Below are 57671 nucleotides of genomic sequence, written 5' to 3'. Positions count from 1 at the left end.
TTTTCTCCATTATTTCGTTTACATCTACGTGAGCAGTTTTAGCTTGTGCATTTGCAGCTTGTGCTCCAAAGAATAAAGTAGCGGCAATTAATAAAGATTTCAATTGTTTCATTTTTAAATAAAGTATTAAATTAATTTAGTTTTAGTTTTGATCATCGTTTGTAGAGTTAGCTGGTGGAGATGTTTTATTTTCACGCTCTTTTTTAGCAGCTTCTCTTTCCTCTAATATTTTTCTACGTCTTTCTTCTAATGCTGCTTTTCGTTCGTCTAACTTGCGTTGTCTTTCGGCAGCAGCTTCCTGACGGATTTGTTCTGGTGTTTTTTTCTCGGGTTGAACGGTTTCACCGTCACTATTTTTTTCTGTACTAGTTTCACTACTTTTATTAGCTGCGGCAGCTTTTTTGTCTTCCTGATCTGCTATTTTTTGGTCCGCTTTAGCTTTTGCTGCTTCGCGTTTCGCATTCCTGTCATCTATAAGTTTTTGACGTTTTTCTTCGAATGCAGCTCGTTTTGCTTCTGCAGCTGCTTGACGGTCTTCAATCATTTTTTGTCTTTCGGCTTGTTTCGCTTCAAGTGCTTTTTGTCTTTCGGCTAAGGCTGGATTATCGTCAATTTCATCTTGTTTTCTATCTGCTTCTTCTTGTTCTTTAATTTGCTTGCTGCTCATCTGTTCTCGTTTAGAAGCGCGAGACAATTGGCGAATCACTCTGTCACTAATGTTGTGTTGTTGTGCTGCAAAAAGCATGGTTAAATCCGATGATTTATCAAACACAAAATCATATCTGTCTTTCGCAAGATCTTGAACGATGGTAAACACCTGATCTTGAATTGGTTTTACCAAAATCGCTTTTTGTGTCATCAAATCTCCAGTGGGCCCAAATCTTTTTTGCTGGAAAGCCAAAAGTTCGCTTTCTAAAAACGAAATTTCTTCTTCGCGTTCTTCAATCAACTCTTTAGTTAAAAGTACTCTTTCTGTCTTGAGGTTTTCTTTTAACTTATTGATTTCATTTTTTTTCACTTCAGCTTCTTGTTTCCAGCCTTGTGCTTTTAATTCGAGCTGGTTTTTGGCTTCTGCATAATCTGGAACTTTTTCTAAAATATATTCCATATCGATGTAACCGATTCTTACACCACGACCTTGAGCCTGTGTGGCAAATGATATTGATGCGGCAAATAACAGAATGATGAATTGTTTCATATAAATATTGTATTAGAAAATATCATGCCAAATTTAATCTTTTTTTAGAATTGCTGTCCGATAATAAAATGCGTTTCCCAACCATTCTTTTGAGTTGCTCCAGGAATTGGGTCGAAACCATGTGCAAAATCGATTCCTAACAATCCAAATGCGGGCATAAAAATTCTGATTCCTACTCCGGCAGAACGTTGCATATCAAACGGGTTGTAATCTCTGAATTTATCAAAAGATGATCCGGCTTCCAAAAACGTTAACGCATAAATTGATGCGGTATTGCCCATGGTGATAGGGTATCTAAGTTCCATAGTGAATTTGTTGTAGATTGTACCACCATCTTGCGAAGATAGTGATTGATTTGGATAACCTCTTAATTGAACGATTTCTCTACCATCTAATGTATAATTAGCTAATCCATCTCCTCCTACGAAAAATCTTTCAAATGGAACTAACCCTCTATCATTATTGTATGCTCCAAGGAATCCAAATTCTCCAGCAGATCTAAGTACTAGTTTTCCTACAAGTTTAGTGTACCAGTCTCCTCTAAATTTTATTTTGTAATATTCTAACCAGTTGAAACGTTCTTGGTCAATTTTAGATTGATTAGGAGTTCCATCGGCATTTTGAAATTCTTCTTTGTTAGCTAGATTTGCATAATCTACTCCATTGAATAGAGAGTATGGTAATGTAAATTTTCCTGAGATACTAAATTCGGAGCCATACATTGGGAAAATAGGACTGGTACCTTTGTTGTTTCGGGTGAGGCCGACTGTGTAAGCTAAATTTCGTGCACTTCCATCGCCGAAGGTAAACAATCCGGTATTATAGTTGTTCAAATCATAGTATTGAAAACTTACGGATTGAGAAAGCGTAAAATAATCGTCTGGAACGTTTAATCTTTTGGCTAAGCCTAATGATAATGAAGTGATGTTAAAACTTCTAGTTCTGTCAACGTTATTAAATCCTGAGTTAAGAAACTGTTTACTGTGGGAAATTGATCCTGAAAATTGGACTGGCTTTTTGCCACCAATCCATGGTTCTGAAAAGGATAAACTGTAAGTTTGGAAAAATGTACTTCCTTGTAAACGCAAGGCCAGTTGTTGTCCATCTCCCATTGGTACTGGTTTGTAAGCGTCTTTGTTGAAAATGTTTTTCATTGAAAAGTTGTTGAATGAAAGTCCCAAAGTTCCAATGAAACCACCGCCTCCATAACCTCCTTGTAGTTCTATTTGACTAGATCCTTTTTCTACTACATTATATTCGATATCTACGGTTCCCGAAGCTGGATCTACGTTTTTAAATTTAGGCTCTAAGGCTTCCGGATCAAAAAAGTTTAACTGACCTAGTTCTCGAACGCTTCGCATTAATAATTCTTTGCTGTATTTTTGACCTGGATAGGTTCTTACAGTTCTTAAAATTACGTTATCGTTAGTTTTGTCATTTCCTTTAACGGTAATTTTATTAAAATACGCGATGGGACCCTCTAAGATTCTGATTTCAAAATCAATTGTATCGTTAGCTGTTTTGGTTTCTACTGCATTAATTTGTGAGAAAAGGTAACCGTTATTTTGGTATAAATTTGTTATGTCTTCTCCGTCTGGTTTGGTTTTGTCGGCAATTCTTTTTTGGAGTAAAACACCGTTATATACATCTCCTTTATTGATGCCTAACATTTTTCTTAAACCTTGATCAGAATATACTGTATTACCAAGGAATTTAATATCTCCAAAGTAGTATTGACTTCCTTCCTCAACTTTTACATTAATGGCAATTGTGTTTTTTTCTTTATTGTAAGCCACGCTATCACTAATGACACGTGCATCTCGATAACCTTTTTCTTTATATTTAGAAACTATGTTTTCTAAATCTTCTTGATATTTATCTTTGATGTATTTCGAGCCTTTCCAAAAACGAAGCGGGAATTTCGTTTTAGTGTTTTTCATTGCCTTGCGCAGTTTGGCGTCAGAAATTTTTTTGTTACCGTCAAATTCTATTGATGAAACCTTAACTTTTTCGCCTTTATCGATGTTTACCACCATTTTTACTTCATTTCCAGCAGTAGTGTCCGGAATGGTGTTAATTGCTACTTTGGTGTTATAAAAGCCGTCTTTTTTATATTTATTTTCAATATAATTTTTAGTTGTAGTGATCAGGTTTTCGTTAACGATTTTTCCTTTAGTCAAATTATTTTCCTTGATTAATGCTTCAATCTTTGACTTTTTAACGCCTTGGATTTTTACATCGTTCAATTTCGGTAATTCGCTAATAAACATGTCGATGTAAACACTGTCGCCTTGAATTCGATTTACATAGAGATCAATTTCGTTAAAAAGCCCAAGCTTCCATAATTTTTTGATAGCGGTACTAATTTCTTCCCCTGGAACTGTTATTTTTTGACCACGTTGTAACCCGGCAAAAGTAACCACGGTTTGCTGGTTATAACTAATTTTTCCGATAACATTTATATCGGCTAAAATGTAACTTCTACCTTGATCAAATGGGATTCTGTCTTGAGCGTTTGCCTGAAATAAAATTCCTGAGCCTACAATAGCTAAGAAAAGTTTAATGCTTTTTAACATTAATAATACTTATTAAATTTGTTCACTTGTTTTTCCAAATCGTCGTTCTCTTTTTTGATAGCTTAAAATAGCTTCATAAAGATGTTCGGGTGTAAAATCCGGCCATAAGACATCGGTAAAAAATAATTCGGCATATGCTATTTGCCAAAGTAAGAAATTACTGATGCGATGTTCACCGCTTGTGCGGATTAGAAGGTCAACGTCTGGTAAATTTTGCGTGTAAAGATGCTGATTAATAATTGATTCGTCAATACTGTCAATTGAAATTATATTATTTTTAACTTTACTACTGATGTTTTTAATAGCCGAAATTAATTCTTCTCTGGAACCGTAGCTCAATGCTAAAGTCAATGTCATTCTACTATTTGCGGAAGTTTTTTCAATAACCCCTGCAAGTTCTTTTTGGACGGAATTGGGTAAAGCGCTAAAATTGCCAATGGTATTGAGGCGGATATTATTCTCCATCAAGGTTTTAAGTTCGTTCTTTAAAGAACTAACTAGTAGCTTCATTAAAGTATCTACTTCTAATTTAGGGCGATTCCAATTTTCAGTAGAAAAAGCATAAAGTGTAAGATTTTGAATGCCTAATTTAGTACAAGTTTCTACTGTTTTTCTTACTGATTTTGTACCGTTTTCATGCCCAAAAGTGCGCAAAAACCCTTTTTGTTTTGCCCAACGACCATTGCCATCCATGATAATGGCTAGATGTTTTGGGAGGTTATTTTGGTCAATCGATTCGTATAAGTTCATTGTAAATCTATTCCGGGCAATAGCAAGGTTTGTTGCCAAAGGTATATGTTAATGTTAATCCTGTAAATACATACCAATCTTTACTATTAAAATTTCCAAATTTTAAATGTGCAAAGTTATCGTTTTTTGGGTTGCTTCCATCAAGATTATCCGTAAATGTATATCGAACACCTGATTCAATACCTAAAACAAAACGTTCTGCAATCCTTGTTTTTACACCTAAAATAATTGGTATCGCGAAGGACTGTCTTGTTTCGTCTTCTTGATAATGATTGTTTAAATGGTACAATTCTGTATAGCGAAAATAACTCACACCTGAGTAAACATAAGGGGTAATTAAAAATCCGCTTTCGTGCAAGTTAAAATCAAAAAAACTAAATTCAAGGCCTAAAGATAATTCTTTTAGGTCATTTTCAAAATTATAGCCACGGCCGTTTCTAGAAGGTACATCAGAGTCTAAATCGTTTGAGGTTATTTTTCCTTGTGTATATGAAACTCTCCAAGAATGTCTTGGGCTTCTGTTCCATTTATACAAAATTCCAAAAGCGTATTCGTTGGGTTTGATATAATTTGTTGGTCCAATATCGCCTATGTAATTGTTACCACCAGCAAAAACACCAATCTCGTGAATTTGTGCTTTTGTGCTTAAAAAAGTTGATAATAATAAAACGAAAACAAAAATTTTCTTCATTTAACTGAAAAATAAGGGTGCAAATATACTAATTACGAACACTTTTTAACTATATAATCTCGCCAAATGCTTTTTTATTTTAACGAAAATAATTTTAATGCTCCAATCTTAAAACGAAAGTTGTGTAAGGTTAGTATGAAATCGTAAAGTATTTTAGGCTAATTTCTTTTGTCTTCGCCCCAAAGCAATTTGTTCCGAAGAGTTTTGAGAAAACTTTTTCCGGGAATTTCAATCATATTGATAACAAATTCTTTTTTAGAAATTGTCAAAACGGTTTCATTGCTAATTACCGCAACGCGCGAATCAAGCGATACCAAATATTGCTCTTCGCGGCCAGAAACTTTTAATTTAATTTCGGTAGAATCTGGAATGACAAGAGGTCTTGCGTTAAGATTATGTGGCGCAATTGGGGTGATCACAAAACTGTTTACTTCCGGAGTTAAAATGGGACCACCGCAACTTAAAGAATATCCGGTAGAACCCGTTGGTGTAGAAATAATTAATCCGTCAGCCCAATAAGAAGTTAGATATTCATCGTTTAAATAAGTTTCGATAGTAATCATTGATGCCGAATCTTTCCTACTTACCGAAATTTCATTCATAGCAAAATCCAGCGAAGCGGTTTCTGGGATTTCGCTGTCGCTTTCTAACCCAATTACGGTTCTGGATGAAAGCGAATAATTGCCATCAATCAAAAATTGTAAAAATTCCTCTATATTTTCTTTTTGAACCGCTGCTAAAAAACCCAATCTTCCAGCATTAATTCCTAATATCGGAATTCCGGAATCTCGTACCAAAGTTGCCGCACGTAAAATCGTTCCATCACCGCCAATACTTACCAAAACATCGGTATCTTTTGGTAAATCTGAAAAATCATGAAACGTAACATAATCTTTCCGGATAATTTCTTTTTCGTAAAGCATTTCCAAAAAAGCATCCTGAATCACTAAATCCACCTTATTTTTGTTGAAGAAAACAAAAATGTCGCGAATAATTGGTTCCGTACTATTTTGGTAATATTGTCCGTAAATGGCAACTTTCATGGTTGATTTGTTTTAACAAAAATGCAATTCTTAATATTTCAATCTTTCAATTTACACTATATATTAAGGTAGCGATCCAAATAATCTGACCTTTCTTTTAACGCATTCAAATAATTATCTTCCTGATGTTCCGAAACTATCTCGTAATTATAGCGTCTAAATGTTTGGATAATTTCGTTCAAAGAACCCAAAGTAACTTTCACAGTAATTTGAGCCAGTCCGTTTTCCACGTTAGAAACAAACATCCCTAAAATTTTCCCGTTATTGCTTTCCACTATTTGCGCCACTTGCCCCATCGAATAGTCCGCCACCGGTTTTTGTACAATCAAAATGCCTCCCAATTCTTTTAGAAAAGGCGTTTCGTGAAAAAATTTTACAATATCAGTGATATCATAATAGCCTTTGTAAACATTGGCTTCATCTAAAACCGGAACAACGCTGGCATGATTTCGGGCAAAAACCTCAAAAACATCCAGCCAAATCATGGTGTTTCTCACATAAAAACCTTCAAGCGTATAGCGATAATCTGCAATGGTTTTTTCCGAGTCAAAAGTTTCTACATCATCACTAGAAATGCTTCCCACGTAAATTCCATTCTCCAAAACTGGAAAATGCGTGAAAGACAATTCCGCAAAAAAATCCTGCACACCTGCAATTGTCTCGCTAATATCTAAACCCTTGATGTCGTTATTTATGTAATCTGTAATTTCTGTCATAAGGTTAATTCAAATATCGATTGCAAAATAATCAAAATTAACCACAAAATGCCGTGTTTAACTTTGTATTTTTGTAAGGAAAATTACTCAAAAAGCATTCCAATGACAAAGTTAAGCGTAAATATTAATAAAATTGCCACACTTAGAAATGCACGTGGTGGCAATGTTCCTGATTTACTAAAAGTGGCCAAAGATATAGAACGTTTTGGCGGACAAGGCATTACCATTCATCCACGTCCGGACGAACGTCACATTCGCTATCAAGATGCACGCGATTTAAAAAAAATTGTCACTACCGAATTAAATATCGAAGGAAATCCCACACAAAAATTCATAGACCTCGTGCTTGAAGTCCAACCCCATCAAGTTACTTTAGTTCCGGATGCAGACGATGCCATCACCTCTAATGCGGGTTGGGATACCATCAAAAATCAAAATTTTCTGCAGGAAATCATTGCAGAATTTAAGCGAAATAACATTCGCACTTCAATTTTCGTAGATCCCGTTCCAGCCATGATTGAAGCCGCTAAAAAAACCGGAACCGATCGTGTCGAATTGTACACAGAATCTTTTGCACATCAATATTCCCAAGGCAACAAAGCCGGTATCAATCCGTATATTGAAGCTGCGAAAATTGCCAATGAACTCGATTTGGGCATCAATGCCGGACACGATTTAAGCCTCGAAAACATTCAGTTTTTTCAACAAAATATTCCTAATTTACTTGAAGTTTCCATCGGTCACGCCCTAATTTCCGAAGCTATTTACCTAGGATTGGAAAACGTTGTAAACATGTATCTCCATAAATTAAAATAAATTTTTTTGGGCGTGTCCCGCCGCGGCGGGTCGGGCTTTCCGTTACAATCTTTTTTCTTGCCAAAAAAAGCAAGAAAAAAGGATTTCCACTATAATCCCTCACGCAAATTCCTGCAAACCAGAAAAAAATCTGCAAAAAATCATGAAAATATTACACTCAAAAATAGAAGGCGAAGGTAAACCATTGTTAATCCTACACGGATTTTTAGGAATGTCAGACAACTGGAAAACTCTTGCCAACCAATATGCTAACGAAGGATTTGAAACCCATGGCATCGATCTTCGCAACCATGGCAGAAGTTTTCATTCTAACAATTTTACCTATCAAGATATGGTAAACGATATTGTTTCGTATTGTCAAGAAAAAAATCTCGAAAAAATATACATCATCGGGCATTCCATGGGTGGAAAAGTGGCCATGTTTTTAGCCACGCAACATCCCGAACTCATCAAAAAATTATTAGTGGCTGACATCGGACCAAAATATTATGCACCACATCATCAAGATATTCTCAACGGTTTAAACGCTGTCGATTTTTCTCAAAAACCCGGCAGGAGTGATGTGGAAGAAATTTTAAAACTACATATTCCTGATTTTGGCACCAGACAATTTCTGATGAAAAATTTACATTGGGAAACTTCAAGCCAACTTGCGTTTCGCTTTAACCTCAAAACCTTAACCGAGGAAGTAGAAAATATCGGCGAAGCTCTGCCAGAAGAAAAAAAATTCAATGGAGAAACACTGTTTTTGCGTGGCGAAAAATCTAACTATATTAAGGAAAAAGATTTTGAAGTAATTAAAAAACATTTTCCAAAGGCAGAAATCAAAACCATTGCAAACGCCGGACATTGGCTTCATGCCGAAAATCCAAAAGATTTTTTTGAAGAAAGTAGTCGGTTTTTGATGTAATTTTGATTTGAAGATTTAGTGACTACTTTAAAGTTACAACTTCTAAATTTTTACTAACCAATTACTCAAAAGATGAATTTATTATTAAGAATTTTCATTACCGCCGTTTTAGTCATGGTCATTTCGCACTTCATGCCCGGAATTGCCCTCAAAGGAACACATGGAATTTCTTCCACCAATTTTATGACCGCTATTTGGGTAGCCATTGTTTTAGGATTGCTTAATTTGCTGGTAAAACCTATTTTAGTTATTCTCACTTTACCTATAACATTTATAACCTTAGGATTATTTTTGCTGGTAATTAATGCTCTAATAATTTTGCTTTGCGCCAACATCGTTCCGGGTTTTGCTGTGGAAAGTTTTTGGACAGCTCTGTTTTTTAGTTTAATCTTGTCCATCCTACAATCCATTATTTTTTCGATTGCTGGCGCAAATGATTAAGATAGAAAACCGTTAACGTTAACGCATTGATAATACATTTAATAAAACTTTGTAGGCTTATAAAAATGTTATAATTTTGCGACCCAATTTTATAATTAACAAAATGAATATCACAAGAAATAATGTTGATGCTTTAAACGCAGTTGTAACAATCGAGGTTGCAAAGGCAGATTTCGCACCACAAGTTGAAAAAGCCCTGAAAAATTATCAGAAAAACGCTAACATTCCAGGTTTTAGAAAAGGAGCAGTCCCGATGAGCCTTGTGAAAAAACAATATGAAAAAGGCGTGATGCTTGACGAAGTAAATAGACTTCTTCAAGAAAATTTAAATAAATACCTTCAGGAGGAAAAGCTTGATATCCTTGGAAACCCAATTCCAGTGACTTCAGATGTTAATTGGGATGCAGATTCTTTTTCTTTTGATTTTGAATTAGGGTTAGCACCAGAATTTAACGTTGACCTTGCAGCGAAAAATGATGTAACTTTTTTCAAAATCGTTGCTGACGACAAAATGCTAAACGAGCAAGTAGAAAGAATCCAAAAACAATACGGCAAGCTAAAAAGCGAAGAAACTTACAAAGCAGGTTTCGACGTAACCGGAACTTTTACGAACGAAGCGGAAGAAATCAACAATACCGTAACCATCAACCCATCCGAATTTGCTGATAAAAAAGCGGCTAAAAAATTTGAAGGAGCAAAAGTAGGTGATGTTGTAACCATCAACACTAAAGGTCTTTTTAACGATGATCACCAATTGATGGACGTTTTAAAAGTAAACCACGATAAAGTTCACGGCTTAGACATTGACGTAGATTTTACCATTAGCGAAATCACTTCCTCTGAACCGGCAGAATTGAACCAAGAACTTTTCGACAAACTTTTCGGAGAAGGAAATGTAACTTCGGTTGAACAAGTAAAAGAAAAAATCAAAGAAGACGCCGAAAAACAATTTGCGCAGCAAGCAGACCAAAAATACCTTAATGACGTTACAACTTCGTTGGTAGAAAATACAAAATTCGACCTTCCTGCAGCATTCTTAAAAAAATGGATTCAAACCGTGGGCGAAACACCGTTAACTCCAGAACAAGCTGAAGAAGAATTTGCACGTTCAGAAAAAGGATTACGTTACCAACTCATTGAAGGCAAAGTCATGAGCGAAAACAACCTTCAACTCACGTTTGACGAGCTAAAAGCTTACACTTCTGAATTAATCAAAAAACAAATGGCACAATTTGGGCAACTAAACCCTACCGATGCTGATGTTGACGGAATTGTAGCAAGAGTAATGAGCAACCAAGAGGAAGTAAAAAGACTTTCGGAGCAAGTAATGGGCGAAAAAATGCTCAACCTTTACAAAGAAAAAGTAAAAACAAAAACCAAAGAAGTTTCTTACGAACAGTTCATTAAAGAAACGTACGGAGAATAAATCTTACACATAAATGGTGAAAAAGCGTCAAAAAACACAGTAAGTTTTGGCGCTTTTTTCATTCTTTTAAGGCGCTTTTTCTGGCTTTTATTTATTAGTTTTTATGCTTCAAGCGAACCACATCTTTCGAAATTTCAAGACGGGATGGCCCAAAACAAACCTGACGAATTGTCGTTTTTAACAAAAAATGCCAAACATTTTAAAATTAGCACGAACTTTGCTATCTTAGTCAAAAGTCAAACAGTCAAAAGTTTTAATAACTTGAGACAAATAAATTTAACTCACAAAATTAAGATATGAACTACGGTAAAGAGTTTAAAAAATTTGCTACAAAGCACCATGGTGTTAACAGCATGTATTACGACAAATTGGTAAGCAGCATGACACCATATATAATCGAAGAAAGACAACTTAATGTTTCCCAGCTCGATGTGTTTTCACGTTTAATGATGGACAGAATTATCTTTCTCGGAACCGGGGTTGATGATCATATTGCCAATATTATTCAAGCACAATTATTGTTTCTAGAAAGTGTAGATTCTGCAAAAGATGTACAAATTTACATCAACTCTCCTGGCGGAAGCGTTTACGCAGGATTAGGAATTTACGACACCATGCAATACATCAAGCCAGATGTTGCCACAATTTGTACAGGAATGGCAGCTTCAATGGGAGCCGTTTTACTTTGTGCAGGAGCAGAAGGAAAACGTTCAGCATTACCACATTCGCGCGTGATGATTCATCAACCATCAGGTGGAGCACAAGGTGTTGCAACCGATATGGAAATAAACTTGCGTGAAATGCTAAAATTAAAAGACGAATTATACCATATTATTGCCAAACATTCAGGACAACCTTTCGATAGAGTTCATAAAGACAGCGAGAGAGATTACTGGATGAAAGCTGACGAAGCTAAAGAATATGGCATGATTGACGAAGTGTTAAGAAGAGGATAAATTTAGTTTTCAGTAAATTTTTTGGATAAATTCTTTGCTGTAAACGAATAACATAAAATTATGGGTAAAGAAGTGTTACAATGTTCGTTTTGCGAACGAAAAAAACCCGAAACCAATTTGTTAATTGCCGGTATGGATGCACATATATGTGACCGCTGTATTGAGCAAGCCCACGGAATTGTGATAGAAGAACTCAAGCAAAACCGTCATAAAAACAATCAAAATTCTGATTTAGTTCTTAAAAAACCAAAGGAAATTCGTAGTTTTTTAGATAAATACGTAATTGGGCAAGAACAAACTAAAAAAGTAATGTCAGTAGCGGTGTACAATCACTACAAGCGTTTGCTTCAACCAGCAAGTGATGAAGATGTAGAAATTGAAAAAAGCAATATCATCATGGTAGGACAAACCGGAACCGGAAAAACTTTGGTGGCCAAAACTATTGCTAAAATGTTAGACGTTCCGTTGGCAATTGTAGATGCTACCGTACTTACAGAAGCTGGTTATGTGGGTGAAGATGTGGAAAGTATTTTAACACGGCTTTTGCAAGCTGCTGATTACGATTTGGCTAAAGCCGAAAGAGGAATTGTTTTTATTGATGAAATTGACAAAATAGCTAGAAAAAGCGATAATCCCTCGATTACCAGAGACGTTTCTGGTGAAGGTGTTCAACAAGCTTTATTGAAATTACTCGAAGGAACAATTGTAAATGTTCCCCCAAAAGGAGGGCGAAAACATCCTGATCAAAAATTTGTTGAGGTCAATACTCAAAATATTCTGTTCATTGCAGGTGGTGCTTTTGATGGCGTGGAAAGAATAATTTCTAAACGATTAAACCGTCAGGCTGTTGGTTATGCGTCGTCAAAAAACGCTGACAATATCGATAAAGAGAATTTATTACAGTACATCATTCCAAAAGACATCAAAGACTTTGGTTTAATCCCCGAAATTATCGGTCGTTTGCCGGTTTTAACACACATGGATCCACTAGATCGCGATACATTGAAAGCCATTTTAACCGAACCTAAAAATGCTTTGATTAAACAATACCAAAAATTGTTTGCCATGGACGATGTAGAATTTTCAATTAGTGACGACGCATTAGATTACATTGTTGATAAAGCGCTTGAGTATAAATTAGGAGCGAGAGGTTTACGTTCACTTTGTGAGGCAATACTTACAGATGCTATGTACGATTTACCAAGTTCTGACGAAAAAAATCTCACAGTAGATAAACATTATGCAGAAAATGCACTTGACAAAAATTTATTACAACGATTAAAAGCGGCATCTTAAAATTTTTCCAATAAAAGTTTAACCCGAAAAGCAATTTTCGGGTTTTTTTATGTTTTCTTTCTAAATTTAATTCGAGTTGAGAGAAAACCGCAAACGCTATAACCGTAAATCAATTTTTTTATTTTATATTCATAGAAGAAAATTAAGCTCAAAATTATTTATGAAAATGAATCCTTTTTTTGCAAAAAGTAAGCAACAAATCTGTTTCGCACTTTTGGTATTTGCCGTTTTGATGTTGCAGGCTTGCGCAACGCGTTCGTCACAATTCGGAAGCAAAAAGCCTTCAGAAATTAAGGATAATTTCGAAAATAAAAAAAATATTACCCACACTTTTTACCTCATTGGAAACACCGGAACCAGCGAAAACGGCATGCCTGACGATTTGACGGAAATTCTGAAAAACAAATTAAAAACCGCTGACACCAGCAGCACATTACTTTTTTTAGGGAATAATTTTTCGGAAAAAATAAAAACAGAAAACTTAGCAAATGATTTGAGTTTAAATAAATTCAAAGGAAAAACTTTTGTCATTCCGGGCAATCAAGATTGGGGAAACGGAGTGGAAGGAATTTTGGAACAACAAAAATCCATTCAAAAAGTAATTGACAAAAATCAAGGTTTATCGCCCAAAAATAATTGTGGCATTGAGAGTTTTGCCTTGAATGAACACGTGGCGTTGATAACGGTTAACAGCCAATGGTTTCTGGAGGATTGGGACGACCATCCCACCATTAATGCGGATTGTGACATCAAAACCCGAGAACAATTTTTTGATGAATTTCAAAACAAACTCAACGAATTTTCCAGCAGAACGATTGTTTTGGCCATGCATCATCCACTTTTGTCCAACGGTAGTCATGGTGGCGAATATTCTTTTGGGAAACATATTTTTCCATTTGACGAAAAAATTCCATTGCCGGTTTTGGGAACTTTTTACAATTTGCTACGCAAAACTTCGGGCTTAAATCCGCAAGATCTTCAGAATAAAAAATATAACGATTTTGCCAAACGTATGCGAACGATGATTCAAAATCAAAAAAATATTGTGGTTGTTTCTTCGCATGACCAGAGTTTACAATATATTGATAAAGACCAAATAAAGCAAATTATTTCAGGAGCGGGAGGACAAACAGAAGCCGCTCGAGCCATCAACGATAATGATTTTTCTTACGGAAAAAACGGATACGGTGTTCTGGAAATCTTAAAAGATGGCGCCAGCAAAATTTCTTTTTACACCAAAACTTCCAATAATTCTGAGGGTTTGCTTTTTAAACAACAACCTACTTTCAACAAGCCGAAATTTAATCTTCGTGAGTATCCCAACAAGTTTGAGAAGTTTAAAGACACCACTATATACACCCTGAAAATGACTAAAAAAGGCAAAGCCTACAATTTTTTATGGGGAAAACATTATCGTGATTTATACAGTACTCAAATTAGAGCAAAAGTTGCGGCACTCGACACGCTTTTTGGTGGTTTAATACCTACAATTGATGCCGGAAAAAGCGAGTCAAGATCATTAGTTTTAGAAGATAAAAGTGGAAAGCAGTACCAAATACGGGCTTTGAGAAAAAATGCTACACGTTTTATTCAAACCGAAATTTTTAAAGACCAAACCGTAGAAAAAGATTTTAAGGAAACTTATGCCGAAACTTTAATTATGGATTTTTATACCACAGCTCATCCTTACACGGTTTTTGTGGTGCCAAAATTAGCTGATAAAATTGGCGTCAGTCACACTAATCCTTTGCTTTTTTATCTGCCGAAGCAAAAAAATCTGGAGCTTTTCAATGAAAATTTTGGAGACGAATTGTACCTCATTGAAGAGTTTCCGATGGACAATTGGAAGAATTTGAAAAGTTTTGGCAAACCCGAAAAAATCTTAACTACCGAAGAAGTTTTAGCCAATGTTCGACAAGATCAAAAATATGAAGTGGATGAAGAAAGTTACATTCGCGCGAGGGTTTTTGATATGTTGATTGGTGATTTCAATAGAGAAAATGAAAATTGGAGTTGGGGAGAACATCGTAAAAACGGGAAAATCATTTACAAACCCATTCCCAGAAATCGAGATTTAGCGTTTTCAAAATTTGATGGTGCTTTATTACCAATTGTGGTAAACATGCCGCCGTTGCGACATATGCGTTCGTTTGACAAAAAAATTGACAATGTGAAATGGTTCAACCGTCTGGCTTATCCGCTCGATTTGGCATTTGTAAAAAATTCCGGCGAAAAAGAATGGCGAGAGCAAACGCAATTTGTAATTTCTAATTTGAGCGATACCGAAATTGACCAGGCGTTTGCATCGCTTCCAAAGGAAATAAAAAACGAATCGTCCGAAAAAATAAAAACGAATCTCAAAGCCAGAAAGCGAACTTTGGAAAAATCGGTTTTGAAATATTATAAAGATTTACAACAAACTGTACTTGTGGTTGGAACGGATCAAAATGACCGATTCGAAATTTCCCGAGAAAATAATGGTACAAGAGTGCGGATTTTTTCCAACAAAAATAATGCTGAAGAAATCATTCATGACAAGGTTTATACCCGAAAACTCACCAAAGAATTGTGGGTTTACGGGATCGATGGCGATGATATTTTTGAGATGAAAGGTTCGGGCAAAAAAAATATAAAAGTCCGTATCATGGGTGGTCAAGGCCGCGATTTTTATGATATAGAAGAAGGAAAAAAAGTGCGGTTGTACGATTTTGCTTCGGCGGAAAATACGGTAAACGAAACGGGTGGCGCCAAAATGCGTTTTTCTGATTCCTACGAAATCAATACATACGACTACAAGAAACCACAATACAATATTTTTGCAGGTTATCCGCTACTTGGTTTTAACCCCGATGATTTGGTGAAAATAGGAGCAATTCTCAATTATACCGTGAATGGTTTCAACCGTTTTCCGTATTCGCAAAAACACAGCGTTGGTGCCAACTATTATTTTGCAACCGGCGGTTATGAGCTGTTGTACAAAGGAATTTTTCCGAGGCAAATTGGCAAATGGAATTTTGCTTTAGATGCGTTGTACACCAGCCCAAATTTTAGCGAAAACTTTTTTGGTTTTGGAAATGAAACCGAAAATTTTCAGCGGGAAATTGATTTGGATTATAACCGTGTAAAAATCAGGAAAGTGTTGATTACGCCATCTTTTCAGTGGAAAGGTGAAAAAGGTGGTTCGGCAATTGTAAAAGCCGGATTTGAACGTTTTGAGGTTGATGCCACTTCTGGAAGATTTATCACAAAACCTGGAGTTGTAAATCCTAATGTATTTGATTATCAAAATTTTGCCAATTTCAGCGGTCAATATACTTTTGAAAATTATGACAATATTTCGAATCCTACGTTGGGAATGTCGTTCAGCATTTTGGCGGGTTACACGATTAATTTAGATGATTTTGAAAGAAAATTCCCTTATGCCGAAAGTTCGCTTGGATTTACCTATAAATTATCACCAACCGGAAACTGGATGTTGGCTTCTCGAGTGAAAGGAAAAGTGATTTTTGATGATACTTTTGAATTTTACCAAGCGGCAACTTTAGGAGGCGATTTTGATTTGCGAGGTTTTAGAAACCAAAGGTTTTCCGGCAAACAATCGTTTTTTCACAGTACAGATTTGCGTTGGAATCTGGGTAAAATTAAAAACGGTTTCGCACCTTTACAATACGGCGTTTTTGGCGGATTTGATTACGGACGCGTTTGGCTTCCGGGAGAAAACTCGACCAAATGGCATCAAGGTTACGGCGGCGGAATTTGGCTCAACGTCATCAATTTAATTACGGGACAAATCTCACTTTTTCATTCCAGTGACGGTTTAAGATTTTCCGGCGGAATTGGGTTTGGGTTTTAAAAAAAAGAGGCTTCGCCGTGAAGCCTCTTTGTTTGTTTTCGCGTCCACAAGATATTTAATGCCTTCAATATTGAACGCTGTATCTTACTTAATACTCATTAAGTGAGTTTGATATGCATTTTTTGCGATAGAGTCTAATTCTCTGCTTGCATAATAGACTAGGCAATTGTAAGAAATAAAATTTTTATTTTTGAGGTATTCCTCTCCTTTGTCAACTTTAACATAAGGAGTAGGCATCTTGATTATTACTTGCTGTCCGTGCTTTCTGGCTTCTTCAATCAATACAAAATCTAAATCGGAATTTTTATTAAATAAATCTTTCGAATTTAGAATAATGCGTATACTATCGTTTTGGATACCTTCATTTAAACATCCGTAAAAAGCTTCATATTTGTAGGAATCTATCCAAACTTGTTTGCTGTTTTGCTCATATGTGAATTTCTCTCGTAAATAGACTTTGTTTGAACATGATAAAATTATAAATGCTAAAGAACTAACCAATAATTGTTTCATAAATTGAGTTTTATAATTAATCTAAAATCCATATATCTATGTAGTCGATAGGTGCTGGTGGACTGTCATTGAAATGACAGCCAAATACGCATTGTGAATTATCAATTAGATCCGCGTGTCCAGATGCCCATTGGGGATTTGTGGAAACCATAGAATATATGCCCTTAAACCCAGCTACCAATGTAGGAAAATTTTCTCCATTTGTACCTCCATCTTCAGCAGTAAAATTATAATGGTTGGGATTGTCAGGAAATGTTCCAAATGTTTCCCTCATCCATTTATTTAATGCTTTTGCGTTTAAAAAATAATATTTCCCGTCAGCTCCTTGTACTGTTCCAGGATTTCCTGATGTAGTGATGATTTGAGGAATCGTAACACCTGAGTAATTCAAAGCCCATGAAACTTTCAATGCGCAATATCCTCGAGACAAATTAGGATATTGATTATAGGCTTGCTGTACTAGTCCTCCAACCGCTTGCACTAATACTGCCCCATCCAATCTTGGATACGCTGTATTGAAATCATTCCATGATGGAAGATTCTGCTGTGGAAAGTTTAAGTTTGGATTTTCCCAGTAGTTTTGATCGTAGCCCAATATCTCATGTCCTTCTCGTGGCGTCATAAACCAATTCTTAAATTGCTCAATTGTTACGTTAGGATGATTCCTCAAATATTCAACTGCCCAAATTGCAAATGCCTCAACTTCGGCGCTAACATTTCCATTTACCATTCCCTGACTATTAATGTAATTTTCAATTTCAGCTTTTGGTTCGGAGTTATTATTTAAGTATTGTTGTTGATCAAAATTTAAAGAGTTATTATAAAACGTTTGAAAAAAGCTCTGAAAAACAACCGGTTTTGTAGGGATTTCTATAATCTCTTGTTCTGGATTTTCATTGTTGCCCGGATTTCCACCGCCTGAACTTTCGCCACCACCATTGTTAGGACAATCACCCCAAATTGTATTATATCCGATAATAAAATTATGTCCAACCTCACATCTTCCACTTATGAAATCGTCTATACTGTGAGTGTTTCCTGCCGCACATCTCCACACTGGAATATGATCAATCGGACATTGCATACTGCCGCCTTTAGCATAAGTAACACCTGTTAATTCCACTTGTGTAGAATTAAATCCCTCAATAGTTCCGGAAAATAAGGTGTTAGGATTATTACGGTAACTTTCTAACCAATTTTCCGAAGGAAAATATCGGATTACTTTGTAGTCAAAATCGTTTCCGTTTTGCGAAAAATAAACAATATTAGTTATGGCTTGGTCGTTTTCTAAATTCGTTGAAGCTTTTAAAGTGTATGTTGTCATACCGTTTTCCATTTCCATATAAAAAATTTCATTGGTAAAAATAGTATGAATCAGTCCAACACTTTCTCTGTGCTTTGAAGCGTCGTTTTTCAAAACATCGAGTTTTTCAAACTGTAAATTAGATTTTTGTGAGATAACTTTGTTTTGAAAACTGCTAAAATCAACATTCTTAGCAATCACTTTTTCTCCATGTTCGTGATTATCCTTGACCACTTCCTCAGCCTGACATCCCGCTAAAAAAAGCATTACCATAACGCTAAAAAGTTTTAATAAGCGTTTGTTTGTTTGTTTGTTTCATGTTTATTTGGTTTTTAATATTTCGGTAATAAAACGTGGTTATGTTTCAAAAATATTAATTTTTGAATAACTATAACAACATTTTTGTAACCAATGCGTGATTCTTAAATTTTTTATGTGTTATTTATGGTTGATTTTATAATATTATGAGCTAAAAATACATTTCAAGATTTTGACTGCGTTAGGGATTGAGCCTTTGTTTGAGCTCGTTTTTTTTGGTGTAACGAAGTGGAGCCAAAAAAACAGCGAGTGGCGAAAGCCCGACCCAATTTTTGCAGATTATTTGTTGTTGGCACTTGGGTTGTAAATTGGGGAACGCCCAAATGAAAATCAAAAATAAAAGTTAATTTTTAGCGGAAATGCTTGGCGCAATCGTTTTTGACAGTTTAAAAAAGTATCTTCGCAAGCGCTAATTTTCAATTGGTTTGTAACATTTTTAAATGTTGGTGGACTAATGCTTTAGCAAAAAACTATTTTAAAATTTTATCTACATGAAAAAAGTGATTTTATCCCTGATTATGGCGGTAATGCTGGTGCCAACAAGCGTTAAGGCCGATGAGGGAATGTGGTTTTTAATGTTTATTGAGCGTTTAAACCACCGCGACATGCAAAAAATGGGTCTTCAGTTGACGGCTGAGGAAATTTACAGCATTAACAACTCGAGTATTAAAGATGCAATTGTGCAGTTTAATGGCGGTTGTACGGCCGAAATTGTTTCCAAAGAAGGTTTGGTTTTAACCAATCACCACTGTGGTTATGATGCGATTGCGGAACTTTCGTCGCCTACAAGTAATTATTTGCGCGATGGTTTTTGGGCAAAAGACAAAAAAGCTGAGTTGAAACCGGAGTCTTTGTACGTAAGATTTTTCGTGCGAATGGACGATGTTTCAAAAAGAATTTTGAGCAAAGTAAACAACCAAATGACTGAGGCGGAACGCGAAAAAGCGATCAACCAAGAAATTGCGGTAATTCAAAAAGAAAATGACGGTGGCGGAAAATACACGGTTTCTGTACGTCCGTTTTTTCAAGGAAATGAATACTACTACTTTGTTTATCAGGATTATACAGATGTTCGTTTAGTAGGAACACCACCGGAAAATATTGGTAAATTTGGTGGAGATACTGACAATTGGGAATGGCCACGTCACACAGGAGATTTTTCTTTGTTTAGAGTATATGCTGACAAAGATGGAAATCCTGCAGAATATTCGGCGAACAATGTTCCGTTAAAACCAAAACACCATTTGCCTGTGAGTTTGAAAGGCGTGAAAGAAAATGATTTTGCCATGATTTTGGGTTATCCTGGAAGAACCAACCGTTGGATGCCTTCGGGTGGAATTGAGCAAAACGTAAAATTTGCGTATCCTGCGTGGGTTGAAGGTTCGAAAGTAGGAATGGATGCCATGAAAAAACACATGGATCAAAGTGATGCTGTGAGATTGAAATATGCTTCTAATTATGCATCGGTTGCGAATTATTGGAAAAACCGCCAAGGTATGATTGATGCTTTGACCAAATTTGGAACAGCCGATACCAAAGCAAAAACGGAAGCGGAATTTGACAAATGGGCGAACAAACCCGAAAATAAAGCAAAATATGGTGATGTGATTACCAACATCAATAAATATTATGCAGCAACAAACGAAAAATCACGTCATGACAATTACCTGATTAGCATTTTGAGAAACAGCGCATTTGCTGCAGCTCCAGCTAATTTAGGTTCGGCTTTTGAATATTTAGCTTCGCAAAATGATGCTAAAAAAGCAGAAGTAATGCCAAGAATTCAAGCGCAAATTGACGGTATGTTCGAAACCATGTACTTGCCTTTAGAGCGCGATGTTTTAGTAGATGAATTAAATTTATATGTGAAAAAAGCAGGTTATCCGTTGCCAACTTTTATTGCAGAACAAGCTCAAATGAACGGCGGTGATTTTTCTAAATTTGTAGATGATGCTTTTGCAAACAGTATTTTTACTTCTAAAGAAAAATTAGATGCTTTCGCAAAAAATCCAAATTTGGAGGTTTTGAAAGCGGATAAATTGTACCAAATGTCAATGAGTTTGTTAACGGCTTACAGAGCAAAATCTGACGAATTAGCCAAATTAGAAAACGATTACCAAAAATCTTTCCGCTTATTAGTAGAAGGTTTGAGAGAAAGCAAATTAGCAGATATTAAATATCCGGATGCTAATTCAACTTTGCGTTTATCTTACGGAAAAGTTCGTGCTTTACCAGCTGATCAAAGAAACGATGCCAAGATTAACAACTATACGACTTTGGCAGGAACGATTAAAAAATACAAACCAAACGATCAGGAATTTGACCTTCCAAAACGTTTGATTGAATTGAATGATAAAAAAGATTTTGGTCGTTATGCGGACAAAGCAGGATACCTTCCGGTTAACTTTTTATCAGACAATGATATTACAGGAGGAAACTCTGGTTCGCCGGTATTAAATGGTAAAGGAGAATTAATTGGAGTGGCTTTTGACGGAAACATCGAAGCTATGGCTGGTGATGTTATTTTCGACAAAAACCTACAAAGAACCATCAATGTTGATATTCGCTACGTACTTTTTATCATCGATAAATTTGCTGGTGCCAAGCACATTGTGGACGAAATGACAATCGTGAAATAATTTTTGTTTCTTGATAAATAAAGGAAATCCGCTTCGATAGAAGCGGATTTTTTTATGCGTTATCTAATTCTTATCTCAAATAGTTTTTAGTTCTCACTTTAATCGTATTTTTGAAAAAATTTATTTACGACCGATGAAATATTATTTGCTCATTTTATTTTTCGCCATTCAGCCGATGCAAGGTCAAACTTCGTTCGAAAAAGCCCGAAAACTATTCGATGAGGGAAATTTTGCGCAAGCAAAACCTTTATTTGAAGCTTTGGTTTTAAAAAATCCATCGGATTTAAAATCAATTGAATATTTGGGCGACATCCATAGTCATCAAAAAAATTGGTCAGAAGCAGTAACTTTTTACGAAAGATTAAAAAATGCTAATCCAAAACATGCTGATTACGTTTACAAATACGGCGGTGCTTTGGGAATGAAAGCTAAAGAGAGTAATAAATTTAAGGCTTTAGGAATGATTGATGAGGTGGAAGAATCTTTTTTAAAAGCCATTCAACTAGATGCCAAACACATTGGAGCACGTTGGGCTTTGGTGGAATTATATTTACAATTACCTGCAATTATTGGCGGAAGCGAAAAAAAAGCACAAAAATTTTCTACTCAATTGATGACGATTTCTCCCGTTGACGGTTATCTGTCAAAAGGGCATATTGATGAATACTTTAAAAGATACACTTCCGCAGAAAAACATTACAAAAAAGCGGTTGAAATTGGCGGTTCGAAAACCACATACCAAAAATTGGCAGATTTGTATAAAAATAAGATGAATCAGCCTGAAAAAGCGAAATTATTGCTGGAAGAATTTAACGAAAAAAATAAAATATAAGAAGAAGTTGACGAGTAGATTTTCAAAATCAAAAATCTTAAGTCTAAAATCTGAAATCTAAATGAGAACACATTTTATAGCAATTGGCGGAAGCGCGATGCATAATTTAGCTTTGGCATTACACAATAAGGGTTACCATGTTACCGGAAGCGATGATGCTATTTTTGAGCCTTCGAAAACGCGCCTTGAAAAAAAAGGATTGCTACCTGAAGAATTAGGGTGGTTTCCCGAAAAAATCACCTCGGATATTGACTCTGTTATTTTAGGAATGCATGCCAAAGAAGACAATCCAGAATTGTTGAGAGCAAAAGAATTAGGCTTAAACATTTTCTCATATCCCGAATTTTTATACGAACAATCCAAAAATAAAACCCGCGTGGTTATTGGTGGTTCGCACGGTAAAACTACCATTACGTCCATGATTTTGCACGTGATGAATTATCATAATATTTCGGTGGATTACATGGTTGGAGCTCAATTGGAAGGTTTTGAAACCATGGTGCATCTCACGGAAGAAAATGATTTTATGGTCTTGGAAGGTGATGAGTATTTGTCATCGCCAATAGATCGTCGTCCGAAATTTCATTTATACAAACCAAATATTGCCTTAATTTCAGGGATTGCTTGGGACCATATTAATGTATTTCCAACGTTTGAAAATTATGTAAATCAGTTTGAAATTTTTGTAGAAAGCATCACGAACGGGGGTATTTTGGTTTACAATGAAAATGATCCAGAAGTCAAAAAAGTAGCCGAAAATGCCACAAATCCCATTCGAAAAATTCCTTATTTCACGCCAGAATATTCAGTTGAAAACGGCATAACTTTATTGCAAACTCCTGAAGGCGATATGCCAATTGAAGTTTTTGGAGCCCATAATTTGAATAATTTGGCTGGAGCCAAATGGATTTGTCAAAATATGGGAGTTGACGAAGCGGATTTCTACCAAGCAATAGCCAGTTTTAAAGGGGCTTCGAAGCGACTGGAAAAAATTGCAGAAACAAAAAATACAGTCGCTTACAAAGATTTTGCACATTCGCCAAGCAAAGTTTCCGCTACTACAACAGCGGTAAAACAACAATATTCCGACAGAAAATTGATTGCTTGTTTGGAGTTGCACACTTACAGCAGTTTGGATGCTCAATTTTTGCATGAATATGAAGGAGCATTGGATTCCGCAGACGTTGCCGTGGTTTTTTATTCTCCTGATGCTGTGAAAATTAAGCGTTTGGAGGAAGTGACATATCAGCAAATTGAAGAGGCTTTTAAACGAAAAGATTTAATCATCTACACCAATCCGGACGAATTTCAAAATTTTCTGCGAAGCCTGAATTTTAACGAAGAAAAAATCGCACTTCTTTTAATGAGCTCCGGAAATTATGGCGGTTTAAATTTTGATGAAGTAAAAACAATGGTGAATTAGATGGTTAGATCATTAGATAGTTAGATAATTAGATGGTTAGATAATTAGATTGTTAGATAGTCAGATAGTTAGATAGTTAGATCGTTAGATAGTTAGATAGTTAGATAGTTAGATAGTTAGATTGTTAGATTGTTAGATAGTTAGATTGTTAGATAGTTAGATTGTTAGATAGTTAGATTGTTAGATAATTAGATGGTTAGATAATTAGATGGTTAGATAATTAGTGAATTAGCGGTATTTAAAATCGCTTATTTCTGATACCTGTAATGTCCGGTAATTTCATAGCTAAAAAGACAATCCTCCAAAACTTGTCCGGCTCCAACGTTGTGCACAATTAAATTTCGTTTTCCGTCAACCGATTTTTTGTGGGTTACGATGCCAATGTGTGGCAATTTCCCGTTAATTTTCCAGGTGACTAAATCACCTGTTTTATAATCCGAAGCTTTTGTGGAAACGCCTAAGCTTTTGCCAAATCGTGTAAAAAATACCTGTAAATTTGGGACTCTTCGATGGTCAATATTGGTATCGGGTTTCTTTAATCCCCATATTTTGGGGTATAAAGAAAAATTATTTTTCATGTCTTGGTGCACTTCTTTTTGCAAATCAATTCCTAATTTTCGGTAAGCTCTGATAACCACATCCGTACAAACGCCAATATTTTTCGGCACGTCACCATTTGGGTATTTGATGTTGTAATATTTTCCATCGTAGATCACTTTATCATTTGTGAGTAAAATAGCAGCATTACTTAATCTCGAAGAGAAATTATTTTGCGCAAGCGAACAAAAACTATTGAAAATTAATAAAATTGTTACGAATTTCATATTTTAGTATTTTATTTTTATAACGAAAAATAGATTGTTTCATTATCTGCCAAAATAAAAATATTTTCGCCATGGATCAGAATGCCACTTTTTCTATAAAATTTTGGGCTGAGGATGATAAACCCCGTGAAAAATTAATGCTGAAAGGAAAATCTGCTTTGTCTGATGCCGAATTAATCGCTATATTAATTGGTTCCGGAAGCAGGAATGAAAGCGCGGTTGACCTAAGCAAGCGTATTTTATTAAGTGTAGAAAATCTCAATGCTTTGGGAAAATTATCATTAAAACAACTCACAGAGTTTAAAGGAATTGGAGAAGCAAAAGCCATCACCATCATCGCAGCGATGGAATTGGGGAGAAGAAGACGGGCAGAAGAAACGGTAGAACTCAAAAAAATTTCTTCCAGTAAAGCTGTTTTTGAAATTTTACAACCGATTATTGGCGAATTACCTCACGAAGAATTTTGGATTTTGTATCTCAATAATTCTAATAAAGTGATTTATAAAACCCAATTGAGTAAAGGCGGTATTACTGGAACTGTAGTGGATATTCGTTTAATTTTTAAAATTGCTTTAGAGCAAAATGCCGTTTCGATTATCATTTCCCATAATCATCCATCAGGACTTTTAACACCAAGCGATGCTGACATCAATATTACCAAAAAAATCATGGAAGCAGGGAAAACAATGGATATCGCTGTTTTAGATCACATTATCGTTACTGAAAATTCGTATTATAGTTTCAATGATGAAGGAAAAATGTGACGTTTTATAATAATTAAATTTCAAAACAGACTGTTAAACCAGTTATTTTTCGAAGTCAAATTGCTATCTTGCAACAGCAATTGAAAGCACTATGATCCGTACGCAAGATTTATCTTTTTCATACAGCCAAAATACCGGATTTTTATTTCCGGATATTCAGTTGAATCCTTCCGAAACACTCTTAATTACTGGAAATTCAGGTAAAGGAAAGACCACTTTGTTGCACTTGCTTGGCGGATTGCTTCGGGCGGAAAAAGGGAGCGTTTTTGTTAACGAAACAAACTTGGAAACCCTGTCAGAAAAAAAATTAGATGAATTTCGAGGTAAAAATATTGGATTAATTTTACAACAATCCCATTTCATAGAATCGCTTTCGGTTTTAGAAAATATCGAAATGGCTTCGTGGTTGGCAACTGGTAAAAAAGAGACTGAAAAAGCTCAGGATATTTTAGAAAATTTAGGGTTGAAAGACCAGCAGAAAAAATACACTTTTGAGTTAAGTGTTGGGCAACAACAAAGGGTATCCATTGCCAGAGCATTGATTAACAAACCGAAATTAGTTTTGGCTGACGAACCCACATCCAGTTTAGATGATGACAATGCCTTTTTGGTGGCGGATTTATTAGAACAATTGACCCAATCTTTTGCAACATCACTGGTAATTGTTACTCACGATCAACGTTTGAAAAGCCGTTTTTCTAATCAAATTCAACTGTAATGATCACAAAATTAGCTTGGAAAAATATTTGGTTTAAACCGCTAAATACTGCTTTGAGTATTTTGTTGTTAACTGCTGGAGTGGCAATCATTTCTCTATTGATACTACTTCAGGAACAATTTGAACAAAAATTTTCTTCAAATATTGATGGAGTTGATGTGGTTTTGGGAGCTCAAGGAAGTCCGTTGCAATTAATCTTGTCTTCAGTTTATCAGGTTGATGCTCCAACCGGAAACATTAACTATGCTGAAGCCGAAAAATGGATGAAACATCCTTTCGTAGAAACTGCTATTCCACTCGCTTTTGGCGATAATTTTAGAGGTTTTAAGATTGTTGGAACAACACCAGATTACCTTAAAAAATTTAATGGAAAAATAACTTCTGGAAAAATTTTTGAAAAAAATCTTGAAGTGGTTATCGGGAGCGAAATTGCGGAGAAATTAAATTTAAAAATTGGAGATAAATTTCACGGTTCTCACGGCGATTCTGAGGAAGGCGAAGTGCACGACCAACACGAATATATCGTTACCGGAATTATTGCGCCAACAGGAAAAGTAATTGATAACCTAATTTTGAGCAACATTGAAACCGTCTGGCAAATTCACGAGAGCCACGATCATCATCACGAGGAAAGTGGCGAAAATCCGGCTCATGGTGAAGAAGGGCACATTCACATGGAAGGCGACGAACACGATCATGATCACGAAGATACTGATGAAAATCCTGCTCATGGTGAAGAAGGACACATTCACATTGAAGGCGATGAACACGAACAACATCACGATGACCACGATCATTTAGAAAAATTGCACCAAAACGAAAATCGAGAAATCACAGCAGTTTTAATCAAATTCCGTAATAAGATGGGCTTTGTAACTTGGCCAAGAATTGTAGCGCAAAATACTAAGATGCAAGCGGTTTCTCCAGCAATTGAAATTAATAGGTTATTTTCGCTGATGGGAATTGGTTTGCAAGCCATGCAATATCTTGCTTACGGCATTATGTTTATCTCTGGAATAAGCATTTTTATAGCGCTTTACAATACTTTAAAAGAGAGAAAATACGAATTTGCTTTGCTTCGGGTAAGTGGTGCCGGACGTTTACAACTACTCAAGTTGGTTATAATCGAAAGTTTACTTTTGGTGATAATCGGGTTTATTTTAGGTACGATTGTAGGTCGTTTGGCATTAATATTGATTTCAAATTCAACCGACGATCAGTTTAAAATGGTCTTTAGTCCGTGGCAAATGGTTTGGCAAAAAGAATCAATGTTGTTTGCATTTACCATTTTAATAGGGCTTTTGGCAGCCGTAATTCCAGCAATTAAAGCCTATCGTCTTAATATTTCAAAAACTTTAGCCAATGCGTAAATCTTATATTTTAGTAATTTTTGTGGTAGTAGTCTCTGTAGTTTCATTTTTTCAAAATACAGATTCACACCAAAAAGCATCTTTTGTACCCTCGTTTGAAAATAAGAATGCAAACTTGATTGTTGCCGGTGATACCCTTAATTGGAAATTATTAGGCGTGATTAAATATGTTAAAAAAATGCATAAAGATTATCCCGAAGGAGTACAGTATCCTATCATTAACACTACGTTAAAAGCAAAAAATAAGAAGCGAATTGTAATGTCGGGGTTTATCATTCCTATTGATAATACAACATATGCTTTAAGTAAAAATGTTTTTGCATCTTGTTTTTTCTGTGGACAAGCAGGACCGGAAACAATCATGGGGATTAAATTTAAAGGAAGTACACCAAAATTAAAAACCGACCAATATGTAACGTTAGAAGGTAATTTTAGAATCAATGAAACCAACATTGAAGACTGGATTTATCATATTGAAGATGCTGTAATTGTAAAAGGGAAATGATTTTTAAAAATAAAATAACCGATATTTTTTTTGATCTTGATCATACGCTTTGGGATTTCGAAAAAAATTCGGCATTGGCATTTGAAACCGTATTACAAAAAAATGAAATTGCCATTGATACGATAGCTTTTGTGGAGCGATATGTTCCAGTAAATAAAAAATTTTGGGATTTATATCAGCGAAACCAAGTAACTGCACAAGAACTTCGGTATGGAAGATTAAAGGAAGTTTTTGAATCATTTTCGCATAGTATAGACGACGAAAAAATTCATTTTTTGGCGGAGGAATACATTTCGCATTTGCCACTAAATAACCATCTTTATGCAGGAGCATTAGAATTACTCGATTATTTGCAACCTCATTATCAATTGCACATCATTACCAATGGCTTTAATTTAGTTCAACAAAATAAATTAAAAAATTCAAACATTTTGCACTATTTTAAAACTGTTACCGATTCGGAAATTGCAGGTCATAAGAAACCAAGTGCTGAAATTTTTAAATTTGCTTTAGAAAATGCCAAATGTAATCCCAAGACAGCGGTGATGATTGGCGACAATCTCGAAGCCGATGTTGAAGGCGCTTTAAGTGCCGGATTAGATGCTATTTTTTTTAATGAACACAATATAAAAGTAGGGGAGAACATTAAACACGTTAACCATTTGCTAGCGTTAAAAAATTATTTTTAAATAACAATGAAAAAAATCTTACTTCTTGTTGCCATTGCAATCCAATTTTCGGGATTGGCACAAAAAACCATTAATGATTATCAATATATAGTTGTTCCTGTGAAATTTGATTTTCAAAAACAACCAAATGAGCATCGATTAAGTACTTTTACTAAAGCTCACTTAGAAAAAATGGGGTTCATTGTATTTTATGAAGATAAAATACCGGTAGAATTGATCAACAATCGTTGTGGTGCTTTGTATGCTAATTTAGAACGAGAATCGGCTTTTTTGGCTACGAAAATGACCGTTTCTATAAAAGATTGTCAGAATAATCTAATTTTTAAAAGTGCGGAAGGAAAAAGTAAGGAAAAATCTTTTGCAAAAGCTTATGCAGAAGCGTTAGATGAAGCCATGATTTCACTTTACAATGAAAATTACTCGTATAACGGTAATACTAACTTTGTGGCATCTGCTCCAGCTCCAGTTCTAACACAGCAGAAAACAGCAACCGTTTCATCGGAAACATCAAGCATTTCACAAGTTAAACCTAAAGTTATCGAAGCCCAAGAATTGCCAACCCATCTTTATGCACAACCCATAAAAAACGGTTATCAATTGGTAGATAATACTCCGAAAGTGGTGTTGAAAATTTACAAAACTTCTAATCCCGATTATTTCACGGCACAAAGTGATACTGCAAATGGTGTCTTAATCAAGAAAAATAATGATTGGTTTTTTGAATATTACCAAGATGACCAGCCCGTTTCAGAAAAACTGCTAATCAAATTTTAGTAGTCATATTTGTTTTTCCAGCGGATTTTTAAAAAATCTCTGGTCGATTGTTCACGAGGATTATTTCCGGGTTCGTAAATGGGTGTGTTTTTGATTTCATCGGGCAAAAATTCTTGCTCCGCAAAATTATTTTCAAAGTTATGAGCGTATTTGTAATCATCGCCGTAACCTAACTCTTTCATCAGCTTTGTTGGCGCGTTTCGCAAATGCAATGGCACAGGTAAATCTCCCGTTTGTTTTACAATTTGTTGAGCTTTTCCAATCGCCATGTAAGTCGAATTGCTTTTGGCAGAAGTTGCCAGATAAACCGCGCATTGGCTCAAAATTATCCTACTTTCTGGATAACCAATGGTGGTAACAGCCTGAAATGTATTGTTAGCCATAATCAAAGCTGTTGGATTGGCGTTTCCAATATCTTCGCTTGCCAAAATCAGCATTCGTCTGGCAATAAATTTTAAATCTTCGCCACCTTCAATCATTCTTGCCAGCCAATACACTGCACCATTCGGGTCACTTCCACGAATTGATTTTATAAACGCCGAAATTATATCGTAATGTTGTTCACCCGTTTTGTCGTACAATACCGTATTTTGCTGTACCAATGAAAGTACCATTTCATTCGTAATTACTACATTTTCGTTTTTCGAAGCGTTTACAACCAATTCAAAAATGTTTAGCAATTTTCGTCCGTCGCCACCCGAAAGCTTAAGTAATGCCTCTGTTTCCCTCAGTTCAATGTTTTTTTGTTTGAGTAACAAGTCAGTTTCCATGGCTCGTTTCAATAAATTTTCCAAATCTTCTTTGGTAAATGCATTTAAAACATATACCTGACAACGCGAAAGCAACGCTGGAATCACTTCAAAACTCGGATTTTCGGTAGTGGCACCAATTAATGTAATCCAGCCTTTTTCAACCGCTGCCAAAAGTGAATCTTGTTGTGATTTGCTAAAACGATGAATCTCATCAATAAACAAAATCGGATTTTTGGCCGTAAAAAGACCGCCGCTTTGTTTCGCTTTGTCTATTACATCGCGAACGTCCTTCACGCCACTATTGATTGCGCTCAAAATATAAAAAGGTCGTTTCGATTCTTGCGAAATAATTTGTGCTAAGGTCGTTTTTCCCGTTCCCGGAGGTCCCCAAAAAATTAGCGATGGAATAATTCCCCTTGCAATTTGTTGGGTTAATGAACCTTGTGGTCCCACTAAGTGTGGTTGTCCCACGTATTCGTCTAAATTTTGCGGTCTGATTCTTTCGGCTAAAGGTGCTTCCATGTTGCAAAATTAAGAAATTCGACGATTAATCATTTGTAAACTGATCGCTCAATATTGTAAAATTTGGATATGACAAATATTGGTAAAATTATCAGCCTTTATACTATTTTTTCCCGGTGAAATCTTTTTATAGAGAAGTGTTCAACATCTGCCACAACTTGTCTTTTAATTCCATCAGTCCTTGTTGCGCTACTGAAGAAATAAATAAATATTGAAGTCCTTGTAAATCTTTGTCTAATTCAGCTTTCATTTCTGCTTTGAGTTCCTCGTCTAACATGTCTGATTTTGAGATAACAATCAATCGTTCTTTATCGAGAATTTCGGGGTTGTACCTGCGTAATTCATCAAGTAAAATCTCGTATTCATTTTTAATATTGTCGGCATCTGCCGGAATTAAAAACAGTAAAACCGAATTTCGTTCGATGTGTCTTAAAAAGTAGTGTCCTAAACCTTTTCCTTCAGCAGCACCTTCAATGATTCCCGGAATATCTGCCATTACAAAGGACTGGAAATCGCGGTAAGAAACAATTCCTAAGTTGGGTTTTAAGGTGGTAAAAGGATAATCTGCAATTTTAGGTTTGGCAGAGGTTAAAACCGACAACAAAGTAGATTTTCCCGCATTTGGGAATCCAACTAAACCAACATCTGCCAATAATTTTAATTCAAGAATGATATCTTTTTCCTCAACGGGCATTCCAGGTTGAGCATACCGTGGCGTTTGGTTAGTGGAACTACGAAAATGCCAGTTCCCTAAACCGCCTTTTCCACCTTTGGCAACAACTCGTTTTTCGCCATCTTCGGTAATTTCAAAAAGTATTTCGTTTGTTTCCTGATCTCTAACTACAGTTCCAAGTGGTACTTCAATGTATTTGTCTTCACCGTCAGCACCTGTACTTCTTGCACTTCCGCCATCGCCTCCGTGTCCGGCCTTGATGTGACGGGCAAATTTTAAGTGAAATAGAGTCCAAAGATTTTTATTTCCAATTAAAATTACGTGTCCCCCACGACCGCCATCTCCACCATCTGGACCGCCTTTTTCAATAAATTTTTCACGGTGTAGATGTGATGAGCCTTTTCCTCCTTTTCCAGAGGCAACATATATCTTTACGTAATCTACAAAATTTCCTTCTGTCATGATTCTTTAATTTGGATTAAAGTTTAAGGTTTAAAGTAGCAATTATTCGCGACTTTAAACCTTACCTTAAACACAATTATTTTTGTTAATTATTCTTTTAGCGAGCGTACTAGTACTTTATCGATTTTAACACCATCCATGTCGATGACTTCCAATTCAAATAAATTCCATACAAGTTTTTCGCCTTGTTTCGGTATGTAAGATAATTCGGTCATTATTAAGCCGCTGACGGTTGTAACTTCATAATCATTGATCAGTTCGTCAAGGTCAAAATACGTTAGGAAATCATGTAATGAATAATGTCCGTCCACGAGCCATGTGCCGTCTTCTCTAGCAATTAGCTGAAATTCTTCGTGATAAAAATCCGACGCATCTCCTACTAAGGCTTCTAAAATATCGTTAAGGGTGATCATCCCTTGCGTAATTCCGTATTCATCAGTAACAATTGCATAATGTACTTTGGTTTTTTTGAAAACTTCCAAGGCTTTGTATGCGGATGTGTGTTCGATTAAATAAACGGGTTCTGTTGCAATATCGCGTAAGTTAAAATCGCCTTTCTCGAAATTGGCGAACAAATCTTTTAATGAAACCACGCCAATAACTTCGTCAAGATTATCCTCACAAACCGGATAAACGGAATGGATTTCATCTAAAACTTTAGCTTTCAACTCTTCCACATTATCTTCTAACGAAAGGTAAACCACCGCTTTTCTATGAGTCATGAGTGAATTTACTTTTCTGTCGCCAATGTGAAATACTCTTTCCACAATGTCTTGTTCGATTTCCTGAACTTCCCCAACTTCGGTTCCTTCTTTGATAATGGCCTTAATTTCTTCTTCAGTAACTTTTCCATCTGCCGTTGGACGAATTCTGAATAATTTAAGCAATGATTCAGTTGAAATGGTCAATAACCAAATGAATGGAGCTGTGATAATTGAAACAATTTTCATGGGAACCGCTACCATTTTCGCAATAGCTTCCGGATAATTAAGTCCGATTCTTTTTGGTACCAATTCTCCTAAAACTAAGGAAAAAAATGTAAGAATTACAACGACAATTCCTACTGCTAAATTGGCGGAGTATGGTTGCAAGGCTTCAAATCCATCGAGGAAGAGTTTTACGTCATCCGTTACTTTATCTCCGGAATAAATACCGGTCAAAATTCCTATTAATGTAATTCCGATTTGTACGGTTGACAAAAATTTGTTTGGTGAATTGGCAAGGTCTAAAGCTGTTTTCGCACTTGGGTTGCCTTTTTTGGCAGAGGTTTCTAAACGGTTTTTTCGAGCAGAAATTAATGCAATTTCCGACATTGAAAAAACGCCGTTTAAAAGAATAAGAAATATAATTATGGCTATTTCCAAAGTTTATAAATTTAGTTAAGGCTATCGATTACTTTACTTAATCGATCAGTAATTTCGGCAATGGAACCAATTCCGTCCACGGCGTGAAATTTATTTTGCGCTTTGTAATAATCCATCAAAGGCGCGGTTTTTTCGTTGTATTCTTGGTAACGGTTTCTAATTTTACTTTCATCTTGATCGTCAGCTCTTCCTGAAGTTTTGCCTCTCTCGAGCAATCTTTTTACTAAAATTTCATCATCTGCTTCTAAGGCAACTGTGGCTGTAATTTTTTCGTTCTTAGATTCTAAAAAAGTATCCAATGCTTCTGCTTGAGAAAGTGTTCGAGGAAAACCGTCAAATAAAAAGCCTTTTGAATTTGGATTTTTTTCTACTTCGCTTTGCAACATTTTTATAGTTACTTCATCTGGAACCAAATCGCCTTTGTCCATGTAAGTTTGCGCCAGTTTTCCTAATTCGGTTTCATTTTTAATATTAAATCTAAAAATATCTCCGGTAGAAAGGTGTGTCAAGTTATATTTTTCTTTCAAAAATTCTGCCTGAGTTCCTTTTCCTGCACCTGGTTTTCCAAATAATACGATGTTAATCATTGGTGTATAAAATTGTATGTTTAATCTTTTAGTTGGTAAATTTCTGGGATGTTTCGTCCTAAACCATCATAGTCTAATCCATATCCTACAATAAATTTGTTCGGAATTTCTATCCCAATATAATCAATTTTTATGTTTTGACGATAAGCTTCGGGCTTAAAAAACAACGTAGCGATTTTTAAATCCTTTACATTTTGGGCTTCAAACATACTTTTTAAGGCCACCAAAGTATTGCCTGTATCTACAATATCTTCAATCACCACTACGGTTCTTCCCAATAAATCTTGATTAATTCCGATGAGTTCTTTCACATCATCAGTAGAGGTCATTCCTTCATACGAAGCCATTTTTACAAATGAAACTTCACAATTTTTTGGGTAATGTTTCATGAAATCCGAAACTACCATAAAAGCGCCATTTAAAACGCCCACAAATAAGGGGACTTCCTCGTCTATATCTTCCGCTATCTCTTGCGCCATTTTGGCTATAGCCGAATCAATTTCCTTTGCTTTTATGAAAGGAACAAAATGTTTGTCGTGAAGCTGTATCACAATTTTTTTAATTAGCAGTAAAATGCAAATATAGTGAAATACATTTCAGCAATTTTACTATTTTCCTTAGATTTATTTCAAAATTTACTTTTGTTAAATTATTTTTAATCTTTTCCAAGAATTAGCGGTAAGACTTTTAAAATGAGTAAATTCAACTTACAAAAACTTACCACCAATATCAATTTCAATGAAAATAAAACTTACTCCTGTTATTGCCGGTTTAATTACACTAATGTCATGCAACGGGCAAATTTCTAAAGAAGAAAAAAAACAAGCACAACAACAAGGTAGTGTTACTGTAAAAACTGCTGTAGGCGATTTAACACTCCCGCCTCCTTATCAAACGGAATCGGTTACCAAAAGAAATGGCATGAGAGATTGGCCTGAAGGCGAAACTCCAAAAGCACCTCAAGGTTTCACCGTTACCAAATTTGCCGGAGATTTAAAAAATCCACGTTATACTTATCTGGCACCAAATAATGATCTTTTTGTGGTGGAAAGCAACACATTTATGAGTGCGAACCGCATTACCGTTTTTCGTGACCAAAACAAAGACGGAACTTTTGAAACCAGAGCCGTTTTTAAAGACGGACTCAACAAACCCTTCGGGATGCTGGCTTTGAACAATTATTTTTATATTGCCAATACTGATGGATTGTACCGTTTTCCTTACAAAGAAGGCGACTTGAAACTTTCGGGTGAAGGAGAAAAAATTGTTGAACTTCCGGCTGGAGGATACAATAACCACTGGACCAGAAATTTAATTGCAAATCAAGACGGTTCCAAAATTTATATTTCGGTTGGTTCTGCAAGTAATAATGCTGAACACGGAATGGAAGTTGAAAAAAGGCGTGCCAATATTTTAGAAATTAATCCTGATGGAACTGGTGAACGCATTTATGCCAGCGGCTTGAGAAATCCTGTGGGAATGGACTGGAATCCCGCAAACGGTGAACTCTGGACAGCCGTGAACGAGCGAGACGAATTAGGCGATGGTTTGGTTCCGGATTATGTAACAAGCGTGAAAGAAGGTGGGTTTTACGGTTGGCCTTATTCATATTTTGGACAAATTGAAGATCCAAGGATGAAAGGCAAAGCCAAAGATTTAGTGGCAAAAGCAATTGTACCCGATGTCCCGGTTGGAAATCACACGGCTTCCTTGGGAATGGCTTTTTATGACAAAACGGTTTTCCCTGAAAAATACCGAAACGGAATTTTTGTAGGCCAACACGGTTCCTGGAACAAATCGGAATTAAGTGGTTACAAAGTAGTTTTTATTCCTTTTAAAAACGGAAAACCATCAGCCAAACCAGAAGATTTTTTGACAGGTTTTATTGGCAATGAAAAAAAAGCACAAGTTTATGGACGACCTGTTGGCGTTACCGTTTTAAATGACGGAAGCCTCTTAGTTTGTGACGACAGTGGAAATACCATTTGGCAGGTTAAAGCGAATTAATAATTTTTCCAAAACCTCAGGATTTGTTTATTCTGAGGTTTTTTTTTCTTAATAAAATCAATGCAAAAAATACTTTTGTGGATGTTTGTTTTTGTCCCAATTTTCGGGATGGCGCAAACCGACAGTTTAAAATTAAAAGAAATTACCATTACTTCTTTCCGTACAAATGACAGTTTGCTCAACACGGCTGCTTCGGTGGGAATTTTATCAAAAAAAGATTTAACTGCAAATAATCATACCGATATTCGACTTGCAATGAACCGAATTCCGGGCGTTTTAATGCAAACTTCAAATTTGGCAACCACACGTATTTCGATTCGAGGAATTGGTGCTAGAACTTCCTACGGAACCAATAAAATCAGGGCATTTTACGGAAATATTCCGTTAACTTCAGGAAACAGCGAAACGGTTATTGACGACATTGACCTTGAAAATATTTCTAAAATTGAAGTAATTCGTGGACCATTGTCAAGTATTTACGGAGCTGGTTTGGGTGGTGCCATCATCATTAGTCCGGAAAAAAATATTGCAAATCAAGCGAGTATCAGCACCACTCATGGCTCGTTTGGTTTGGTAAAAAATACTATTTCGGCTTCAGTTCACAATAAAAAATCGGCACTAAATGTTAGTTATCACAAATTAAAAACTGACGGCTGGCGAGAGAATTCTGCCTACAATCGTGAAGGAATTACACTTTCTGGTCAAATTTTTAAAACCGAAAAAAGCAGTTTGAATTTTTTAGGAAATTTTACTGATTTATTGGTTTTTATCCCAAGTTCGATTGACCGTGAAACTTTTGAAAACAACCCGAAAAGTGCTGCGGCAAATTGGGCAAACGCCAAAGGTTACAAAAATTATAAATCGATTTTGGGAGGATTTGATTTCAATATAAAAATTTCGGAAAACACACAAAATGCCACATCTATTTTTGTCAATTACAAAGACAATTACGAACCGCGACCTTTTGATATTTTACAGCAATTCACGTTTTCCTACGGAATCAGGAATCAATTAACCGGAAGTTTTTCGGAAGCCGTGAATTGGAATTTAGGTTTTGAGATTTTTAAAGATGATTATTCTGGCAAAAATTTTGAAAATTTGTACCAACAAAATGACGGAAACGGCAGTTGGCAAGGCTCTCAAATTTCCGGACAATATCAAAACCGAGCTTTTGCCAATATTTTTGGTTCGATAAAATTGCAGTTTACGCCAAAGTTCGACATACAAACCGGATTGAATTTCAACTACAGTCAATTTGATTTACAGCATTATTTCGAAGAACATTCAAAACAAAAATTCAATTATGATGGTATTTTGGCACCACAAATTTCCGTTGGTTACCAACCTTTTTCCCATTCAAAAATTTATGCTTCGGTGAGTCGTGGATTTTCGCATCCCAGTATTGACGAGACTTTAAATGCGGATGGAACCATAAACCAAAACATCCAACCCGAAACTGGGTACAACTATGAAGTAGGCGGAAAATTTTATTTTTTCAAAAAGAAATTATATGCGGAGATTGTGTGTTATCACATGCAAATCCAAAATTTATTGGTTGCACAAAGAATTGGTGATGATCAATATATTGGCGTCAATGCAGGTGAAACACTTCATCGTGGCATTGAATTTTCAACTCAAGGATTTTTTAAAATATTTCCAGAAGTAGAATTGCTACCATTTGCCAGTTTTTCAGTTGGAGATTATTCGTTTAAAGAATTTCTGCATAATGACACTAATTTTTCCGGAAATCAACTTACAGGTGTTCCGTCTAACAAAGTAAATGCCGGATTTACCATCCAGTTAAAATCAGGATTTTATGTTTTAGCTGACTATCATTTTGTAGATAAAATTCCTTTGAATGACGCTAATAGTGATTTTTCAAATGCTTATCATTTGTTTAATACAAAAGCCGGCTTTCAATTCCAGATTCAAAAACTGAAAATAAATTTGAACGCTGGAATTAATAATGTTTTCAACACAAAATACGCGTCTTTAATTTTGCCAAATGCAGTAACGAACAATAATAACCCACGCTACTTTTATCCGGGTTTGCCTATCAACTATTACGCAAATATTGGTTTTAGCTACGTTTTATAATTTTTAAAAGTTAAAGATGTTTTCATTTCGCGCCTCGCTTAACACTAAATTAACGACTAAATTATAATCTCATAACAACACCTGAAAAAACTGTAAACAACGCCTAAATCGTCTTTATAACATTGCTGTATTAACCCAAAATAAAAGAATGTAATGAACTTTCTATCACAATTATTTTAACGCAATATCCTAATGGAAACCAAAACGATGGATATTTCTACTCAACAGGAACTGTGGAATGGGTTTTCAGAAGATAATTTTTGAAAAATAAAACATGAAAAGTCCGGTTAATCCGGGCTTTTTTTTTAAAATTGTCTATCGGAAAACGCTGTTTATGCATCAAGAGTTTTTACAAAAAATAACCGCTTCAAAAGTTTATCGACAAATGCGTGACCAGTATTGTGACGAAGTTTTGACAAATCCAGAACTTTTGCAATCGTTATTTTTGTTGGCTTTTGACGTAAAAAATAAAAATCATTACAAAGCGTGGTGGGTTATTGAGTTAGTTTTTAAAGAAAAAATAGGATTAATAGAACCGTTCTTAGATTTTTTTCTACAAAATTTTAAAACGCTGAAACACCAAAGTTCAATTCGTCCCGCAATGAGAATTTGCATGTTTTTAGTTCAATCGAAAAATGCAGGCCAATTGCTTTCGGCGGAAGCCAAAAAAATAATTACAGAATTTGGCTTTGACATCATGATATCTGACGAAAATGTGGCCACGAAAGTGTATGCAGCCCGAACACTTTTTGCGTTAAGCAAAAAAGAACCTTGGATTTTAACGGAATTAAAACCTATTCTCGAGCAAAATTATGCTTCTGAAAGTCCTGGTTACAAAGCGGTTGCTAGAGAAATTTTAAAAGAACGCAGATAACTAAAGAAGTTTACCGATAAAGATATTAAATTGTGCATTTTTAATTTCTCTTTATGGATGCTCCAAAATCGCTTAACAACGGCTTGCTTTTTAAAATTGTTTCTAATCTTACCTTTTGGGTTTTAATTGCTATTATCACTGGAGTTTTACTCGGTCATTATTTTCCCGAAATAGGAATTAAGATGAAAATCGTAGGCGATTCTTTTATCAGTTTGGTTAAAGTTTTTATTGCCCCAATTATTTTTCTCACTATTGTTTTAGGAATTGCAGGCATGGGCGATTTGAAAAAAGTAGGTAGAATTGGGATTAAATCACTTGTTTATTTTGAAATCGTGACCACTTTTGCCCTTGCTATTGGTGTAATTGCAGCTTATATAATCAAACCCGGAAAAATTGATAAAACCGGACTCGACATTCAGGATGCTTCTCAATATACGACTAATCCCCAAACCGAATTTAGCTGGTGGACTTTTTTCTTGGAAAATTTTACATTGCAGGTTTTGGTGTTGGCCATCATTTCCGGAATTGCTTTAAATTATTATACTAAACGAGAAAAAATCGTAGGTAAATTATACGTTGCCTCAAAATATGTTTTTAGGGCGCTAAAATTTGTAATGTATCTTGCGCCATTGGGAGCTTTTGGCGGAATGGCGTACACAATTGCTAAATTTGGACTTCACACCTTGATACCATTAGGAAAATTGATGGTTACGGTTTACATCACCATGGCTATTTTTATATTTGTGATTTTGGGTTCAATTTTAAGGTATTACAAAAAAAATATTTGGCATCTTATTAAATATTTAAAAGCCGAATTGCTTATTGTTTTAGGAACTTCATCTTCCGAACCTGCTTTGCCAAACCTCATGGACAAGCTCGAAAAATTAGGTTGTAGTAAATCAGTTGTGGGATTAGTAGTGCCAACCGGATATTCCTTTAACCTCGATGGTACCTCGATTTATCTTTCGATGTCCGTTATATTTTTAGCGCAATTGTACGACGTACATTTAAGTTTTGCAGAAATTTTAACCGTAATAGGTTTGCTTATGATTACTTCAAAAGGAGCTGCAGGCGTTACCGGAAGTGGTTTTATCGTATTAGCCTCGACCCTTACCGCAATTCATAAAATTCCGGTAGAAGGATTGGCTTTTTTGCTTGGCGTTGATAAATTTATGAGCGAAGCCAGAGCCATTACCAATTTTATAGGAAACGCTGTGGCAACCGTTGTAATTTCTAAAAGTGAAAACGAATTTGTAGATGTAGAAAACCCGATGGAAATTGAACATTAATAATTTGGCTTTCGCCAAAAAATAAAAAGTTACTTCTTGTAAAATATTCATTTTTAATTTGTTACTTTTGCGCTCTTAAAAAAAATTGGCATGAAAAGAATTGTAGAGCACAGAAAATTACTTGGTATTGATAAAAATGTAACCCTGAAGGAGTTAAAAACAATTTACCGAAATGCGATGAAAGATGCGCATCCGGATAAATTTGTGAATGATGACGAAGGAAAATTAGCCGCCGAAGAAACGAGCAAAAAAGTAATTGAAGCCTACCATTTTTTGGTAAGTATCAATCATGAAACTTTGGAAAGAAACAAAGAGGAATACAACGAAACGATTTTAAAATCGAACATTCATGATTTTTACCATGAAAAAAATACTTTAATCGTTCAACATTTAGACGGAAATTCTTACGAATATATTGGCGTTCCGAAAAATACCTACATTAAAATGGTCAATGCAGAATCGCCAAGCCGTTTTGCCAGAAGACATATTTACGGCAATTTTATCCATAGAAAATCTGGGGTTGCAGCGGAAGAATAATATTTAGTTTACAGTTTTCAATAATCCTAACAGGTAAAATCTTGTTAGGATTTTTTTTGGACTTAGGTAAGAAAAATGTAGTAAGTAAATAACAATCTCTTTTTAAAATTCCCGAGCATCTAAATAAATTTCTTAAATTTGAAGTTCATATATTTTTGTGCTTTCAATGCAAGATCCTTTAAAAATCGCAGTAGTGGGTTCTGGTTTGGTCGGAACACTTTTAGCGATATACCTTAAAAAAGCCGGACATACAGTTCATGTTTTTGACAGAAGTCCGGATATTCGAAAAATTCAATTCTCAGGACGATCCATTAACCTCGTGATGTCCAATCGTGGTTGGAAAGCCTTGCGTGACATTGGGTTAGACGACGAAATAAAAAAAATTGGAATTCCGGTTGACAAACGTGCCATTCATATGGCCGGAAAACCACTTAATTATCAATATTACGGTCAAGACGGGGAAGCGATTTTTTCATTGTCAAGAGGAATTTTAAATCGTAGAATGATTGATCTTGCCGAAGAAGCTGGTGTTGAATTTTTCTTTGACCAAAAAGTATGGGACGTGAATCTAACCGTTCCATCGTTGCAAATTGGGGAAACCGAAAGAGGCGAATGGACAGAACATAAATACGATAAAATATTTGGGGCCGATGGCGCTTTTTCCCGAGTTCGTCATAGGATGCAACGCCAAAGCATGTTTAATTATTCGCAAGAATTTTTAAAATTAGGCTACAAAGAATTACATATTCCCGCCAATGCAGATGGTTCGCACAAACTCGATAAAAATTCACTACACATTTGGCCTCGAGGCGAATTTATGCTCATGGCTCTAGCCAATCCTGACGGTAGTTTTACTTGTACTTTGTTCATGCCGCACGAGGGCGCAAATTCTTTTGAAAATCTTACTGATAAAAATCTTTTGGTTGCATTTTTTGCCAAACATTTTCCGGATACCAAAGAAGTGATTCCCAATTTAGTTGAAGATTTTTTTAAAAACCCAACCAGTTATTTGGTCACGATGAAATGTTATCCTTGGACCTCTACGGACAAAGTCGCATTAATTGGTGATGCTTGTCACGCCATCGTTCCGTTTTATGGACACGGTATGAATGCCGGTTTTGAGGATATTACGGTTTTAAATAATTTGATGAACCAATACGAAAATGATTGGGAAACCATCTTTAAAGAATACGAAAAAAGCAGAAAACCCAATACCGATGCGATTGCAGAACTTTCCTACCGCAATTTTATGGAAATGAGCTCAAAAACAGCTGACGAAAAATTTTTATTACAGAAAAAAATAGAAAAATGGTTTTCCGAAAAGCATCCTGAAAAATGGTTGCCGTTGTATAGCAGGGTTACATTTAGCTTAAATCCGTATTCTGAAGCGTTGAAAATTGGCGATTTCCAAAATCAAATCATGGAGGAAATTTTACAAACGCAAAATATCGAGCAAAAGTGGAACGCTCCTGAAACGGAGGCCAGAATCTTGGAATTGTTGGAGAAAAAAATATAAAAGTCTAGTGGAGAAATTCCAAATTCTAAAAGTTTGGCGGCTTTCCGACTTTGCGAGAAACCCTTGCAGTCGCAATTCCAATAGAAAAATCCCAAATTTCAAGGGTTGGAAGTGGTTTTAAAACTTCCGGCTTGCAGTTGTGCGTGAGGGATTGAGCCTTTGTTTGAGCTCGTTTTTTTTTGGTGGAACGAAGTGGAGCCGAAAAAACAGCGAGTGGCGAAAGCCCGACCCGCAGGGGCACGCCCGAAAATTAAAAATTCTAATAAAGAAAACCCAAATTTCAAACTCCCTACTTCATATTAATTTCTTCAAATTCCGAAATAACTATCTTTCTTCTTTTAGCGGCTTTACTTTTCGAGTGACGGGCTTGATTAAAACGCGCAAAGTGGAGTCGTTGCTGAAGTAACTGTAGGCCCAAGTGATGAAAATGGAGAGTTTGTTTTTGACGCTGAGGATGAGCATGAGGTGAACAAACATCCAGGTGAACCACGCAAATCTTCCTTGGAAACTGAAGCTTGGGAGATCGACAACGGCTTTTCTTTTCCCAATTGTTGCCATCGAACCTTTGTCTTTGTACTCGTATTCTTTTCGGGGTTTGTTTTTTAGCATCGCCTTGAAATTTTTTGCTAAAAGCTGGGCTTGTTGGTTGGCAACGGCCGCCAATTGCGGATGTCCGTTTACGTATTTTGGCGTGGTCATGTAAGCAATGTCGCCAATGGCAAAAATATCTTGAGTATCCACAATTTCGTTAAATCTATTGACGGTGATGCGGTTTCCTCGTGCAATGGCGGTTTCGGGAATTCCTTCGATGCTGTTGCCGATAACTCCGGCTGCCCAAATCACGTTTTTGGCTTCAATTTTTTGGCCGTCTTTGAGGGAAACGGTGTGACCGTCGTAATTTTCTACAATTGTGGAAGTTTTGACAATTACGCCTAAATCTTCTAAATATTTTCGGGATACTTTTTTAGATTCTTCACTCATGGCGTTGAGCACGTGTGGCGATCCTTCGAGTAAATATATGGTGAGTTTAGAAAAATCTTTGTCGGGGTAATCTTTGGGTAAAATATTTTTTTTCATTTCGGCCAAAGCTCCGGCAAGTTCAACTCCTGTTGGTCCGGCACCTACGATTACGAAGTTTAAAATGTATTGTAAATTGTCGGGAGGAGTGGTTACGGCATCTTCAAAAGTTTGTAAAATCCGGTTGCGAAGTTGGATAGATTCGGGTACGGATTTCATCGGGAAAGCCCTTTTTTCTAACTCTTTGTTGCCAAAGTAATTGGTTTTGCAACCATGAGCCAACACCAAATAATCGTACTGAAACTGTCCGATTGAGGTGTCGATGTACTTTTCGATTGGGTTAACGCCTAAAATTTCGGCAATGCGGATTTTGACATTTTTTGAACCCTGAAAAACTTTTCGCAACGGGAAAGAAATGCTGGCAGGTTCTAATCTGGCGGTTGCCACCTGATACATTAAGGGTTGGAATTGGTGGTAATTATTTTGGTCGAATAAATAAATTTCGTAGTCTGTGTTTTCGAGATCTTCGGCTAAGGTGAGTCCGGCAAAACCGGCTCCCGCAATGATGATTCGTTTTTTGGTTCTCATACAAAAGGTGTTTGCACGTAAAGTTACCAATAATGCGGGAGTAGTGAGTACTTATTAACTTTTTTTAAAGAATAAAATTTAGCGAAAACGTTTTAAAATTCTTGTTAATTATTTTCTGAAAATTTTGTTCAGCACGCCAAAAAATCCTCTGATAAATGTAGCGCTTGTCACCACTTTTACGATGCTTTTGGTGGTTTGGCTCATGGGTTCAGATGCTTTTTTGCGTTCAACTTTGGCTTCCTCTTTTTCTTTGGTGGCTTGTTCGGCTTTCTGCTGTGCTTCTTCAATTTTTTTGGTTAAGATTTCGTATGCGCTTTCGCGATCGATTGTTTGGCTGTATTTTCTAACTAGCTTGGATTTTCGGTTTATTTCGTTGATTTCTTCTTGTGCTAACACGTCCATTCTGCTCATTGGCGCTCTCATCGTGGTTGCTGCTAAAGGTGTGGGATTTCCTTTTTCGCTTAAAACAGTGACCAAAGCTTCACCGGTTCCTAACGAAGTTAAGACTTCATCGGTTTTGTAAAATTCGGACAACGGATAATTTTCTGCCGTCATTCGGATTGCTTTTCTATCATTGGCGGTAAAAGCACGAAGTGCATGCTGGATTTTTAAACCTAATTGAGCCAACACAGATGCTGGAACGTCCATTGGATTTTGCGTTACGAAATAGATCCCAATTCCTTTGGAACGAATAAGTTTAACAATACTTTCAATTTGATCTAAAAGGGCTTTGCTGGCTTCGTTAAAAATAAGGTGTGCTTCGTCAATAAATATGACCAATTCGGGTTGTCCAGAATCTCCTTGTTCTGGCATTTCGTTATAAATTTCTGCCAATAAACTCAGCATGAAAGTAGAAAATAATTTTGGTTTGTCTTGAATATCAGTAAGCCGTATAATATTAATGTAGCCTTTGCCATTTTCGTCAATTCGCATTAAGTCGCTAATTTCAAACGAAATTTCTCCAAAAAACAAATCGGCACCTTGCTGCTCGAGTTCGATGATTTTGCGTAAGATGGTTCCGGTTGTCGCGGTTGAAATTTTTCCGTACAATTGTTCGATTTCGGTTTTGCCCTCTTCGGTAATGAAATTAATGACTTTTTTGATGTCTTTTAAATCGAGCAGAGGCATTTTTTTGTCATCACAATATTTAAAAATCACGGCTACCACTCCGGATTGGGTATCATTCAACCCTAAAATTCTTGAAAATAATACAGGTCCAAATTCTGAAACTGTAGCTCTTAATCTTACCCCATCTTGTTCAGAAAGTGTCAGCAATTCAACTGGAAAACCCGAAGTTTGGTATGGTAAATTAATTTTTTGATGACGCTCTGTGATAAAAGATTGTTCAATTCCAGCTTTTGCAATTCCCGAAAAATCACCTTTGATGTCCATCATTAATACTGGAATTCCTTTGGACGAGAGTTGTTCGGACAACACTTGGATGGTTTTCGTCTTTCCAGTTCCCGTTGCTCCAGCGATTAATCCGTGGCGGTTTAAGGTCTTTAATGGAATTTTTATATGTGTTTCAGGTACGGCTTCACCATTAAAAATGGCGCCTCCAATAATAATATTATCCCCTTTTGTGGCGTATCCAGTATTAATTTGGTGGATAAAAGCGTTAGGTACTGCCATTAAACTAATTGTTAGATTTTGTGAATAGATTGAATTAAAGTGACAAATTTAGGATTGTTTTAAGTTTCTGAAATGATTTTTCTTTTAAATTTTAGATATAATTTTGGTCAAAACCCCAAAATCGTCTATTTTATAGAAAAGAAAGCCAAAATAAATTAGTTAATGTTTACATAAAATAAGGTAAGAATTTTCAATATTTGTATAAACAACTGTTATTCATGGAATTGGTTTCGAAAACGCTTGCGTGACGGGGAAATTTTCTATTATTTATTAGTTAACTTTATAATAATATATCGTTAATACTGAATAAAAAACAACATTTTATTTTTTTTTATCCACTAAAAATATAAATTTGTCGTTCTGATAAAATAAATATCTGTAACCAAAATTTAAATTCTAAAACTAAAAAACTAAAAATTAAAAGATGGCACAAGTAGCAAACGCACCGATTAAGAAAGAAGAAGGTAGCAAAAGTTCAAATGTTTTCGCAGGATTGGTAATCGTATTTTGTATTATCGTAGGATTCCTAGTGTGGAAATTCGTAATGGGGGATGGGTCTCACTTTCAAGGAGGTAGCAATGAAAACCAGCCGTTAGCGGGAGATTATTTAGGAATGGTGTATAAAGGAGGATTTATCGTGCCAATCTTAATGGGATTATTATTAATGACTTTCGTTTTTTCTATTGAAAGATTTTTCGTGATTGGGAAAGCTTCAGGAAAAGGAGATGTTGAAAAATTTGTGAAAAAAGTACAAACTCAAATCGCAGCTGGAGATATCAATGGAGCTCTTGAGGCTTGTGATAAACAACAAGGTTCAGTGGCTAACGTGGTTAAAGCTGGATTGATTAAGTATCAAGAAGTTAAAAGAGAAAACTTTGATGTTGAAAAAGCATCAGAAGTTATCCAAAAAGAAATCGAACAAGCTACTTCTTTAGAAATGCCAATGCTTGAGAAAAACTTAACGGTCCTTTCAACTTTGGTATCATTAGGTACACTGGTTGGACTTATCGGAACTGTATCTGGTATGATTAAAGCATTCGCTGGATTGGCAACTTCTGGAACTCCTGACCAAGCTGAGTTAGCAAACGGTATCTCTGAAGCACTTGTAAATACATTAACAGGTATTTCCACTTCAGCTGTTGCGGTAATCGCTTACAACTTCTTTACTTCTAAAATTGATACTTTAACTTACTTCATTGATGAGGCTGGTTTTACCATTACTCAAGCATACAGAAGAGCTACAAATCGTGACTAATTAGGTAAAGTAATCAAAATTTTGGACTGACGTTGTTGGGCCAACTTAAAAAAAATAATAGTACAAATGGCTAAAATAAAATTGGCAAAGAAAAGTTCAAGAGTGGATATGACCGCAATGTGTGACGTTGCGTTCTTGCTCTTGTCCTTCTTTATCATGACGGCTACCGCAAAAGTTCCAGAGGCTTTGCCTGTTGAAACTCCAGCGTCAACCGTTCAGACCAAACTTCCCGAAGACAATTTGGGAACGTTAAGCATTGCTGATTCTAAAGTATTTTTCGGAATCACTGGAAGAGATTTAAGAGTAGAAGCATTGACCAGAATGGGCGACAAATACCAAGTGTCTTTTACTGAACAGGAAAAAGAACGTTTTTCGCTTATCGATGGTTTTGGTGTGGATATCAGACAAATGAAAACGCTAATCGCAATGGATAACAGTGAACGTATGGAGCCTGGAAAACAACCCGGAATTCCTTACGATTCAATCAACAACCAATTAGCAGAATGGATCAAAGTATCAAGAGAAGTAACCAAAGATTTACACTCAAAAGATCTTGATATCGCCATTAAAGGAGATGCAAAAGAGGAATATCCGACCGTGAAAAAAGTATTGGATATTTTGCAAAAACAAAGCAAAAACAACTTTTTCTTGGTAACAGGATTAAGAAGTGAAGACGATTTTTAATTAAATAAAAATATTTAAAAGAAATGGCAGAATTAAATACCGGCGACGGCGGTGGTAAAAAAGGCGGCGGCAAGGTAAGAAGTAAAAAAGCAAATCCTACTGTAGATTTAACTGCAATGGTAGATTTGGCATTCTTATTGATTACGTTCTTTATATTAACCACAACGTTGTCTAAACCACAGTCAATGAACTTGGCTTTGCCGGATAAACCGAAAATCGATGATCCGGTTCCGCCTGAAACACCAGCTTGGAGAACGTTAACCATAGTGTTAGGTTCTGATGATAAATTGGTTTGGTACAGCGGTCAACCTACGGCTCCACTTGATGGTCCAACAGTTTCGGCTTACGGTAAAACAGGTGTAAGAGACTTGATTTTGAACAAAAAGAAAATGGTTGACGCTCAAAATCGTGCTGAAGGAGCCGATTTAGAAAAAAGCGGTTTGACAATCATTATCAAACCAAGTAAAAATTCTAACTACAAAAATGTAGTGGATATTTTAGACGAGATGGCCATCACGGAAGTGAAAAAATATGCGATAGTTGATATTACACCGGACGATATTAAGTTGTTAGAACAAAACAGCATTTATAACGCTCCGCAATAACTTTAAAAAATAATAAATATGTCTGCAAAATTAGACTTATTACACGGAAGCTGGATTGACAACGTTTTTCAAGGCCGTAACAAAACTTACGGAGCTTACGAATTGCGTAAAAACAGCGGTAAACGAACCTTGGTTGCATTCCTAATTGGCGCAGTTATTTTTACTTTTTTGGTTTTGATTCCGGTAATTTCTAAAATGATTTCGGATAACATGCCGGAAGAAGAAAAAAACCTAGACCAAAAAGTAGTACTGGCCAACATTGCAGAACCACCACCACCGCCAATTGAAGAACCAATTGTGGTTGAACCAGTCGTGCAAAAACAAACGCAAAGTAACGTAGATATTCAAAAATACGTTCCGCCAGTTATTGTGGACAAAAAAGTGGTTCAAGAAGAAGTGGCAATTGTGACCGAAATTAAAAAATCAGGTTCAGAAAATATCAAAGCTAAAGAAGGTGGAGAAGTAGTTCTTGACGGTACTGAAAGTGAAATTAAAGTAGATGCTAAAGTAGTAGAAGAAGATCCACAAAAAGTATATACTTCTGTACAAGTGCTTCCAGAATTTCCTGGAGGAATGGCAGGTTTTGCTAAGTACGTTCAAAAAAACTACCGTGTTCCTGAAGTAGATGAAGATATCAGCGGAAACGTTTTTGTAAACTTTGTAGTTGAAAAAGACGGAAGTTTGACAGATATCAAAGTTGTGCGTGACCTTGGTTATGGAACAGGAAAAGAAGCCATCCGTATGTTGAAAGGTGCTCCAAAATGGAAACCTGGAATTCAAAACGGAAAAGCAGTTCGTGTATCCTACAACTTACCAATCAGATTAGTTATTAAATCTCAGTAATGACAGATAATAACCACAATAAAAGAGAACAGAAATCGCTCCTTGAGCGATTTCTTCTTATTTTAGGAATATCCTTTTTCGTGCTTTATTTCTTCATGGGAATGGCCATTATTTTTTGGAAAGAGTTTCCAATCGAAATGGAATTCAAATACCGTTTGGCGTTTGGAATACTATTAATTGTGTACTCGTTTTTCAGGTTCGTCAGGCTGATGAAAAAACCAAACTAAACCTATTCGCATTTTTTTAATATTTTATTAATATGCAAAAACCTATAAAATTCTTATCCTTGTGTACTGTAATTTTTGGCGCTGTATTTTTTATTTATTCTTGCGAAAAAAATAAAAACAACAACCCCGAATTACAAGGCGAAAGCATTACTTTTTTTGTTGACGAAACGTTAATGCCAGTAATGGAAGACGTAAAAGCCGTTTTCGAAAGCAGTCGTCCGGATACGGTAAATTTAATCGCCAAATCCGAAACTGAAATTGTAAAACTCATCACGGAAAAAAAAGCAGATCGCATCGTAATGGCGCGAACCTTAACTCCAGGAGAAGAAAATGCTTACAGAAAAGAAAAAATTGTTCCGGTTGTAACCCAAATTGGAATCGACGGAATAGCCTTGGTTGTCAATCAAAAATCTCAGGATTCTATTGTTGAGTTAGACCAAATTATTGATTTTTTAAAAGGGAAACCATTGCCAAAATTTAAAGGTTTGGTTTTCGATAATCCAAATTCCGGTACGGTTGCTTTTTTCAAAGAAAAAGCTGGAATAGAAAATTTGCCGTCAAATGTTTTTTCGCAAAAAAACAATAATGAAGTTCTCAAATTTATTGCAGAAAATGATGGTTACATTGGGGTAGTTGGGGTCAATTGGATTACACAACCCATGCCCGAAATGCAAAAATTCACCAACCAACTAAAAGTTTTAGCAGTAAAAAATGTTAAAATTTCAAAAGACGACAATTATTATAAACCCACGCAATCCAACTTGGGAGAAGGAAAATATCCGTTGGTGCGAAAAATATATATGTTAAATTATGAAGGAACAAGAGGTTTAGGTACGGCATTTGTATCCTTCACAGCAGGAAGCATCGGACAAAAAATATTTTTGCGTGCCGGATTAGCTCCCGCAAGATTAGAACTTCGAGAAGTGAAAGTTCGACCAGAAATTGATCAAAACCAAAATTAAAATTATAAAGATTAAAAAATGAAGAAGATTAAATTTATCGGATTATCGTTGCTGTTTTTCGGAACATCGGTTTTCGCTCAAGATTTAGAGCAAGCCAAAAAAGCGATTGATGCCGAACAATACCAAAAAGCAAAAACAATGTTGAAGTCAATGATTGCTTCAAGTCCGGATAAAGGGAAAAATTATTTCCACTTAGGCGAAATTTATATGGCACTTGAAAATACTGACTCAGCCAAAATTTATTTCGACAAAGGGATTACTGTAAAAGACGACGCCAAATTCAACTACATCGGTTTAGGTGAAATCAGCTTAGATAAAGGTAACGCTACCGAAGCCGAAGCTCATTTTGCAAAAGCCTTGGCAGATATGCGTCGAAAAGATACTGAAGAATTTGTATATGTTGGAAAAGCCTACACCAATTCTGAAAAACCAAATTATAAAAAAGCAATCGAAAATCTTCAAAAAGCCGTAGCAATCGACCCTAAAAATGCCGTAGCGTTTTTGGCTTTAGGTGATGCGCAATTTGGGGATAAAAATGTGAACGAAGCGTATAGTGCTTATAGAACCGCTTACGATTTGGATAATTCTTTGCTTCGTGCGAAAATGCAATTAGGTGTGATTACCAAAAATGCAAAAGCGTTCCCGGAAGCAATCGCTGCTTTTAATGAAGTCATTAAATTAGATGCAAATTATGGTCCGGTTTACCGCGAATTAGCTGAAACTTATTACTTCTGGAGTACGGTTCCAAGCAATAATCGTGAACAATATTTACAACAAGCTTTGTCAAATTACGAGAAATACATGAGCTTGACTGATTATTCTCTTGAATCGAGAATGCGTCATGCTGACTTTTTGATTTTGGCAAAAGATTACCAAGCGTTGCAAAAAGAAGCGCAAGCCATGCAACAATTGGATAAAGTAAATCCAAGAATTTACCGTTATTTAGGTTATGCTGCTTTCGAAAATAAAAATTATGACGAAAGTATCAAGGCCATGACTGAATTTTTCGCAAAAGTCGATCCATCGAGAGTTATTGGAAGAGATTACCTTTACCTGGCTAACGCAAAATTGGCTACCGCTAAAGATGCCGAAGGAAAAATTGCTGACAAAGCGAAATTTGATTCAGCAATGGCAGATTTGAAAAAAGCCGTTGCGGTAGATCCGGAAGTTGGAGCAGAATTCAGTGAACTTGGAGTGGATCTTTATAAACAAGGATTATATTTAGAATCGACAAAAGTTTTCGAAGTTTCTACAAAAGCAGAAGGGAATAAAAATGCCGTTTTGGATAACTATTATTTAGGAAACGCCGTTCTATTTTACGTAGTAAACGATTTGAAAACTGACGAAGAAAGAAACAAACCTGAAGTTCAGGAATTATTAGTAAAAGCTGATGCGGCTTTCGCAAAAGTAACTGAAGCTTCGCCAACAACACAAGACGCTCACTTAAACCGTGCCAAAATCAACCGTTTCATCGCAGGAGATGCCGCAAAACAACAAGCAGTAGATTCTTACATGAAATATATTGAAGTGGTGCAAACAAAAGGTGAAGCAGAAATGGCTAAAGAAAGCGTGAAAAACGGATTGTTAAGTGCTTACACTTATCTTGGTTCGCACTACGCAATTTCTGACAAAGTAAAAGCCAAAGAATATTTCACAAAAGCGCAAGTACTTAACCCAACGGATCAATACATCAAAGAATCATTGCAAGTACTCAACAAATAAAAATAAGAAACCGGCGAAAGTCGGTTTTTTTTTGTTTTGAAAAAACCCAAAATCGCAAAGAAAAATTAAACGACAAAAAGCCCAAACATTTGTCATATCTTTGCAAACTATTTTTTTGAACAAATAATGCTAAAAAAAGAATTACAAATTGCAGTTGAAAACGGAACAATGCTTCCGCTAATGGAGGAATTTTACACCATCCAAGGCGAAGGTTATCACACCGGAACCGCTGCTTATTTTATTAGAGTCGGCGGATGTGATGTAGGTTGTCACTGGTGCGATGTTAAAGAAAGTTGGAACGCAGCTTTACATCCACCTACAGCAATAGAAAATATTGTAAAAAACGCGTCAACCTATGCAGATACAGTAGTTGTTACAGGTGGAGAACCCTTAACATGGAATATGTTGCCGCTTACGCAAAAATTAAAAGAAGCCGATATAAAAGTACATATCGAAACTTCAGGAGCTTATGAACTGTCCGGAATCTGGGATTGGATTACGCTTTCGCCAAAAAAAACCAAACTCCCCACAGAATCCGTTTATAAAAACGCTCACGAATTAAAAGTAATTATCCATAACAAACACGATTTTCTTTTCGCTGAAGAACAAGCCGAAAAAGTAAACGACAATGCCATCTTGTTTTTACAACCCGAATGGAGCAAAAAAGACAGTATGACACCTCTAATTGTAAATTACGTGATGCAAAACCCGAAATGGAGAATTTCATTACAAACGCACAAATATCTTAATATTCCCTAAATAATTTTACGGAAATTCGTATATTGCTAACTTCAAAATAAACAAAAACACACATGAAAAAAGTTATCCTAACATTCGCATTAATCGTAGTGAGTCAGTTAAGTTTTGCACAAGATGCATTCAAAGCTGACATTAAAAAATATCTGGAGCTTTCTGGTTCAAATTCTCAGATTGAAGTTGCTAAAAAACAAGTTTTGTCGATGATTCCAGAAGATAAGCAAGCGGCATTTACCAAAGATTTTGAAGCCTCTTTACCTTCTTATTTTGATAAAGTTACTAATTTATATATGACTGAATTTACCCACGATGACATCAAAAATTTAATTAAGTTTTACGAATCACCAATTGGGAAAAAATTATCATCAAAAGCTGGTGTCCTTACCGAAAAGTCAATGGAAATCGGACAAGTGTGGGGAGGAGAACTTCAAGGTATCATTATGAAGTACTTACAATAAAAATAGAAACCGGCTTTTTAGCCGGTTTTTTTATGTCAATAAAGTAAGTTTCGCCAAATAATCGAAATTTTCACCTTCCATCATTAATTCGCAATGAAAACCATTTGCATTAGCGGCATTTTGCAAAGTATTAAAATCGAGATATAACCAATGAAACGGTTTTTCGGTTTCATTTTTATAACGAACGGTAAAGGTCACTTCGCCATAATAATTATCCGAAGGAATCCATTTTCCACCGTCTTCATCTTCGTCAAACATGTAAATTAAATCTGAAGAATCGACTAAAATTTGTCCGTTGTCATTTAGCAAAGATTTTAATTTTTGGAAATAATTAGAAATTTGGTTTAATTTTCCTACAATTCCTATTCCGTTCATCAGCATGATGATGGTGTCAAATTTTTCGGTTTCGAGCATTTCCAAAACATTTTTTACTTGAGCATTTTTCACACCACGCAACAAACAAGTTTCAACTGCATTTTTTGAAATATCAATGGCGGTAACATCTAAATTTTTCTGTTGCTGAAGGTACAAAGCATGGCTTCCGGCACCACAACCCACATCTAAAACTTTTCCTTTGGCCAATTGCAACGCTTTTTGTTCCAATTTGGGCATTTCGTCAAAATTTCTAAACAAATAAGCAACTGGCATTTCATCCTCCTCAGAAATAGAAGTTTCGGTAAATAAATTTTCGGGATTATTTTGGGTTTGGTAATCCAGCATGGCTTTGCCAAATAAGTCTTTCATTGCAAAATTTTTTAGCACAATAGAATTTAGTTTACCTTTGCCGTACCAAAACGTAAAACAAAGTGGAAAAGATTTTGCAAAATCTTCCAAAACTCGCCAAAGATAAGCATATCGAAAATAAAAAGTATTTCGATAAGCTAAAAAAGAAAGCGCCCAAAAATATGGATTATCTTATGCAGGAAATCCATGAAAAAGAATTTGCCAAAACAGATTGCCTTACTTGTGCCAATTGTTGCAAAACCACCGGACCGCTTTTTACCACGGCAGATATTGAACGCATTGCAAAATTTTTTAAACAAAAACCACAACAATTCATCAATCAATATTTGCATATTGATGAAGACAATGATTATGTATTAAAATCGGTTCCTTGTACTTTTTTAGACGCCGAAAATTATTGTATGATTTACGATGTTCGCCCAAAAGCTTGCCGCGAATTTCCCCATACCGACAGAAAAAAGTTTCAACAAATTTCAAATCTTACCTTGAAGAATGTTGCCATTTGTCCTGCGGCTTACAATATTGTGGAGGAAATGAAAAAGAAAATCAATCCGTAAAATTTTTTTGAAGATGAATCACAAAAGAAATCTAATTGCCATTTGCTTCCTGTCTTTTGCTCTTTCGCTGACGCTTTTATTCATCAATCAAGATTTGGTTCAGGTCAGTATAGCTGATAAAGTGATGGAAGTGGTCATCATGATGGCTTTGTTCTTGATTATTTTTATGGTCATATATTTTTTTATTGCGATGACCAAAAGAGGTGCTTCAAAAGTAATTAGGAGGCAAAAAAAAGACCTCCAATAAAGGAAGTCTGATGTTTTTATACAAAAATATAATCTTCTGGAAGTTCTATGTCTTTTTCAAATCTTCCCCCGAAAGCTTCCACGACATAGTCAATCCCGTTTTTGATATATTCTAAAATTTTATCAAGAAAGTCTTTGGCTTTATGGAAAATTTCAATTGCTTGATTTACATAGTCGTTAATCATCTCGAAAAACTCTTGTATCTTATCCATGTAATCTAAAATTAATTGAGAAGTGTTCATTTTATGGTAGTTTATTAGGTGGTTATTAATAATTATTGAAAATCTACGAACTAAAAATAAGAAATTATCAGATTCATTGGATTAATAAATTTGATAATTTTTTCTTATTTTTTCAAAATCTTCAATACCTTTTCGCCAGCTGTTTTTAATTTCAGTTTCGGATAATCCCGTTTCTATCTGGCGTTGAAGCTCTTTAGTTCCGGCAAGCTTGGTGAAAAACGGAATAAAAAATTTCTGTTTGTCGGCAGTGTTTTCATACGCTTTAATCAGCCATTTTAGTTCTATGCCCGAAATTTTGTTGATTTTTGATAAATCTTCACCATAACAAACCTTGCCGTTGTGCAGTGGATCTTTGGCGCCTAAATTTGGTTTTGGAACAAAAGAAAAATTACTTTTTGGTAAAAATGGCGAACCATATATCTGAAATTGTTTTTCAGTACCACGACCCAAACTCACGTTGGTACCTTCAAAAAAGCACAAGCTTGCGTAAAGATTTATGGATTGGTCGTTGGGTAAATTTGGCGAAGGCCTTACCGGCAAAGAATACGACATTTTTTTATTGTAATTCAAGCAAGGAATCACGGTAAGGTCACATTGCACCGCATTTTTCAACCATTTTTCACCATTAATCATTTTTCCATATTCGCCAATTGTCATGCCGTGCAAAACCGGAATAGGATGCATTCCCACAAAACTTGTGTTTTCTTTTTCTAAAACCGGACCATCCACCACGTCTCCATTCGGATTAGGTCGATCTAAAATTATCAGCGGAATTTTATTTTCGGCACAAGCTTCCATCACGTAATGTAAACTAGAAATGTAAGTGTAAAAACGAGCACCAACATCTTGTAAATCAAAAATCATTACCTCGATGTCCATCAACTGTTCCGGTTTTGGTTTTTTGTTATCACCATAAAGCGACACAATCGGCAAGTTGGTTTTGACATCTTTTCCGTCTTTGATTAGTTCTCCAGCGTCAGCCGTTCCGCGAAAACCGTGTTCGGGAGCATAAATTTTCTTCAAATTTATTTTCTCCGAAATTAAAAAATCAACCAAATGTGTGCCGTTTTTTAAGACACTGGTTTGGTTTGTAACTACCCCAACTTTTTTATTTTGAATTAAAGAATGATAGGCGTCAAAATTATCAGCTCCGGTTTCAATTGAAGAAATTACAGTGGAAGTAGTTATTTTCGTTTCGGTTTTTGTTATCACCGAAGGTTTTTGCGTCACCTGATTTCCGCAAGAAAACAATAATAACATCGTTCCAGTTAGGGTTAAAGCGGTTTTTAAAATAATGTTCATATATTAAGGAAGAATTAATTTGCCAATCCACAATGAGAAACTCAGTATATTTGTGTTTCAATTAAATTTAAAATCTTGAATACCGAATATTTTATTGCAAAAAAACTGATTGCTGCTAAAAACGATAAAAATAGCATTTCTGCTCCAATTATAAAAATTGCCATTGCCGCCATTGCTATTGGAATTATTATGATGATTGTATCTGTGGCTACCGGAATTGGCTTACAAGAAAAAATTCGTGAAAAAGTAGCAGCGTTTAATGGTCACATCATTATTTCTAATTATGATGACAACCAATCTCAAGGAAGTCTTCGGCCTATTTCTATCAATCAAGATTTTTATCCTAAGTTCAAAAATGTTGAAGCGGTAGAACATATACAAGCCGTTGCCACAAAACCAGGGATGATTAGAACCGAAACTTCGGTTGAAGGAATCGTTTTTAAAGGTGTGGGTAAAGATTACCAGTGGAATAACCTTAAGGAATATCTAAAAGAGGGCAATCTTCCTGACGTTTCTAATAATTTAAATCCTCAAATCATTATCTCGCAATATTTAGCAAACCGGCTAAACCTAAAACTGGGCGACAAATTTAGTACCTATTTTATGAAAGAAACGGGGAACAAATTACCCAATCTTCGCGTTTTTAAAATTGCCGGAATTTTCAACTCCGGTTTTCAAGAATTTGACCAGACTTATATAATAGGAGACATTCGCCACTTGCAACGCATTAATAAATGGAAACCTGACCAAGTTGGCTCGTTCGAAGTTTTTATTGACAACTTTGACCAACTCGACCAAATTGGTGACGAAGTTTACGCCAATACCCAAAACAAAAATAATCCGCAACAAACGCTCGATACCCAAACCATCGCCGAAAAATATTTCAATATCTTTGAATGGTTACAATTATTCGACTTTAATATAATCGTAATTCTCGGCATCATGATTGCCGTCGCCACCATCAATATGGTCGTAGCGCTACTGGTCCTCATCCTCGAAAGAACCCAAATGATCGGAATTCTAAAATCCATCGGCATGAACAATTGGCAAATCCGAAAAATTTTCCTCTACAACGCCACCTATCTCATCCTTCGAGGACTCTTTTGGGGAAATCTCATCGCCATCGCACTCATCATTATCCAACAACAATTTGGCATCATCACCCTAAACCCACAAAATTATTACGTTTCCACCGCACCCGTAACCCTAAATTGGCTACACATCACACTACTTAATATTGGTACATTATTAATTTGCCTCCTCGTTTTACTAATTCCATCTGTTGTCATCACCAAAATTTCACCCGTAAAAGCCATACGTTTCGAATAAATCCGACCTTTTTTAGGAGCGAATCACCGTTTTGTATCAGTAATGGCAATTTCCCGTCCTATTCCAGCTCCGGATTTTTTTTCAGAAAAAGAAAAAAAATCTGGGAGCTTTCCCTGCGGCCGGGGCTAAACGAGTAGGGGTTTAGGCTCTTTTAAAATCATCAAAAGAAAAACTCAAAAAATTAACATATTGCAAAAACCGCAAAACCAGAGAGTTAACTTTGAATTGAAAAAAACTTTCAAAAAAAGGCATTTAAAAGCTTGCCAGAGTAAAAAAAGTAGCTACTTTTGCACCCGCAATAACGCCGAAAGGCAGTGTAACAAGTTCTAAAAACAAACTGGCAAACGAGCAAAAAAAAATCTAAAAAAAGATTTGCGAAATAGGAAATAAAGGTTGTATCTTTGCCCTCCGCAAAACGCAGTTTTTTAGGGACAAAAAAAGCTTCGGAAAAATAAATAAAATTTTTTTTCAAAAAGCT

53 protein-coding genes (1 of these 53 running past the window's edge) are annotated in these 57671 nt (G+C 35.7%); 33 read left to right on the top strand and 20 right to left on the bottom strand.

Annotation, left to right across the window (positions count from 1 at the left end; translation table 11 throughout):
* The 7 genes from GV828_RS09980 to GV828_RS09950 form a co-directional block, all read right to left on the bottom strand.
* Nucleotides 1–112, bottom strand: partial view of an OmpH family outer membrane protein gene (locus GV828_RS09980; RefSeq protein WP_166537352.1) — the start only. The gene continues 386 nt to the left of window position 1, outside the view; 112 of the gene's 498 nt are visible here — the first part of the coding sequence; its start codon is at nt 110–112; the stop codon falls past the left edge of the window.
* A 30-nt stretch (nt 113–142) separates the two neighbouring features.
* Complete coding sequence (locus tag GV828_RS09975; protein ID WP_166537351.1) at nt 143–1198, bottom strand: OmpH family outer membrane protein; 1056 nt, start codon at nt 1196–1198, stop codon at nt 143–145.
* A gap of 44 nt (nt 1199–1242) precedes the next feature.
* Nucleotides 1243–3774 carry an outer membrane protein assembly factor BamA gene (bamA, locus tag GV828_RS09970; protein WP_166537350.1) on the bottom strand — a complete coding sequence of 844 codons (2532 nt, stop codon included), beginning with the start codon at nt 3772–3774 and terminating at the stop codon, nt 1243–1245.
* Between the two features lie 12 nt (nt 3775–3786).
* On the bottom strand, nt 3787–4524 hold the full coding sequence (locus tag GV828_RS09965; RefSeq protein ID WP_166537349.1) for an isoprenyl transferase: 738 nt from the start codon (nt 4522–4524) through the stop codon (nt 3787–3789).
* Nucleotides 4525–4531: 7 nt separating this feature from the next.
* Nucleotides 4532–5215 carry a type IX secretion system protein PorG gene (porG, locus tag GV828_RS09960; protein ID WP_166537348.1) on the bottom strand — a complete coding sequence of 228 codons (684 nt, stop codon included), beginning with the start codon at nt 5213–5215 and terminating at the stop codon, nt 4532–4534.
* 158 nt (nt 5216–5373) lie between these two features.
* Nucleotides 5374–6258, bottom strand: a complete 885-nt coding sequence (locus GV828_RS09955; RefSeq protein ID WP_166537347.1) for an NAD kinase — start codon at nt 6256–6258, stop codon at nt 5374–5376.
* Between the two features lie 56 nt (nt 6259–6314).
* The gene (locus GV828_RS09950) at nt 6315–6974 is read right to left on the bottom strand and encodes a CBS domain-containing protein (protein WP_166537346.1); all 660 of its coding nucleotides are present in this window, start codon (nt 6972–6974) and stop codon (nt 6315–6317) included.
* A 102-nt stretch (nt 6975–7076) separates the two neighbouring features.
* On the opposite strand from GV828_RS09950, the gene GV828_RS09945 reads away from it, so the two are divergent.
* The 7 genes from GV828_RS09945 (at nt 7077) to GV828_RS09915 (ending at nt 16672) form a co-directional block, all read left to right on the top strand.
* A complete protein-coding gene (locus GV828_RS09945) occupies nt 7077–7790 on the top strand; it encodes a pyridoxine 5'-phosphate synthase (protein WP_166537345.1) in 714 nt (237 codons plus the stop codon).
* A 148-nt stretch (nt 7791–7938) separates the two neighbouring features.
* Entirely contained in the window at nt 7939–8700 is a 762-nt protein-coding gene (locus tag GV828_RS09940; RefSeq protein ID WP_166537387.1) for an alpha/beta fold hydrolase, read from the top strand.
* A 72-nt stretch (nt 8701–8772) separates the two neighbouring features.
* Nucleotides 8773–9141, top strand: coding sequence for a phage holin family protein (locus GV828_RS09935; protein ID WP_166537344.1), 369 nt, complete (start codon nt 8773–8775; stop codon nt 9139–9141).
* A gap of 103 nt (nt 9142–9244) precedes the next feature.
* On the top strand, nt 9245–10567 hold the full coding sequence (tig, locus tag GV828_RS09930) for a trigger factor (protein ID WP_166537343.1): 1323 nt from the start codon (nt 9245–9247) through the stop codon (nt 10565–10567).
* Nucleotides 10568–10863: 296 nt separating this feature from the next.
* On the top strand, nt 10864–11523 hold the full coding sequence (gene clpP / locus GV828_RS09925) for an ATP-dependent Clp endopeptidase proteolytic subunit ClpP (protein WP_166537342.1): 660 nt from the start codon (nt 10864–10866) through the stop codon (nt 11521–11523).
* 60 nt (nt 11524–11583) lie between these two features.
* Complete coding sequence (gene clpX / locus GV828_RS09920) at nt 11584–12819, top strand: ATP-dependent Clp protease ATP-binding subunit ClpX (protein ID WP_166537341.1); 1236 nt, start codon at nt 11584–11586, stop codon at nt 12817–12819.
* Nucleotides 12820–12979: 160 nt separating this feature from the next.
* Entirely contained in the window at nt 12980–16672 is a 3693-nt protein-coding gene (locus tag GV828_RS09915; protein WP_166537340.1) for a ShlB/FhaC/HecB family hemolysin secretion/activation protein, read from the top strand.
* A gap of 84 nt (nt 16673–16756) precedes the next feature.
* Here the strand turns inward: GV828_RS09915 and GV828_RS09910 are convergent, their stop codons facing one another.
* Both GV828_RS09910 and GV828_RS09905 read right to left on the bottom strand, forming a co-directional pair.
* Entirely contained in the window at nt 16757–17185 is a 429-nt protein-coding gene (locus tag GV828_RS09910) for a hypothetical protein (protein WP_166537339.1), read from the bottom strand.
* A gap of 16 nt (nt 17186–17201) precedes the next feature.
* Nucleotides 17202–18761, bottom strand: a complete 1560-nt coding sequence (locus GV828_RS09905; protein WP_166537338.1) for a T6SS effector amidase Tae4 family protein — start codon at nt 18759–18761, stop codon at nt 17202–17204.
* A 536-nt stretch (nt 18762–19297) separates the two neighbouring features.
* Here GV828_RS09905 and GV828_RS09900 point away from each other — a divergent pair.
* From GV828_RS09900 to GV828_RS09890, 3 genes are all read left to right on the top strand, one after another.
* Complete coding sequence (locus tag GV828_RS09900; RefSeq protein WP_166537337.1) at nt 19298–21445, top strand: S46 family peptidase; 2148 nt, start codon at nt 19298–19300, stop codon at nt 21443–21445.
* A gap of 133 nt (nt 21446–21578) precedes the next feature.
* Entirely contained in the window at nt 21579–22277 is a 699-nt protein-coding gene (locus GV828_RS09895; protein WP_166537336.1) for a tetratricopeptide repeat protein, read from the top strand.
* A gap of 61 nt (nt 22278–22338) precedes the next feature.
* Nucleotides 22339–23700, top strand: coding sequence for a UDP-N-acetylmuramate--L-alanine ligase (locus GV828_RS09890; RefSeq protein WP_166537335.1), 1362 nt, complete (start codon nt 22339–22341; stop codon nt 23698–23700).
* A gap of 248 nt (nt 23701–23948) precedes the next feature.
* On the opposite strand, the gene GV828_RS09885 is transcribed toward GV828_RS09890, so the two are convergent.
* Nucleotides 23949–24524 (bottom strand): DUF1287 domain-containing protein, encoded by a 576-nt coding sequence (locus GV828_RS09885; RefSeq protein WP_166537334.1) that lies wholly within the window; start codon nt 24522–24524, stop codon nt 23949–23951.
* 71 nt (nt 24525–24595) lie between these two features.
* Between GV828_RS09885 and radC the strand changes: the two genes are divergently transcribed.
* The 6 genes from radC to GV828_RS09855 all read left to right on the top strand — a co-directional run bounded on the left by radC (nt 24596) and on the right by GV828_RS09855 (nt 29344).
* Nucleotides 24596–25288, top strand: coding sequence for a RadC family protein (gene radC, locus GV828_RS09880; RefSeq protein WP_166537333.1), 693 nt, complete (start codon nt 24596–24598; stop codon nt 25286–25288).
* Between the two features lie 91 nt (nt 25289–25379).
* Nucleotides 25380–26006, top strand: a complete 627-nt coding sequence (locus tag GV828_RS09875; protein ID WP_166537332.1) for an ABC transporter ATP-binding protein — start codon at nt 25380–25382, stop codon at nt 26004–26006.
* Entirely contained in the window at nt 26006–27376 is a 1371-nt protein-coding gene (locus tag GV828_RS09870) for an FtsX-like permease family protein (RefSeq protein WP_166537331.1), read from the top strand. The genes GV828_RS09875 and GV828_RS09870 overlap by 1 nt, the downstream gene beginning before the upstream one ends.
* On the top strand, nt 27369–27881 hold the full coding sequence (locus GV828_RS09865) for a hypothetical protein (protein ID WP_166537330.1): 513 nt from the start codon (nt 27369–27371) through the stop codon (nt 27879–27881). The genes GV828_RS09870 and GV828_RS09865 overlap by 8 nt, the downstream gene beginning before the upstream one ends.
* The gene (locus GV828_RS09860) at nt 27878–28570 is read left to right on the top strand and encodes a YjjG family noncanonical pyrimidine nucleotidase (RefSeq protein WP_166537329.1); all 693 of its coding nucleotides are present in this window, start codon (nt 27878–27880) and stop codon (nt 28568–28570) included. Before GV828_RS09865 ends, GV828_RS09860 begins: the two co-directional genes overlap by 4 nt.
* Nucleotides 28571–28576: 6 nt before the next feature.
* A complete protein-coding gene (locus tag GV828_RS09855; protein WP_166537328.1) occupies nt 28577–29344 on the top strand; it encodes a hypothetical protein in 768 nt (255 codons plus the stop codon).
* Here the strand turns inward: GV828_RS09855 and GV828_RS09850 are convergent.
* The 5 genes from GV828_RS09850 to GV828_RS09830 all read right to left on the bottom strand — a co-directional run bounded on the left by GV828_RS09850 (nt 29341) and on the right by GV828_RS09830 (nt 34255).
* On the bottom strand, nt 29341–30618 hold the full coding sequence (locus GV828_RS09850; RefSeq protein WP_166537327.1) for a replication-associated recombination protein A: 1278 nt from the start codon (nt 30616–30618) through the stop codon (nt 29341–29343). The genes GV828_RS09855 and GV828_RS09850 overlap by 4 nt on opposite strands.
* 127 nt (nt 30619–30745) lie before the next feature.
* A complete protein-coding gene (obgE, locus tag GV828_RS09845) occupies nt 30746–31753 on the bottom strand; it encodes a GTPase ObgE (protein WP_166537326.1) in 1008 nt (335 codons plus the stop codon).
* Nucleotides 31754–31842: 89 nt separating this feature from the next.
* On the bottom strand, nt 31843–33117 hold the full coding sequence (locus GV828_RS09840; RefSeq protein ID WP_166537325.1) for a hemolysin family protein: 1275 nt from the start codon (nt 33115–33117) through the stop codon (nt 31843–31845).
* An 11-nt stretch (nt 33118–33128) separates the two neighbouring features.
* Complete coding sequence (locus GV828_RS09835; protein ID WP_166537324.1) at nt 33129–33704, bottom strand: adenylate kinase; 576 nt, start codon at nt 33702–33704, stop codon at nt 33129–33131.
* Between the two features lie 20 nt (nt 33705–33724).
* Nucleotides 33725–34255 (bottom strand): phosphoribosyltransferase, encoded by a 531-nt coding sequence (locus GV828_RS09830; protein ID WP_166537323.1) that lies wholly within the window; start codon nt 34253–34255, stop codon nt 33725–33727.
* A 187-nt stretch (nt 34256–34442) separates the two neighbouring features.
* Here GV828_RS09830 and GV828_RS09825 point away from each other — a divergent pair, with 187 nt between their 5' ends.
* The 6 genes from GV828_RS09825 to GV828_RS09800 all read left to right on the top strand — a co-directional run bounded on the left by GV828_RS09825 (nt 34443) and on the right by GV828_RS09800 (nt 42024).
* Nucleotides 34443–35711 (top strand): PQQ-dependent sugar dehydrogenase, encoded by a 1269-nt coding sequence (locus tag GV828_RS09825; RefSeq protein ID WP_166537322.1) that lies wholly within the window; start codon nt 34443–34445, stop codon nt 35709–35711.
* Nucleotides 35712–35771: 60 nt separating this feature from the next.
* Nucleotides 35772–37808, top strand: coding sequence for a TonB-dependent receptor (locus GV828_RS09820; protein ID WP_166537321.1), 2037 nt, complete (start codon nt 35772–35774; stop codon nt 37806–37808).
* A 334-nt stretch (nt 37809–38142) separates the two neighbouring features.
* Nucleotides 38143–38682, top strand: a complete 540-nt coding sequence (locus tag GV828_RS09815) for a hypothetical protein (protein ID WP_166537320.1) — start codon at nt 38143–38145, stop codon at nt 38680–38682.
* 53 nt (nt 38683–38735) lie between these two features.
* Entirely contained in the window at nt 38736–39971 is a 1236-nt protein-coding gene (locus tag GV828_RS09810) for a cation:dicarboxylate symporter family transporter (RefSeq protein ID WP_166537319.1), read from the top strand.
* Between the two features lie 90 nt (nt 39972–40061).
* Nucleotides 40062–40508, top strand: coding sequence for a KTSC domain-containing protein (locus GV828_RS09805; protein WP_166537318.1), 447 nt, complete (start codon nt 40062–40064; stop codon nt 40506–40508).
* Between the two features lie 166 nt (nt 40509–40674).
* A complete protein-coding gene (locus GV828_RS09800) occupies nt 40675–42024 on the top strand; it encodes an FAD-dependent oxidoreductase (RefSeq protein ID WP_166537317.1) in 1350 nt (449 codons plus the stop codon).
* A gap of 324 nt (nt 42025–42348) precedes the next feature.
* Here the strand turns inward: GV828_RS09800 and GV828_RS09795 are convergent, their stop codons facing one another.
* Both GV828_RS09795 and GV828_RS09790 read right to left on the bottom strand, forming a co-directional pair.
* Entirely contained in the window at nt 42349–43629 is a 1281-nt protein-coding gene (locus GV828_RS09795; protein ID WP_166537316.1) for an NAD(P)/FAD-dependent oxidoreductase, read from the bottom strand.
* Nucleotides 43630–43737: 108 nt separating this feature from the next.
* Entirely contained in the window at nt 43738–45261 is a 1524-nt protein-coding gene (locus GV828_RS09790) for a helicase HerA-like domain-containing protein (protein ID WP_166537315.1), read from the bottom strand.
* A 424-nt stretch (nt 45262–45685) separates the two neighbouring features.
* On the opposite strand from GV828_RS09790, the gene GV828_RS09785 reads away from it, so the two are divergent.
* The 8 genes from GV828_RS09785 to GV828_RS09750 all read left to right on the top strand — a co-directional run bounded on the left by GV828_RS09785 (nt 45686) and on the right by GV828_RS09750 (nt 52773).
* On the top strand, nt 45686–46516 hold the full coding sequence (locus GV828_RS09785; protein WP_166537314.1) for a MotA/TolQ/ExbB proton channel family protein: 831 nt from the start codon (nt 45686–45688) through the stop codon (nt 46514–46516).
* Nucleotides 46517–46582: 66 nt separating this feature from the next.
* The gene (locus GV828_RS09780) at nt 46583–47200 is read left to right on the top strand and encodes an ExbD/TolR family protein (protein WP_166537313.1); all 618 of its coding nucleotides are present in this window, start codon (nt 46583–46585) and stop codon (nt 47198–47200) included.
* A 23-nt stretch (nt 47201–47223) separates the two neighbouring features.
* Entirely contained in the window at nt 47224–47805 is a 582-nt protein-coding gene (locus GV828_RS09775; RefSeq protein WP_166537312.1) for an ExbD/TolR family protein, read from the top strand.
* 18 nt (nt 47806–47823) lie between these two features.
* Nucleotides 47824–48648, top strand: a complete 825-nt coding sequence (locus GV828_RS09770) for an energy transducer TonB (protein WP_166537311.1) — start codon at nt 47824–47826, stop codon at nt 48646–48648.
* Nucleotides 48649–48907: 259 nt separating this feature from the next.
* Complete coding sequence (locus GV828_RS09765) at nt 48908–49837, top strand: PstS family phosphate ABC transporter substrate-binding protein (RefSeq protein WP_166537310.1); 930 nt, start codon at nt 48908–48910, stop codon at nt 49835–49837.
* An 18-nt stretch (nt 49838–49855) separates the two neighbouring features.
* Nucleotides 49856–51559 (top strand): tetratricopeptide repeat protein, encoded by a 1704-nt coding sequence (locus tag GV828_RS09760; RefSeq protein WP_166537309.1) that lies wholly within the window; start codon nt 49856–49858, stop codon nt 51557–51559.
* 126 nt (nt 51560–51685) lie between these two features.
* Nucleotides 51686–52318: a 7-carboxy-7-deazaguanine synthase QueE gene (locus GV828_RS09755; RefSeq protein WP_166537308.1), complete on the top strand. Its 633-nt coding sequence runs from the start codon at nt 51686–51688 to the stop codon at nt 52316–52318.
* 53 nt (nt 52319–52371) lie between these two features.
* A complete protein-coding gene (locus tag GV828_RS09750) occupies nt 52372–52773 on the top strand; it encodes a DUF2059 domain-containing protein (RefSeq protein ID WP_166537307.1) in 402 nt (133 codons plus the stop codon).
* Nucleotides 52774–52803: 30 nt separating this feature from the next.
* Here the strand turns inward: GV828_RS09750 and GV828_RS09745 are convergent, their stop codons facing one another.
* Entirely contained in the window at nt 52804–53517 is a 714-nt protein-coding gene (locus GV828_RS09745; protein ID WP_166537306.1) for an SAM-dependent methyltransferase, read from the bottom strand.
* A gap of 62 nt (nt 53518–53579) precedes the next feature.
* Between GV828_RS09745 and GV828_RS09740 the strand changes: the two genes are divergently transcribed.
* Both GV828_RS09740 and GV828_RS09735 read left to right on the top strand, forming a co-directional pair.
* Nucleotides 53580–54074, top strand: a complete 495-nt coding sequence (locus GV828_RS09740) for a YkgJ family cysteine cluster protein (RefSeq protein ID WP_166537305.1) — start codon at nt 53580–53582, stop codon at nt 54072–54074.
* A 13-nt stretch (nt 54075–54087) separates the two neighbouring features.
* Complete coding sequence (locus GV828_RS09735; protein WP_166537304.1) at nt 54088–54321, top strand: hypothetical protein; 234 nt, start codon at nt 54088–54090, stop codon at nt 54319–54321.
* Between the two features lie 16 nt (nt 54322–54337).
* Here GV828_RS09735 and GV828_RS09730 read toward each other — a convergent pair whose 3' ends face one another.
* Together GV828_RS09730 and GV828_RS09725 are read right to left on the bottom strand one after the other, a co-directional pair.
* Nucleotides 54338–54562 carry a basic helix-loop-helix domain-containing protein gene (locus GV828_RS09730; protein ID WP_166537303.1) on the bottom strand — a complete coding sequence of 75 codons (225 nt, stop codon included), beginning with the start codon at nt 54560–54562 and terminating at the stop codon, nt 54338–54340.
* A gap of 81 nt (nt 54563–54643) precedes the next feature.
* On the bottom strand, nt 54644–55864 hold the full coding sequence (locus GV828_RS09725) for an exo-beta-N-acetylmuramidase NamZ family protein (protein ID WP_235935446.1): 1221 nt from the start codon (nt 55862–55864) through the stop codon (nt 54644–54646).
* 75 nt (nt 55865–55939) lie between these two features.
* Between GV828_RS09725 and GV828_RS09720 the strand changes: the two genes are divergently transcribed.
* Nucleotides 55940–57193 carry an ABC transporter permease gene (locus tag GV828_RS09720; RefSeq protein WP_166537302.1) on the top strand — a complete coding sequence of 418 codons (1254 nt, stop codon included), beginning with the start codon at nt 55940–55942 and terminating at the stop codon, nt 57191–57193.
* The last annotated feature ends 478 nt before the right edge of the window (nt 57194–57671 follow it).

The sequence above is a fragment of the Flavobacterium ichthyis genome, from assembly GCF_009915155.1.
Taxonomy (GTDB): domain Bacteria; phylum Bacteroidota; class Bacteroidia; order Flavobacteriales; family Flavobacteriaceae; genus Flavobacterium; species Flavobacterium ichthyis.
Note: the sequence above shows the minus strand (reverse complement) of the source record. Positions and strands in the feature narration are given on the sequence as shown.

Excerpts from the sequence above, each read along its gene's own strand:
- GV828_RS09975 (WP_166537351.1), bottom strand. The coding sequence starts at position 1,198 with ATGAAACAATTCATCATTCTGTTATTTGCCGCATCAATATCATTTGCC.
- bamA (WP_166537350.1), bottom strand. The coding sequence starts at position 3,774 with ATGTTAAAAAGCATTAAACTTTTCTTAGCTATTGTAGGCTCAGGAATT.
- GV828_RS09965 (WP_166537349.1), bottom strand. The coding sequence starts at position 4,524 with ATGAACTTATACGAATCGATTGACCAAAATAACCTCCCAAAACATCTA.
- porG (WP_166537348.1), bottom strand. The coding sequence starts at position 5,215 with ATGAAGAAAATTTTTGTTTTCGTTTTATTATTATCAACTTTTTTAAGC.
- GV828_RS09955 (WP_166537347.1), bottom strand. The coding sequence starts at position 6,258 with ATGAAAGTTGCCATTTACGGACAATATTACCAAAATAGTACGGAACCA.
- GV828_RS09950 (WP_166537346.1), bottom strand. The coding sequence starts at position 6,974 with ATGACAGAAATTACAGATTACATAAATAACGACATCAAGGGTTTAGAT.
- GV828_RS09945 (WP_166537345.1), top strand. The coding sequence starts at position 7,077 with ATGACAAAGTTAAGCGTAAATATTAATAAAATTGCCACACTTAGAAAT.
- GV828_RS09935 (WP_166537344.1), top strand. The coding sequence starts at position 8,773 with ATGAATTTATTATTAAGAATTTTCATTACCGCCGTTTTAGTCATGGTC.
- tig (WP_166537343.1), top strand. The coding sequence starts at position 9,245 with ATGAATATCACAAGAAATAATGTTGATGCTTTAAACGCAGTTGTAACA.
- clpP (WP_166537342.1), top strand. The coding sequence starts at position 10,864 with ATGAACTACGGTAAAGAGTTTAAAAAATTTGCTACAAAGCACCATGGT.
- clpX (WP_166537341.1), top strand. The coding sequence starts at position 11,584 with ATGGGTAAAGAAGTGTTACAATGTTCGTTTTGCGAACGAAAAAAACCC.
- GV828_RS09915 (WP_166537340.1), top strand. The coding sequence starts at position 12,980 with ATGAAAATGAATCCTTTTTTTGCAAAAAGTAAGCAACAAATCTGTTTC.
- GV828_RS09910 (WP_166537339.1), bottom strand. The coding sequence starts at position 17,185 with ATGAAACAATTATTGGTTAGTTCTTTAGCATTTATAATTTTATCATGT.
- GV828_RS09905 (WP_166537338.1), bottom strand. The coding sequence starts at position 18,761 with ATGGTAATGCTTTTTTTAGCGGGATGTCAGGCTGAGGAAGTGGTCAAG.
- GV828_RS09900 (WP_166537337.1), top strand. The coding sequence starts at position 19,298 with ATGAAAAAAGTGATTTTATCCCTGATTATGGCGGTAATGCTGGTGCCA.
- GV828_RS09895 (WP_166537336.1), top strand. The coding sequence starts at position 21,579 with ATGAAATATTATTTGCTCATTTTATTTTTCGCCATTCAGCCGATGCAA.
- GV828_RS09890 (WP_166537335.1), top strand. The coding sequence starts at position 22,339 with ATGAGAACACATTTTATAGCAATTGGCGGAAGCGCGATGCATAATTTA.
- GV828_RS09885 (WP_166537334.1), bottom strand. The coding sequence starts at position 24,524 with ATGAAATTCGTAACAATTTTATTAATTTTCAATAGTTTTTGTTCGCTT.
- radC (WP_166537333.1), top strand. The coding sequence starts at position 24,596 with ATGGATCAGAATGCCACTTTTTCTATAAAATTTTGGGCTGAGGATGAT.
- GV828_RS09875 (WP_166537332.1), top strand. The coding sequence starts at position 25,380 with ATGATCCGTACGCAAGATTTATCTTTTTCATACAGCCAAAATACCGGA.
- GV828_RS09870 (WP_166537331.1), top strand. The coding sequence starts at position 26,006 with ATGATCACAAAATTAGCTTGGAAAAATATTTGGTTTAAACCGCTAAAT.
- GV828_RS09865 (WP_166537330.1), top strand. The coding sequence starts at position 27,369 with ATGCGTAAATCTTATATTTTAGTAATTTTTGTGGTAGTAGTCTCTGTA.
- GV828_RS09860 (WP_166537329.1), top strand. The coding sequence starts at position 27,878 with ATGATTTTTAAAAATAAAATAACCGATATTTTTTTTGATCTTGATCAT.
- GV828_RS09855 (WP_166537328.1), top strand. The coding sequence starts at position 28,577 with ATGAAAAAAATCTTACTTCTTGTTGCCATTGCAATCCAATTTTCGGGA.
- GV828_RS09850 (WP_166537327.1), bottom strand. The coding sequence starts at position 30,618 with ATGGAAGCACCTTTAGCCGAAAGAATCAGACCGCAAAATTTAGACGAA.
- obgE (WP_166537326.1), bottom strand. The coding sequence starts at position 31,753 with ATGACAGAAGGAAATTTTGTAGATTACGTAAAGATATATGTTGCCTCT.
- GV828_RS09835 (WP_166537324.1), bottom strand. The coding sequence starts at position 33,704 with ATGATTAACATCGTATTATTTGGAAAACCAGGTGCAGGAAAAGGAACT.
- GV828_RS09825 (WP_166537322.1), top strand. The coding sequence starts at position 34,443 with ATGAAAATAAAACTTACTCCTGTTATTGCCGGTTTAATTACACTAATG.
- GV828_RS09820 (WP_166537321.1), top strand. The coding sequence starts at position 35,772 with ATGCAAAAAATACTTTTGTGGATGTTTGTTTTTGTCCCAATTTTCGGG.
- GV828_RS09815 (WP_166537320.1), top strand. The coding sequence starts at position 38,143 with ATGCATCAAGAGTTTTTACAAAAAATAACCGCTTCAAAAGTTTATCGA.
- GV828_RS09810 (WP_166537319.1), top strand. The coding sequence starts at position 38,736 with ATGGATGCTCCAAAATCGCTTAACAACGGCTTGCTTTTTAAAATTGTT.
- GV828_RS09805 (WP_166537318.1), top strand. The coding sequence starts at position 40,062 with ATGAAAAGAATTGTAGAGCACAGAAAATTACTTGGTATTGATAAAAAT.
- GV828_RS09800 (WP_166537317.1), top strand. The coding sequence starts at position 40,675 with ATGCAAGATCCTTTAAAAATCGCAGTAGTGGGTTCTGGTTTGGTCGGA.
- GV828_RS09795 (WP_166537316.1), bottom strand. The coding sequence starts at position 43,629 with ATGAGAACCAAAAAACGAATCATCATTGCGGGAGCCGGTTTTGCCGGA.
- GV828_RS09790 (WP_166537315.1), bottom strand. The coding sequence starts at position 45,261 with ATGGCAGTACCTAACGCTTTTATCCACCAAATTAATACTGGATACGCC.
- GV828_RS09785 (WP_166537314.1), top strand. The coding sequence starts at position 45,686 with ATGGCACAAGTAGCAAACGCACCGATTAAGAAAGAAGAAGGTAGCAAA.
- GV828_RS09780 (WP_166537313.1), top strand. The coding sequence starts at position 46,583 with ATGGCTAAAATAAAATTGGCAAAGAAAAGTTCAAGAGTGGATATGACC.
- GV828_RS09775 (WP_166537312.1), top strand. The coding sequence starts at position 47,224 with ATGGCAGAATTAAATACCGGCGACGGCGGTGGTAAAAAAGGCGGCGGC.
- GV828_RS09770 (WP_166537311.1), top strand. The coding sequence starts at position 47,824 with ATGTCTGCAAAATTAGACTTATTACACGGAAGCTGGATTGACAACGTT.
- GV828_RS09765 (WP_166537310.1), top strand. The coding sequence starts at position 48,908 with ATGCAAAAACCTATAAAATTCTTATCCTTGTGTACTGTAATTTTTGGC.
- GV828_RS09760 (WP_166537309.1), top strand. The coding sequence starts at position 49,856 with ATGAAGAAGATTAAATTTATCGGATTATCGTTGCTGTTTTTCGGAACA.
- GV828_RS09755 (WP_166537308.1), top strand. The coding sequence starts at position 51,686 with ATGCTAAAAAAAGAATTACAAATTGCAGTTGAAAACGGAACAATGCTT.
- GV828_RS09750 (WP_166537307.1), top strand. The coding sequence starts at position 52,372 with ATGAAAAAAGTTATCCTAACATTCGCATTAATCGTAGTGAGTCAGTTA.
- GV828_RS09745 (WP_166537306.1), bottom strand. The coding sequence starts at position 53,517 with ATGAAAGACTTATTTGGCAAAGCCATGCTGGATTACCAAACCCAAAAT.
- GV828_RS09735 (WP_166537304.1), top strand. The coding sequence starts at position 54,088 with ATGAATCACAAAAGAAATCTAATTGCCATTTGCTTCCTGTCTTTTGCT.
- GV828_RS09730 (WP_166537303.1), bottom strand. The coding sequence starts at position 54,562 with ATGAACACTTCTCAATTAATTTTAGATTACATGGATAAGATACAAGAG.
- GV828_RS09725 (WP_235935446.1), bottom strand. The coding sequence starts at position 55,864 with ATGAACATTATTTTAAAAACCGCTTTAACCCTAACTGGAACGATGTTA.